This window comes from Paraburkholderia sprentiae WSM5005 (assembly GCF_001865575.2).
Classification (GTDB): domain Bacteria; phylum Pseudomonadota; class Gammaproteobacteria; order Burkholderiales; family Burkholderiaceae; genus Paraburkholderia; species Paraburkholderia sprentiae.
In genome coordinates this window covers 55,793-113,463 of record NZ_CP017562.2, presented here as the reverse complement: position 1 = coordinate 113,463, position 57,671 = coordinate 55,793, and the positions used below count along the sequence as shown (strand labels likewise).

At 63.9% G+C, this 57,671-nt stretch carries 48 protein-coding genes and 2 pseudogenes (2 of these 50 running past the window's edge); 27 read left to right on the top strand and 23 right to left on the bottom strand.

Going from position 1 to position 57,671, the window contains the following annotated elements; translation table 11 throughout:
* Positions 1-2,024, bottom strand: the 5' portion of a protein-coding gene (locus tag BJG93_RS17230) for a TonB-dependent receptor (protein WP_027195532.1). The gene continues 172 nt to the left of window position 1, outside the view; only the first 2,024 of its 2,196 coding nucleotides appear in the window; the start codon lies at positions 2,022-2,024; the stop codon falls past the left edge of the window.
* A 275-nt stretch (positions 2,025-2,299) separates the two neighbouring features.
* On the opposite strand from BJG93_RS17230, the gene BJG93_RS17225 reads away from it, so the two are divergent.
* The gene (locus BJG93_RS17225) at positions 2,300-3,295 is read left to right on the top strand and encodes an aldo/keto reductase (RefSeq protein WP_027195531.1); all 996 of its coding nucleotides are present in this window, start codon (positions 2,300-2,302) and stop codon (positions 3,293-3,295) included.
* A gap of 47 nt (positions 3,296-3,342) precedes the next feature.
* Here the strand turns inward: BJG93_RS17225 and BJG93_RS17220 are convergent, their stop codons facing one another.
* Positions 3,343-3,909, bottom strand: a complete 567-nt coding sequence (locus BJG93_RS17220) for a YbhB/YbcL family Raf kinase inhibitor-like protein (protein WP_027195530.1) — start codon at positions 3,907-3,909, stop codon at positions 3,343-3,345.
* Positions 3,910-4,104: 195 nt separating this feature from the next.
* Between BJG93_RS17220 and BJG93_RS17215 the strand changes: the two genes are divergently transcribed.
* The gene (locus BJG93_RS17215) at positions 4,105-4,548 is read left to right on the top strand and encodes a type VI secretion system amidase immunity protein Tai4 (protein WP_034478124.1); all 444 of its coding nucleotides are present in this window, start codon (positions 4,105-4,107) and stop codon (positions 4,546-4,548) included.
* A 21-nt stretch (positions 4,549-4,569) separates the two neighbouring features.
* Here BJG93_RS17215 and BJG93_RS17210 read toward each other — a convergent pair whose 3' ends face one another.
* From BJG93_RS17210 to BJG93_RS17195, 4 genes are all read right to left on the bottom strand, one after another.
* Positions 4,570-5,394 (bottom strand): ROK family protein, encoded by an 825-nt coding sequence (locus BJG93_RS17210; protein ID WP_027195528.1) that lies wholly within the window; start codon positions 5,392-5,394, stop codon positions 4,570-4,572.
* 76 nt (positions 5,395-5,470) lie between these two features.
* The gene (gene zwf / locus BJG93_RS17205) at positions 5,471-7,090 is read right to left on the bottom strand and encodes a glucose-6-phosphate dehydrogenase (protein ID WP_027195527.1); all 1,620 of its coding nucleotides are present in this window, start codon (positions 7,088-7,090) and stop codon (positions 5,471-5,473) included.
* Positions 7,091-7,189: 99 nt separating this feature from the next.
* Positions 7,190-9,982, bottom strand: coding sequence for an MGH1-like glycoside hydrolase domain-containing protein (locus BJG93_RS17200; protein ID WP_027195526.1), 2,793 nt, complete (start codon positions 9,980-9,982; stop codon positions 7,190-7,192).
* A gap of 52 nt (positions 9,983-10,034) precedes the next feature.
* The gene (locus BJG93_RS17195) at positions 10,035-12,005 is read right to left on the bottom strand and encodes an amylo-alpha-1,6-glucosidase (RefSeq protein WP_027195525.1); all 1,971 of its coding nucleotides are present in this window, start codon (positions 12,003-12,005) and stop codon (positions 10,035-10,037) included.
* 199 nt (positions 12,006-12,204) lie between these two features.
* On the opposite strand from BJG93_RS17195, the gene BJG93_RS17190 reads away from it, so the two are divergent.
* Positions 12,205-12,525: a hypothetical protein gene (locus BJG93_RS17190; protein WP_034478121.1), complete on the top strand. Its 321-nt coding sequence runs from the start codon at positions 12,205-12,207 to the stop codon at positions 12,523-12,525.
* 100 nt (positions 12,526-12,625) lie between these two features.
* Positions 12,626-14,782 (top strand): phosphocholine-specific phospholipase C, encoded by a 2,157-nt coding sequence (locus BJG93_RS17185; RefSeq protein WP_027195523.1) that lies wholly within the window; start codon positions 12,626-12,628, stop codon positions 14,780-14,782.
* On the opposite strand, the gene BJG93_RS17180 is transcribed toward BJG93_RS17185, so the two are convergent.
* The 3 genes from BJG93_RS17180 to BJG93_RS17170 all read right to left on the bottom strand — a co-directional run bounded on the left by BJG93_RS17180 (position 14,779) and on the right by BJG93_RS17170 (position 17,873).
* Complete coding sequence (locus BJG93_RS17180) at positions 14,779-15,696, bottom strand: dihydrodipicolinate synthase family protein (RefSeq protein ID WP_034478117.1); 918 nt, start codon at positions 15,694-15,696, stop codon at positions 14,779-14,781. The genes BJG93_RS17185 and BJG93_RS17180 overlap by 4 nt on opposite strands.
* 256 nt (positions 15,697-15,952) lie before the next feature.
* On the bottom strand, positions 15,953-17,068 hold the full coding sequence (locus BJG93_RS17175) for a succinylglutamate desuccinylase/aspartoacylase family protein (protein WP_027195521.1): 1,116 nt from the start codon (positions 17,066-17,068) through the stop codon (positions 15,953-15,955).
* Between the two features lie 37 nt (positions 17,069-17,105).
* The gene (locus BJG93_RS17170; RefSeq protein WP_027195520.1) at positions 17,106-17,873 is read right to left on the bottom strand and encodes a transporter substrate-binding domain-containing protein; all 768 of its coding nucleotides are present in this window, start codon (positions 17,871-17,873) and stop codon (positions 17,106-17,108) included.
* Positions 17,874-17,988: 115 nt separating this feature from the next.
* Between BJG93_RS17170 and BJG93_RS17165 the strand changes: the two genes are divergently transcribed.
* Together BJG93_RS17165 and BJG93_RS17160 are read left to right on the top strand one after the other, a co-directional pair.
* Positions 17,989-18,909 carry a LysR substrate-binding domain-containing protein gene (locus tag BJG93_RS17165; protein WP_027195519.1) on the top strand — a complete coding sequence of 307 codons (921 nt, stop codon included), beginning with the start codon at positions 17,989-17,991 and terminating at the stop codon, positions 18,907-18,909.
* 310 nt (positions 18,910-19,219) lie between these two features.
* Positions 19,220-20,074 carry an oxidoreductase gene (locus BJG93_RS17160; protein ID WP_027195518.1) on the top strand — a complete coding sequence of 285 codons (855 nt, stop codon included), beginning with the start codon at positions 19,220-19,222 and terminating at the stop codon, positions 20,072-20,074.
* Positions 20,075-20,106: 32 nt separating this feature from the next.
* On the opposite strand, the gene BJG93_RS17155 is transcribed toward BJG93_RS17160, so the two are convergent.
* From BJG93_RS17155 to BJG93_RS17135, 6 genes are all read right to left on the bottom strand, one after another.
* The gene (locus BJG93_RS17155) at positions 20,107-20,541 is read right to left on the bottom strand and encodes a rubredoxin (RefSeq protein WP_082194527.1); all 435 of its coding nucleotides are present in this window, start codon (positions 20,539-20,541) and stop codon (positions 20,107-20,109) included.
* A 69-nt stretch (positions 20,542-20,610) separates the two neighbouring features.
* Positions 20,611-20,736 (bottom strand): hypothetical protein, encoded by a 126-nt coding sequence (locus BJG93_RS36080; RefSeq protein ID WP_269217468.1) that lies wholly within the window; start codon positions 20,734-20,736, stop codon positions 20,611-20,613.
* A 223-nt stretch (positions 20,737-20,959) separates the two neighbouring features.
* Positions 20,960-22,150, bottom strand: coding sequence for an aromatic ring-hydroxylating oxygenase subunit alpha (locus BJG93_RS17150; RefSeq protein WP_027195515.1), 1,191 nt, complete (start codon positions 22,148-22,150; stop codon positions 20,960-20,962).
* Positions 22,151-22,352: 202 nt separating this feature from the next.
* Positions 22,353-23,804, bottom strand: coding sequence for a glycosyltransferase family 2 protein (locus BJG93_RS17145; protein WP_027195514.1), 1,452 nt, complete (start codon positions 23,802-23,804; stop codon positions 22,353-22,355).
* A 49-nt stretch (positions 23,805-23,853) separates the two neighbouring features.
* Positions 23,854-24,453, bottom strand: coding sequence for a cytochrome b (locus BJG93_RS17140; protein ID WP_027195513.1), 600 nt, complete (start codon positions 24,451-24,453; stop codon positions 23,854-23,856).
* Positions 24,454-24,558: 105 nt separating this feature from the next.
* Positions 24,559-25,443 carry a LysR family transcriptional regulator gene (locus tag BJG93_RS17135; protein WP_027195512.1) on the bottom strand — a complete coding sequence of 295 codons (885 nt, stop codon included), beginning with the start codon at positions 25,441-25,443 and terminating at the stop codon, positions 24,559-24,561.
* 77 nt (positions 25,444-25,520) lie between these two features.
* Between BJG93_RS17135 and BJG93_RS17130 the strand changes: the two genes are divergently transcribed.
* Positions 25,521-25,850, top strand: a complete 330-nt coding sequence (locus BJG93_RS17130) for a hypothetical protein (RefSeq protein ID WP_231337550.1) — start codon at positions 25,521-25,523, stop codon at positions 25,848-25,850.
* Positions 25,851-26,036: 186 nt separating this feature from the next.
* Positions 26,037-27,296 (top strand): multidrug effflux MFS transporter, encoded by a 1,260-nt coding sequence (locus BJG93_RS17125; RefSeq protein WP_154671741.1) that lies wholly within the window; start codon positions 26,037-26,039, stop codon positions 27,294-27,296.
* A 4-nt stretch (positions 27,297-27,300) separates the two neighbouring features.
* On the opposite strand, the gene BJG93_RS17120 is transcribed toward BJG93_RS17125, so the two are convergent.
* Entirely contained in the window at positions 27,301-28,020 is a 720-nt protein-coding gene (locus BJG93_RS17120; protein ID WP_027195511.1) for an SDR family oxidoreductase, read from the bottom strand.
* Positions 28,021-28,102: 82 nt separating this feature from the next.
* Here BJG93_RS17120 and BJG93_RS17115 point away from each other — a divergent pair, with 82 nt between their 5' ends.
* Both BJG93_RS17115 and BJG93_RS17110 read left to right on the top strand, forming a co-directional pair.
* A complete protein-coding gene (locus BJG93_RS17115) occupies positions 28,103-29,053 on the top strand; it encodes a LysR family transcriptional regulator (protein WP_027195510.1) in 951 nt (316 codons plus the stop codon).
* Positions 29,054-29,136: 83 nt separating this feature from the next.
* Positions 29,137-29,541, top strand: coding sequence for a DUF3224 domain-containing protein (locus BJG93_RS17110; RefSeq protein ID WP_027195509.1), 405 nt, complete (start codon positions 29,137-29,139; stop codon positions 29,539-29,541).
* Between the two features lie 68 nt (positions 29,542-29,609).
* Here the strand turns inward: BJG93_RS17110 and BJG93_RS17105 are convergent, their stop codons facing one another.
* On the bottom strand, positions 29,610-31,877 hold the full coding sequence (locus BJG93_RS17105; RefSeq protein ID WP_034478524.1) for a beta-glucosidase: 2,268 nt from the start codon (positions 31,875-31,877) through the stop codon (positions 29,610-29,612).
* A gap of 224 nt (positions 31,878-32,101) precedes the next feature.
* Here BJG93_RS17105 and BJG93_RS17100 point away from each other — a divergent pair, with 224 nt between their 5' ends.
* On the top strand, positions 32,102-33,121 hold the full coding sequence (locus tag BJG93_RS17100; protein WP_027195507.1) for an AraC family transcriptional regulator: 1,020 nt from the start codon (positions 32,102-32,104) through the stop codon (positions 33,119-33,121).
* Positions 33,122-33,601: 480 nt separating this feature from the next.
* The gene (locus BJG93_RS17095; RefSeq protein ID WP_027195506.1) at positions 33,602-34,225 is read left to right on the top strand and encodes a hypothetical protein; all 624 of its coding nucleotides are present in this window, start codon (positions 33,602-33,604) and stop codon (positions 34,223-34,225) included.
* Positions 34,226-34,306: 81 nt separating this feature from the next.
* Here the strand turns inward: BJG93_RS17095 and BJG93_RS17090 are convergent, their stop codons facing one another.
* Together BJG93_RS17090 and BJG93_RS17085 are read right to left on the bottom strand one after the other, a co-directional pair.
* A complete protein-coding gene (locus BJG93_RS17090) occupies positions 34,307-35,617 on the bottom strand; it encodes an MFS transporter (RefSeq protein ID WP_027195505.1) in 1,311 nt (436 codons plus the stop codon).
* A gap of 52 nt (positions 35,618-35,669) precedes the next feature.
* A complete protein-coding gene (locus BJG93_RS17085; RefSeq protein ID WP_027195504.1) occupies positions 35,670-36,764 on the bottom strand; it encodes a tartrate dehydrogenase in 1,095 nt (364 codons plus the stop codon).
* A gap of 124 nt (positions 36,765-36,888) precedes the next feature.
* Here BJG93_RS17085 and BJG93_RS17080 point away from each other — a divergent pair, with 124 nt between their 5' ends.
* The 4 genes from BJG93_RS17080 (at position 36,889) to BJG93_RS17065 (ending at position 41,014) form a co-directional block, all read left to right on the top strand.
* Positions 36,889-37,803: a LysR substrate-binding domain-containing protein gene (locus BJG93_RS17080; protein WP_027195503.1), complete on the top strand. Its 915-nt coding sequence runs from the start codon at positions 36,889-36,891 to the stop codon at positions 37,801-37,803.
* A gap of 257 nt (positions 37,804-38,060) precedes the next feature.
* The gene (locus tag BJG93_RS17075) at positions 38,061-38,807 is read left to right on the top strand and encodes an SDR family NAD(P)-dependent oxidoreductase (protein ID WP_027195502.1); all 747 of its coding nucleotides are present in this window, start codon (positions 38,061-38,063) and stop codon (positions 38,805-38,807) included.
* 475 nt (positions 38,808-39,282) lie between these two features.
* Positions 39,283-39,636 (top strand): TIGR00366 family protein, encoded by a 354-nt coding sequence (locus BJG93_RS17070; protein WP_034478108.1) that lies wholly within the window; start codon positions 39,283-39,285, stop codon positions 39,634-39,636.
* A 10-nt stretch (positions 39,637-39,646) separates the two neighbouring features.
* Positions 39,647-41,014, top strand: a complete 1,368-nt coding sequence (locus BJG93_RS17065) for an ATP-grasp domain-containing protein (RefSeq protein WP_051374261.1) — start codon at positions 39,647-39,649, stop codon at positions 41,012-41,014.
* A gap of 434 nt (positions 41,015-41,448) precedes the next feature.
* Here the strand turns inward: BJG93_RS17065 and BJG93_RS17060 are convergent, their stop codons facing one another.
* Positions 41,449-41,823, bottom strand: coding sequence for a glutaredoxin family protein (locus BJG93_RS17060; protein ID WP_027195501.1), 375 nt, complete (start codon positions 41,821-41,823; stop codon positions 41,449-41,451).
* Positions 41,824-42,132: 309 nt separating this feature from the next.
* Positions 42,133-44,217, bottom strand: coding sequence for a putative bifunctional diguanylate cyclase/phosphodiesterase (locus BJG93_RS17055; protein WP_027195500.1), 2,085 nt, complete (start codon positions 44,215-44,217; stop codon positions 42,133-42,135).
* Between the two features lie 218 nt (positions 44,218-44,435).
* Here BJG93_RS17055 and BJG93_RS17050 point away from each other — a divergent pair.
* A pseudogene (locus BJG93_RS17050) lies at positions 44,436-44,828 on the top strand (cupin domain-containing protein).
* Between the two features lie 27 nt (positions 44,829-44,855).
* Here BJG93_RS17050 and BJG93_RS17045 read toward each other — a convergent pair.
* Positions 44,856-45,758, bottom strand: a complete 903-nt coding sequence (locus tag BJG93_RS17045; protein WP_027195499.1) for a LysR substrate-binding domain-containing protein — start codon at positions 45,756-45,758, stop codon at positions 44,856-44,858.
* Between the two features lie 149 nt (positions 45,759-45,907).
* Here BJG93_RS17045 and BJG93_RS17040 point away from each other — a divergent pair, with 149 nt between their 5' ends.
* From BJG93_RS17040 to BJG93_RS17005, 9 genes and pseudogenes are all read left to right on the top strand, one after another.
* Positions 45,908-47,233 carry an NAD(P)/FAD-dependent oxidoreductase gene (locus BJG93_RS17040; protein WP_027195498.1) on the top strand — a complete coding sequence of 442 codons (1,326 nt, stop codon included), beginning with the start codon at positions 45,908-45,910 and terminating at the stop codon, positions 47,231-47,233.
* Between the two features lie 52 nt (positions 47,234-47,285).
* Positions 47,286-48,011: an amino acid ABC transporter ATP-binding protein gene (locus BJG93_RS17035; protein WP_027195497.1), complete on the top strand. Its 726-nt coding sequence runs from the start codon at positions 47,286-47,288 to the stop codon at positions 48,009-48,011.
* A 33-nt stretch (positions 48,012-48,044) separates the two neighbouring features.
* Positions 48,045-48,857 (top strand): substrate-binding periplasmic protein, encoded by an 813-nt coding sequence (locus BJG93_RS17030; protein WP_027195496.1) that lies wholly within the window; start codon positions 48,045-48,047, stop codon positions 48,855-48,857.
* Positions 48,858-48,911: 54 nt separating this feature from the next.
* Positions 48,912-49,709 (top strand): amino acid ABC transporter permease, encoded by a 798-nt coding sequence (locus BJG93_RS17025; protein WP_027195495.1) that lies wholly within the window; start codon positions 48,912-48,914, stop codon positions 49,707-49,709.
* Between the two features lie 23 nt (positions 49,710-49,732).
* The gene (locus tag BJG93_RS17020) at positions 49,733-51,073 is read left to right on the top strand and encodes an NAD(P)/FAD-dependent oxidoreductase (RefSeq protein WP_027195494.1); all 1,341 of its coding nucleotides are present in this window, start codon (positions 49,733-49,735) and stop codon (positions 51,071-51,073) included.
* A 32-nt stretch (positions 51,074-51,105) separates the two neighbouring features.
* Positions 51,106-51,789 (top strand): SDR family NAD(P)-dependent oxidoreductase, encoded by a 684-nt coding sequence (locus tag BJG93_RS17015; RefSeq protein ID WP_027195493.1) that lies wholly within the window; start codon positions 51,106-51,108, stop codon positions 51,787-51,789.
* Between the two features lie 89 nt (positions 51,790-51,878).
* Positions 51,879-52,190: pseudogene (locus BJG93_RS17010) on the top strand (helix-turn-helix domain-containing protein); the annotation flags it as partial.
* Between the two features lie 306 nt (positions 52,191-52,496).
* Positions 52,497-52,628, top strand: a complete 132-nt coding sequence (locus BJG93_RS36075; RefSeq protein WP_269217467.1) for a hypothetical protein — start codon at positions 52,497-52,499, stop codon at positions 52,626-52,628.
* A 356-nt stretch (positions 52,629-52,984) separates the two neighbouring features.
* The gene (locus tag BJG93_RS17005) at positions 52,985-53,449 is read left to right on the top strand and encodes a hypothetical protein (protein ID WP_071336620.1); all 465 of its coding nucleotides are present in this window, start codon (positions 52,985-52,987) and stop codon (positions 53,447-53,449) included.
* Between the two features lie 577 nt (positions 53,450-54,026).
* Here BJG93_RS17005 and BJG93_RS17000 read toward each other — a convergent pair.
* On the bottom strand, positions 54,027-54,380 hold the full coding sequence (locus BJG93_RS17000; RefSeq protein ID WP_027195491.1) for a hypothetical protein: 354 nt from the start codon (positions 54,378-54,380) through the stop codon (positions 54,027-54,029).
* Positions 54,381-54,640: 260 nt separating this feature from the next.
* Here BJG93_RS17000 and BJG93_RS16995 point away from each other — a divergent pair, with 260 nt between their 5' ends.
* Positions 54,641-57,671 carry the 5' portion of an ATP-binding protein gene (locus tag BJG93_RS16995; RefSeq protein ID WP_231337549.1) on the top strand. It continues 20 nt past the right edge of the window, so only the first 3,031 of its 3,051 coding nucleotides appear in the window; it begins with the start codon at positions 54,641-54,643; the stop codon falls past the right edge of the window.

Below are 57,671 nucleotides of genomic sequence, written 5' to 3'. Positions count from 1 at the left end.
TAGCCCGGCACCTTCACGTAGTTCGTATTCGACGCATAACGCGGCGACATATAGATCGGACCGCCGCCGATTTCCCAGTGCGGCGTGATCGCATACGTGGTCCAGAACGTCAGCGTGTTGCGCGGCGTGTTGGCCGGTGTATGACCCTGCGTGCCGTCGGCCGCTTTCAGGATCGTCGCGTTCATGTACGTGTAGCCGCCGAAAATCTGCCACTTGTCGGTGATGTGCCCGGTCACGCCCGCCTGGAAGCCGTCCACGCGAATGTCGCCGGCCAGCTGGTATTCGGTCGACGACACCTGCGTGCGCGCGTTGTCCTTTTCCTCGCGGAAGATCGCCGAGTTCAGCGAGATATTGCCGCCGAACAGATCCCACTTGCCGCCGACTTCATACGACTTCGTCGATTCCGGCGCGAGGTTCTGCGTGAGATTCGTGACCGTCAGGTTTTCGAGCGACGGGTTGAACGACGTGCCATACGACACGTAGTACGACTGCCAGTCGGTGGGCTGATAGATGACGCCGGCGCGCACGCTCGTGAAGTAGTTGGTCTGGCTCGCGTAAGCCGGCGCGCTAATCGTATTGTGGATACCCGCCGAGAAGCGATCCCAGCGCACACCGCCGATCACCTTCCAGTGCGGCGTCAGCGTGATCGTGTCGTTCAGGTAAGCGGCGATTTCGTTCGCGCTCGAATCGGCGTAGTTGCCGAGCGTCGTCGTTACGTTCGACGGCGTGCCCATGATCGGCGGATTGAGCATCGGCACGATCGGCAAGTTGTTGCGCGTGTACGCCTGGTTCGCATAGCTGTCGTGGCCCACTTCGACACCCGCGATCAGGTCGTGCTTGATCGGTCCGGTGTTGAATTTGTATTCGAGCATCGTGTCGTTGTAGATCGCGTGATTCTGGATCACGCGGTCATGACTCTGCAGTTTGATGAACAGCTGCGACGGCGACAGCGTCGTGAAGTTGCCATTGGTCAACGCCGTGCTCCCCGACAACGGCCCGGTCAGCACCGCTTGCGGCGCGGTTTCGCGCGCGTCGGTGGTCGAGTGCGAGATCTGCGTCTGGTTCGTCAGCGTCAGGTTGTCGGAGAACTTGTGCTTGATCGCCGCGGTGAAGATCTGCACGTCCTGGATCGTGCGGTCGCTGGTCAAGCCATAGAACGTGTTCTTCGGCACCGGCGCCGGACGGCCGTTCAGCGCCTGGATGCCGTAGTCGGGCATGTCGTGGTTGTGCTGGATCAGCGCGGACAGCGTGATCTCGGTCGGCGTGCCGATGCCCAGGCGCAGTTCCGGCGCGACGCCGAAGTCCTTGTTCTTCATCACGTCGCGCGTCGAGCCGAGGCTCTGGCCGAACGCGTTCAGGCGGATCGCCGAGGTGTCGGTCAGCTTGTGGTTCACGTCGACAGTCGAGCGGTAGCGGTCGTCGGTGCCGATCATGCCCGAGACTTCCGCCGAATCCGTCAGGTTCGCCTTCTTGCTGACCTGGTTGATCACGCCGCCGGTCGAGCCGCGGCCGAACAGCATCGACGACGGACCGTACAGCACCTCGAGCGATTCAAGGTCGAACGTGTCGCGGTAGTACTGGTTGCGATCGCGAAAGCCGTCCAGATAGATGTCGTTCTGCGCGGTGAAGCCGCGCAGGTTGATGTTGTTGCCGATCTGGCCGCCTTCGGCCGCGCCGATCGTCACGCCGGGCGCATTGCGCAGCGCGTCGGTAAACGACGTCGCGCCCTGCGAGGCGAGCAGGTCGCGATTGATCACGGTGACGGTCTGCGGAATGTCGCGCAGCGCGGTCGGCGTCTTCGCGCCGACGCTCGCGCGATCGGCCTGGAAGTCCTGCTGAACGGCCTGAGCCTGCACGCCGATGGCCGGCAGCGTCGGCGCCTCGGTGGCGGATACGTTGTTCGGTGCGTTGGCCGACGTGCTGGAGGCGGCCGGTTGCGGCGCGCTTTGCGCGACTGCCGGGGTCGCAAAACGAATGGCGAAAGCGAGCGCTAGCGCTGTCGCGAGCGGCGTGTGATTGAGCATGGAAATCCCGTCAGGAATGCGGCTGTCGAATTCGCATCACCGACGTCGAATTCATGACAAAGCCGCAATGGCTGGCTGCCGCTCTCCGTTGTGTGATGGAGATGACGGGATGGCTGGCTGCGTTTAAATGAGAATCGCTATCATTTCATATCTATTGGAAGTCAGCAATCGCGGTGCGCTTCAGGCACACCGAATCGCGACTCGGTTTATCCTTTTTACAACACTGCAGTTTCATCACCTCCGCAGCGCTTTCCTTCCTCCCTGGAGTCGACTTCATGCAATATCGCCAATTCGGCCGCACCGGCCTCACCGTTTCCCGCCTGTGTCTGGGCACCATGACCTTCGGGCTGCAAACCGAAGAAGCCGAATCGCACCGCATCCTCGACACGGCCGCTGACGCGGGCGTCAATTTCATCGATACCGCGAACGTCTACCCGCTCGGCGGCGGCGAAAATCTGGCCGGACGCACCGAGGAAATCGTTGGACGCTGGCTAAAGCGCAAGCGCGGGCGCTTCATTGTCGCGACCAAGGCGGTCGGCAAGATGGGACCCGCCGCGTGGGATCAGGGCGCGTCGCGCAAGCACCTGCTCGATGCGATCGACGCGTCCTTGCAGCGCCTCGGCACCGACTACGTCGACCTGTACCAGCTTCATTCCGACGACGCGACAACCCCGCTCGACGAGACGCTCGAAGCACTCGATGCGATCGTGCGCTCGGGCAAGGCGCGCTATATCGGCGTGTCGAACTTTCTCGCGTACCGGCTCGCGCGGGCACTGGGACGCGCGGACGTGCTACGCGTCGCGCGCTTCGTGTCGGTCCAGCCGCGCTACAACCTGCTGTTTCGCCAGATCGAGCGCGAGCTGCTGCCGTTGGCCGCCGAGGAGCAGCTAGCCGTGATGCCGTATAACCCGCTCGCGGGTGGACTGCTGACCGGCAAGCACCGGCTCGACGCGACGCCCGTCGAAGGACGCTTTACCGAAAGCGTCGGCAAGGCCGGCGCGATGTATCAGGAGCGCTACTGGCACGAGCGCGAGTTCGACACGATCGAGAAGCTCAAGGCGATCGCCGCGACGAGCGGCGGGTCGCTGGCGAAGGTGTCGATTGCGTGGGTGCTCGCGAATCCGCTGATCACGTCGGCGATCATTGGCGCGAGCCGCGCGGAACAGTTGAGCGATACGCTCGCGGCGGCCGAATTCACGCTCGATGGCGCGATCAAGACGCAGCTCGATGAAGCGAGCGTGCAGTATCGCTGGGGGGACGCGGCGCGCTGAGCGCCCGCCGGCATCTCGAGCGCGGCCCGGCGTTCGGCCGCGCGGGTTCACCGTCCGTAGCGCAGCACGGTGCTCGTCGCGGCGAGCACGTGATCCTTGATCGCGGTGAGGAAAGCGTCGCGCGTCAAGCCGGCCGGCAGCGCGTCGGGCGGCAGATCGAGCGCATAGACCTGCGCGACATAGTGATGCGGCACCTCGCCAACTGGCGGACACGGGCCGTAATAGCCGGGCCCGCCGGTGCGATTCGTGCCGGCGATGCTGCCCGGCGGCGCGGCTTCGCCCTGGGCGAGCCCGGTCGTGCCCGGCGCGATGCCGTACACGATCCAGTGCACGATGCCGAGTCCTTTCGCGCCGTCCGGATCGAAGATCGTCACCGCGAAACTCTTCGTGCCGGCCGGCGCGTTATGCCATTGCAGGGCCGGCGACACGTTGGCGCCGCCGCAGTTGTTCGCGCTCGCCGCGTGGCTTGCGTCGAGCGTGCCGCCGTCGGCCAGTCCCGGCGACGATAGCGAGAAGGCTTGGGCCGCATACGCAGGCGCGCTCGTGTAAGCGAGCAGCGCGCACGCGCCGACGCAGAGCAAACGCCGCACGAGGGTCAGGTGGATGCGAGTCATTGGGAGTCTCCGTCGAGGGCTTTGGAAGGAGCGTGACAGTCACATTCGAGAATGCTTCGCTTCAAGCGGCCGCTGTATCAACTATAGCTAGAACGTTGTTTTGAGATGGAAGAGGCGGCATATTGCGCACCGGGCTGCGCAAAAACGGATGAGTTACATCTTGAACCAACACCGTGCGAACTTCTGGAGTCTGCCGTGAAAAACGTTGGGGTTGGCATCCTAACTGCCTCTGCCCTCATCTTCGGTATCTCAGCTTGCTATGCGAAAGGCGATCAACGTGCGACTCCACAAGCTGGAGCACGTACTTATGCACAGAACTACAAAGACATGGTTCTAGCTACTTGCATAGCGACCGCCTACAAGAACGACAAGGATGCAGCCATGGATGCAGGAAGCAGCGTCAGTGCATTGCGAGACTGGACTTACTACGACCTGGAGAAGGCTCCAGACGCGATCAAAACCTTGGTGGCCAATTATTTGGCGCGAAATTATCAAAACCCGCTGGTTGAATCGGAAACCGAAGGTGTCCGTTTCGATTTCCTGAAGTGTCTTGACCTGTATTACAGTCAGGAATTAGACGCACAGGTCAAGCGTTTGGTCATTAACCCCAGGCGCACTTATAGGCAAGACAATCCGTGATCGCACCGGCAATCCACCCGCTCACTTCGGCTGGAACCGCCCCGTCTTCTGCGTCGCCTCCGGATACTGCCGCGTTTCGCGCACCGATAGCGGATGCCACAGTCTCGCGCCGCCCTCGATCCCCGCATCGTTCGATACGGTCGCCACGTTCTCCGGCAGCGCGAACTTGATGCGCGCCGCGTTGCCGCCGCCGATCCACAACTTGTCGTAATTGACCAGCGAATCGAGAATGCGGATCACCTTCTCGACCCGCCGGTTCCAACGCTTGTTGCCGACCTTCTCGCGCGCAGCCTCGCCGATGTACTCGTCATACGCCACCCCCTTCTTGCTGACCGGATGATGCGCGAGCTCCAGATGCGGCATCAGCTCGCCATCGCGAAACATCGCAGTGCCCGCGCCGGTGCCGAGCGTCAGCACGAATTCGAGGCCGTGGCCTTCGATCGCCGCGAAGCCCTGCATCTCGGCGTCGTTGATCATTCGCACCGGCAGACCGCCCAGGCGTTGCGCGAGCGAATCCGCGAGCGCAATGTCGTGCCAGCCTTCGACACCGAAGTGCGGCGCGGTCAGAATGCGATTGTCGCGCACGACACCCGGAAAACCGATCGACATGCAGACCGGCTTCACCTGCTCGATGAGCGGCGCAACGAGTTGCGCGAGCGCGTCCACCAGTTGATCCGGCGTGCACGGATGCGGCGTTGCAACGCGCACGCGCTCGGTTTTCATCTGCCCATCGGCATCGATGATCGCGGCCTTCAGGCCGGTGCCGCCGACATCGATCGCGAGGATGTGCTCGCTGCCGCTTTTCGGCGCGTTCGGTTTCGCTGCGTTTTTCTTGCGTGTCGTCACGATGTACCCCGGGTTGTGTTGAGGCGGTTGTGGTCTGTGGGCGCGTTCGTTCAAAGGTAGTGGTTCAAAGGCGCCGCTACGGCTTGCCGCCGGGCGTATTCTGCCGCAACGGCCGCCACACGTGGCCATCCCGCGCGAGCAGCGCGTCGGCTTCGGCCGGGCCATCGCTGCCGGCCGCATAACCGCGCACGGCAACCGCGCCGCCACTGCCGGGATGCAGCACGTCGTCGACCGCGCGCCAGCTCGTCTCGATGCTGTCGGCGCGCTGGAACAACGTCGCGTCGCCAAGCATGCAGTCATACAGCAGCGTCTCGTAGCCGACGTTGGCGCTCTCGGCGAAGAAGTCGTCATAGTTGAACGACGACTGCACCGCGCCGACCCGCATCACCGGCCCCGGCGCCTTCACGTTGAAATCGAAGCTCGAGCCGTGCGTGGGATCGATGCGCAAGGTCAGCACGTTCGGCGTCAATGCATTGACCGGCGTATCGCGGAACAGGCGGAACGGCACCGGCTTCAGCTGCACCGAAATCTCGGTGCGGCGCACCGCGAGCCGCTTGCCGGTGCGCAGATAGAAGGGCACGCCGGCCCAGCGCCAGTTCTCCACGAATACGCGTGCCGCCGCGTAGGTTTCCGTCGTGCTGCCCGGCGCGACGTCGGGCTCCTCGCGGTAGCCGACACCGGCCGGCCCGTTTTCGTACTGGCCGAAGACGACGTCGTCGGGCGTCAACGGCTGGATCGCGTCGAACAGCTCAGCCTTCTTGTTGCGCACGGCTTCGGCGTCGAACGAATTCGGCGGCTCCATCGCCACGATGCCGAGCAGTTGGAACAGGTGGTTCGGCACCATGTCGCGAAACGCGCCGGTCTGCTCGTAGAATCTGCCGCGCCCTTCGACGCCGATCGTTTCCGCCGCCGTGATCTGCACGCAGTCGATGTACTCGCGCCGCCAGACCGGCTCGAACATCGCATTCGCGAAGCGCACCGCGAGAATGCTCTGCACGGTGTCCTTGCCGAGAAAATGATCGATGCGGTACACCTGCGATTCTTGCGCATATGACAGGATGTGCGCGTTCAAATCGCGCGCCGACGCGAGATCGGTGCCGAACGGTTTTTCGATCACGAGACGGCGGAAGCCACCGTTCGCGCCGTCGCCTTCCTTCAGCAGGCCGGCTTTGCCCAGCCGATCGGCGATCGGCTTGAAAAACCGCGCGCCGACCGCGAGGTAAAAGATCGCGTTGCCGCCTGTCGACTGATCGAGCTTTTGCTTAAGCTTCGCGAACGTGTCGTCGGATTCGAACTCGCCCGCCATGTATTCGAGGCGCTGCGCGACCCAGTTCCACGCGTTGTCGTCGAGCTTGCCGGCGTGGAAGGTGCTGGCCTTGTCGGCGGCGAACTGCTGCAGCGACGTATGCAGGTCGTCGCACCATTCGCGCGTTTCCCGCTCGCCATGATTGACGCCGATGATCCTCATGCCGTCATCGAGCAGACCATCGACCGCGAGGTTGTACAGCGCCGGCATCAACAGACGTTTGGTCAGATCGCCGCCCGCGCCGAAAATCACCAGCGTGCACGGCGGCGCGGGCTTCTTGCCGGCCGGCGACGACAGCGCGTCCTGGGGGTTGGCGCTGAGCTTGCAGCTCAAGCCGGGCGTTGCGTTGCGTTGATCGGAAGAGACGGGAGGGTTCGGTGTAGTCGACATGGGATTCACTTGGACCTTGGTGAGCCGATAGAACGAACGTGGCGATACTTGGAAGACCACGGCTGCGGCCGCACAGTTCAATCGCGGCGCTCGGCGTGCTTACTTCGTCGTCGTGGCCGCGAGCGACGGCTCCGGCTCTTTCGCTGGTGCGGAAGCGGAAGCCGCCCCCACCGGAATCGGCGCCGGCACCGGTTCCCCCGCAAGCGGCACGTTGCCCGCCGCGGCCATCGCGCGCGGCTGCAACAGCAACGCGACGAGCCCGGTCCAGCCGGTCTGATGCGAAGCTCCGACGCCGCGCCCGTTGTCGCCATGAAAATACTCGTGGAACAGGATCAGATCCTGCGAACGCGGGTCGGCCTGCAGCAGCGGATACGCGCCCATCACCGGCCGCTCGCCGTTCTTGTCTTTCAGAAACAGCGTGGTCGCGCGGCGCGCGAGTTCGTCGGCGATTTCGCTTAACGAGAACTTCTGGCCCGAACCGGTCGGATACTCGACGCGAAAATCGTCGCCGTAATAGCGATGAAACTCGTACAACGATTCGATCAGCAGATAGTTGACCGGCATCCACACCGGCCCGCGCCAGTTCGAATTGCCGCCGAACACGCGGGTATCGGATTCGGCCGGCAGGTACTTCACGCAGAAGCTGTTGCCGTTGTGCTGGAACACGAAGGGATGATCGCGATGAAAGCGCGACAACGCCCGCACGCCATGATCGGAAAGAAATTCGCTTTCGTCGAGCGCGCGCCGCAACAACGCCTTCATCCGATGCCCGCGCAGCAGCGACAGCAGCAGCGCGTTGCCCTTGCCGGGCTCGTTCCAGCGCGACACGAGCTTGGCGAGATCGGGCCGATGCTCGAGAAACCACACGAGGCGCTCGCGCAAGCTCGGCAAGCCGCCGTGCAGACGCTCTTCGAGCACGTGCACGGCGAACAGCGGTATCAGTCCGACGATCGAGCGCACGCGCATCGGCAAGCTGCTGCCGTCGGGCAGGCGCAGCTTGTCGTAGAAAAATTCGTCAGCACTGTCCCACAGGCCCGTGTCGCAACCGTCGTCGCAGCTGACTGCTTCCGCGATGTACAGGAAGTGCTCGAAAAATTTCACACCGATATCGACGAACACGTGGTTCGCGTAGGCGAGTTCGAGCGCGATACGCATCAGGTCGAGCGCATACGCGGCCATCCATGCAGTGCCGTCGGCCTGGTCGATGTGACCGCCGGTCGGCAACGGCGATGAGCGGTCGAAGATGCCAACGTTGTCGAGCCCGAGAAAACCGCCCTGAAAAATATTGTGGCCGTCTGCGTCCTTGCGGTTCACCCACCACGAGAAATTGAGCAGCAGCTTGTGAAACACCAGTTCGAGGAAATCGCGGTCCGCCTTGCCGGTCAGCGCGCGATCGATCTCGTACACGCGCCACGCGGCCCATGCATGGACGGGCGGGTTCGCGTCGCTCAACGCCCATTCGTAAGCGGGCAACTGGCCGTTCGGATGCTGATAGCGGTCCTTCACGAGCAGCAGCAACTGCTTCTTGGCGAACGCCGGATCGATCAGCGCGAACGCGGCAGCATGAAACGCGAGGTCCCACGACGCGTACCACGGGTACTCCCACTTGTCCGGCATCGACACGATGTCCGCGTTGCACAGATGCCGCCAGTCGGTGTTGCGGCCGTGCTTGCGCGCGGCGGGCGGGCTCGGCTGCAGCGGATCGCCGTCGAGCCAGCGCTGCACGTCGTACTGGTAGTACTGCTTCGACCACAGCATGCCGGCGAGCGCCTGACGTTGCACGAGGCGGGCATCGGGGTCGGTGATCTCGTGCTGCAACGCGCCATAGAATTCGTCGGCCTCGGCGATGCGGCGCGCGATCAACCTGTCGGCATCGAATGGCACTTCATCGGTCGCCGATTGCGGGTGCCAGCGCAGATACACGACCGCGCGTCCGTGTGGCCCGAGTTCCAGCGCCGCATGCGCGGCGGCCTTGGTGCCCGCGTCGTGACGGATCGCGTTCGCGTCGGCGTGCACGAGGTAATCGTTGAAGCCGTCCTTGAACGGGCCCGCGCCGTCCGTGCCGAACAGCCGCTTCACGTTCGTGTCGTTCTCGCAGAATAGCCACGCGAGTTGCGGCGCGTCCTTCGACCACGCGGTCACGACGATCGGCTCGTGCACATGGTGATGGCCAAGCAGACGCACCGCGCCGTCATGATCGGTGCCCGCGACGAGCTTCGGCTTGTCGTTGTTCTCCTTCCACGACCACGAGTTGCGCGCCCAGATCTGCGGCAGCACATCGAGCGACGCCGCCTCGTCCGCGCGATTTTCGATCGTCACGCGCATCACGATGTCGTCCGGCGTGTTCTTGGCGTATTCGACCTGCACGTCGAAATAGCGCAGATCGTCGAATACGCCGGTATCGAGTATTTCGTACTCCGGCATATCGCCGCCGCGGCGCGCGTTTTCGTCGATCAGGTCCTGATACGGATAGGCCGAATGTGGGTACTTGTACAGCATGCGCATGTAGGAATGCGTGGGCGTGCCGTCCAGATAAAAGTACAGCTCCTTCACGTCCTCGCCGTGATTGCCTTGCGCGTTCGTCAGGCCGAACAGGCGCTCCTTGATGATCGGATCCTTGCGATTCCATAGCGCGAGCGACACACACCAGCTAAGCCGGTCGTCGCCGAAACCGGCGATACCGTCTTCGCCCCATCGGTAGGCGCGGCTGCGCGCATGGTCGTGCGGAAAGGAGTCCCAGGCGGTGCCGTTCGGGCTGTAATCCTCGCGCACCGTGCCCCACTGGCGTTCGCTCAGATATGGCCCCCAGCGCTGCCAGTGGCTGCATTCGGCTGAATGCAGCCGGGAACCTTCGATCGTGGCAAACAGATTGGCAGCGCGCAGCGGTGGCATGGGAACGTCCTTACAGCAGGCTAGGCGGTGGGACCCACATCGTAGCGCGGTTTTACGCGCCGTTGCGCTCAAACCGGGCAAGCAGACTTTCGACGCGCAGCAATTCGCCGAGCGACCACGCCTGAAACGGCGTGCCGGCGGGCGCGTACGGCGTGTTGCCGTCGGCGATCTCGGAGAGGTGGTCGAGGCCAGCGCGGTCGAGATGCGCGTACAGCGGGGCGAGAAAACGCGCCCGCACCTGCGCGAGATGATCAGCGCTGGCGCCATTGACGCGCAGCCACGCTTCGACGAACGGCCCGATCAGCCACACCCACACGGTGCCCTGATGATAGGCGCCGTCGCGCTCGAGCGGTACGCCGCCATAGTGGCCGCGATAGGCCGGATCGGATGGCGCGAGCGAGCGCAGGCCGAGCGGCGTCAGCAAGTGCGCCTCGACCTGGCTCACCACCGCGCGCGCCGCCGCGCCTTCGAGCAGTGCAAACGGCAGGCCGCCGATCGCGAAGATCTGATTCGGCCGGATCGAGCGGTCGACCGTGCCCGGCACGTGATCGACGTCGACGTTATCGAACAGCACCTGCGTCGCAGGATCGACGAAGCGTCGATGAAACGCGAGCGTCGCGCGCTCGGCAGCCTGCTGCCACTGCGGATTCCATGCCGACGCGATCCGCAGCGCGTTGATCCATAGCGCCTGCACTTCGACCGGTTTGCCGATGCGCGGCGTGACGACCCAGTCGCCGACTTTCGCGTCCATCCACGTCAGTTGCACGCCGGGGATGCCGGCGCGCAGCAGGCCGTCGTCGGCGCAGGCGCCGATATTGAAGCGCGTGCCGTTCGTGTAGCCGGTCAGGATCGTTTCGGCGGCTTGCTGCAAATGCGCGCGGGTCGGCGCGCTCGCATGCGGCGTCGCCAGATAGTCGTGAACGGCGACGATGAACCACAGCGACGCATCGACCGAGTTGTATTCGGGCGCGTCGCCGTAGTCGGGGAAACGGTTCGGCAGCATGCCCTCGGACAGCGTGCCCGACCATTCGAGCAGGATCGCTTCGGCGTCGTCGAGACGGTTCGACGCGATCAGCAGGCCGCGCATCGCGATGAAGGTGTCGCGGCCCCAGTCGGTGAACCACGGGAAGCCCGCAAGAATCGTGCGGCCTTCGTTGCGCGTGACCACGTAGGCGTCGGCCGAGCGTTGCAGGCGCGAGCCGAGCGCGGCGCGGCGTTGTTGCTCGGCGTTGGCGAGGTAGCTTGCGCGAGCAGCGGTTTGCGTTTTTTCGCTGGTGCTTACCGTTGCTGCGGTGCTCGACGCGCTCAGAATCATCACCGCTTCGCCAGCGGCGAGATCGAAGCTGAACACGCCGGGCGTCGCCAGGTCTTCGCTGCAATCGAGGCCACGCTCCTGTTCGCGCACGTAACAGAAGTTGCGATACCAGTCGGGCGCATGCGTATAGGCGCCGTTCGTCGCCGCCCGCACGACCGGCAGTCCGTCATACGGTTGCCAGCTCGCGCACGATTGATCGGCGCTGACCTGCGCGCCGAAGTTGAAAGCCGGATTCTCGTGATGCAGCGCATGATAATCGCGGCCCGACAGCAGCGGTCTGACCTTCAGCACTGGCGCATCGAGTTGACCGCCTTCGAGCCGCCAGCGCAACACGGTTTCGCAGGTCGGCTTGCTGACGAATACGTCGGCGATCACCGCCGCATGCGCGGCGAGTTGAACGCGCCATGTCGGCCACGGCGCGGTATCGAAACTGGCAAGGCTTCCGCGCAGATCGGGATAGATCAGGTCAGGCCCATAGCGTTGCATGCTCAACGGCAAGCGCTGACCGCCCGCCTCGACCCACGCCTCGATGCCGTTGACGAGCACCATGCGCCCGCCCGGCGCGCGCGTCGCGGCGAGCAACAGCGCGTGATAGCGACGCGTGCGCAGCATGCCGACCGTGCCCGAAGCAAAGCCGCCGAAGGCGTCGGCTTCGAGCCATTCGTCTTCGAGTTGCGAGATGTCGATAGGTGATTCGATGAGAGTCATTGAATCGTGCTCGTTCGCGAACATGAAGCAGCAAACATAGCGCAGATGGCATCGCCACGAACATTGACCTTCCCGATACTTCCAGTTTTCTTTCGATCAACTGACGATCGATCGAAATTTATGCCGCGCGCAAACGTTTCACAATTATTTCTTGAAAGGAATGGAGACTGCACCCGCTTCCATCGAACCCGAGGCGGGCATGACAAAAACCATGTGCATCGCGAGCGCCGCATTGCTGGCGTTCGCCACGATAGCGTTGAACGGTTGCGGCGCGGACGACTCCCCTTCCGCGAGCAACGCTTCCACGACGGCTCCAGCCCCGAACGACGCGGCACAACAACCCGCGACGGCGCCGACGGTCACTGCGAATGCCTCCGCCCCATTCGCGGACAACGCGGCGAGTGGCGCTACCGGCACCGCGGACCCGATCACGCAAAACATGCAGGCCAATCTCGCGGCCGACAGCCAACAGGTCGCGCCGGTCATGCGCTACGCGCCCGGCGACAGCGCGAACCACTAGCCCGCACCGCATCAGCCAGAGCAACGCGTAACCGACTACGAACCACCCCAACGGCGCGTTCACCCGCGCTATTCTTCCTCTACGCAGAAGGTGATATTCGATGACATCAACTAGCCGTCGCCGTTTCCTGCAGACCGTGGCTTCATCGGCGGGCGCCGCCGCCGCGATGACCGCATTGCCCGAGTCAATCCGCAACGCGCTCGCGGTGCCCGCGTTTTCGCGCACGGGTACGATTCGCGATGTCGAGCACATCGTCGTGTTCATGCAGGAGAACCGCTCGTTCGACCACTACTTCGGCCATCTGCGCGGTGTGCGCGGCTACAACGACCGCTTTCCGATTCCGCTGCCGAGCGGTCTGCCGGTGTGGAATCAGCCGTCGAAGGAAGACCCGACCAAGCCGGTGCTGCCGTTCCATCTGAACACCGCGACGACGAGCGCGCAGTGCGTCGGCGATCTCGATCACACATGGTACAAGACCCACTACGCGATCGACGGCGGCCGCTACGACCAGTGGCCCGCCAACAAGACCGACATGACGATGGGCTACCACCTGCGTAGCGACATCCCGTTCCACTATGCACTCGCCGACGCGTTCACGATCTGCGATGCGTACTTCTGCTCGCTGCCGGGACCGACACACCCGAACCGCGCCTATCTGATGACCGGCATGGTCGACCCCACCGGCACGATGGGCGGCCCGCTGCTCGACAACAACGACTGGGTCGACGGCGACGGTCCGCCGAACTATCAGCTGCTGTCGTGGACCACGTATCCGGAGCGTCTGCAGGCGGCCGGCATCTCGTGGCAGATCTATCAGCAGGGCACCTCGGGCGCCGATCCGCTGAACGGCAACTACGGCACCAACGTACTGCAGAACTTCACGAACTTCATCAACGCGCAGCCGGGTTCGCCGCTCTACGAGCGCGCGCAAACCGTGCGCACGATCGACGACCTGAAAGCCGACGTCCTCGCGAACCGGCTGCCGCAGGTGTCGTGGCTGTGCCCGCCGGCCGCGTACTCGGAGCATCCGAGCTACACGCCCGCATACGGCGCCGAATACACGTCGCAGATTCTCGACGCACTGACGTCGAACCCCGAGGTGTGGAGCAAGACCGTGCTCTTCATCATGTACGACGAGAACGACGGCTTCTTCGATCACCTCGTGCCGCCGCAACCGCCGACGACCGCCGCGCAGGGCAAGTCCACGGTGACGACCGACGGCGAGATCCACAACGTCGTCAATCCGCAGCGCGGCGGCAGCTACACCGCCGACGGCTATCCGTACGGCCTCGGCCCGCGCGTGCCGATGACGATCGTGTCGCCGTGGACCAAGGGCGGCTTCGTGTGTTCGCAGGTGTTCGATCACACCTCGGTGATCCGTTTCATCGAGTCCCGCTTCGGCGTGCATGAGCCGAACATCACCGCGTGGCGTCGCGCGGTGTGCGGCGACCTGACCAGCGCGTTCGACTTCCGCACCCCGGATTCGAAGATGCCGCCGCTGCCGGATACCAGCAACTACATGAGCATGGCCGACAACCAGTGCGCGACGCAGCCGAAGCCGACCGTCCCGGCCTCGCCGGCGCCGGTCGACGCGCAGGAAGCCGGCATCCGCTTCGCGCGCGCGTTGCCGTACGAACTGCACGTGAACGGCGCGGCCAACGCGCGCAACAACACGTTCGAGATCACGATCGGCAACACGGGCGATCAGGGCGCGCACTTCTACGTGTACGCGACGAACCGCACCGACGGTCCGTGGCGCTACACGGTCGAAGCGGGCAAGTCGCTCAGCGATACGTTCGATCTGAGCACGACCAGTGGCGTGTACGCGTTCGACGTGTTCGGCCCGAACGGCTTCGTGCGCAAGTTCGCGGGCAACATCCAGGCGAGCACGCGAAGCACGCGCAATGGGCATGGCAACGACCAGCCGGCGCAGCCGGAAGTGATCGCTCAATACGACGTCGCGAACGGCAACGTGTTCCTGAAGTTCACCAACAGCGGCGGTGGCATTGCGCGTCTAATGGTGATCGACAACGCGTACGGCGCGCGCCCGCGCACGGTGCTCGTGCCGGCCCATGCGCGTATCGACGAAGGCTGGGTGCTTGCGTCGAGCCATCACTGGTACGACCTGACGGTGACAAGCAGCGACGACGCAAGTTTCTCGCGTCGCTTTGCCGGTCACGTCGAAAACGGCCGGCCGAGTATCAGCGATCCGGCCGCGGTTGCGCCGGTGCTGACGGCCAGCCCCATCCCTGCTTAGAGACCGACGTCCGGCAGCGTCGGACGCGTGGCGAGCGCCTTTGCGACGATGCCTTTGACCTCGGCGAGCGTATCGTCTTGCAGTGCGAGGCGCGGCGGGCGCGTGACGGCGCTGCCGCGGCCGAGCAGTTCTTCGCACAGCTTGATGCATTGAACCAGGTCGGGGCGCGCGTCGAGGTGCAGCAGCGGCATGAACCAGCGGTACAGCGACAGCGCTTCATCGAAGCGCTGCTGCTTGGCGAGGCGGAACAATGTCTCGCCTTCCTTCGGGAACGCGTTCGACATGCCCGACACCCAGCCTTGCGCACCCACCGCGATGCTTTCGACGACCACGTCGTCGAGGCCGGCGAACAGCACGAAGCGGTCGCCCACCGCGTTGCGCAAATCGATGAAGCGCCGCGTGTCGCCCGACGAATCCTTGAAGCAGACGATGTTCTCGCAGTCCTGCAGCGCGATCAGCACGTCCGGCGTCACGTCGTTCTTGTAGATCGGCGGGTTGTTGTAGATCATCACCGGCAAGTCGGTGCTGGTTGCGACCGAGCGGAAATGCGCGGCGGTTTCGTGCGGCTTCGCCGAATAGACGAGCGCCGGCATCACCATCACGCCGTCGACCCCGACACGCGCCGCTTCACGCACCGTCTGCCGCGCGAACTCGGTCGTGAACTCGGCGACGCCCGCGACGACCGGGACTTTGCCGCCGGCCGCGTCGCGCGCGGCCTCGATCACCTGCAGCTTTTCCGACGTGCTCAGCGAGGTGTTTTCCCCGACCGTGCCGCAGACCACCAGACCCGACACGCCGTCCTTGACGAGGTTGCCGACCACGCGGTGCGTCGCGTCGATGTCGAGCGAAAAATCCGGCTTGAACTGGGTGCTGACGGCGGGAAACACCCCGCTCCATTGGATAGCCTTGCTCACTTTGTCCGTCTCCTTCCAAAAGCCGGCCGCGCCGACACTCGTTGAATATGACAACGAGTATCGGCCTTTACCCCGAGGCGGGCTTGGGCTTTTTCGTAGCTGAAAGAGATTAAATCCGCACAATCGGCGGGGTGCCGAATGGCCGGCCAAACAGCGCCGGCTACTTCGTGACAGGGCGGCGGCGGCGCACGTGAGTGCCGCCGCGCGAGACTTCGAGGCGGCCCTGGATGCCGAGTCCGGCATAGCGGCCCGCCGATCACGCGCCCAGCAATACGCCCGTTCGGATCGGCCGCGTGCCGGTGACGCGACCGAGCGGCGCGCCGGTGGTCACGAAACGGATCGCGCGCCGCATATACAGCACCCCTTCGGTCTGGCTTGCGATCGTAGTGGTCGCGTCGGTCAGCGGATCGACGATATCGAACAGCGGCTGGCCGACGCGGATCGCGTCGCCGATCTTCGCGCGATGCACCAGAATTCCGCTCACCGGCGCATAGAACTGCTCGCTGCCCGCGAGCGGCGTCGCCGGCGCCAGCAGCGGCGGCAACGGCCTGGCCTCGCCGCGAATCGCGCCGCGCCACCTCAGATAATCGACGAGCGCGTCGGCATCCTGCTGCGCGACTTCGTACGACACGTCGCGCTGGCCGCGGCATTCGACCGTCACCGCGATCGAGCCGGTCGGCACCGGCTTGCTCGCCGGCATCTGCTGCTGCAAGGTCCACCACAGCAGGCTGTGGGTTTCGTCGAACGCGCCGCCGCCCGAATCGGTCGCGAGCAACGAGGCCTCGGCGCCGAGGTAGCGCGACAACGGCTCGACCTCGGCCCACGCGGCCTCGCTCGTGTACACATGCATCGCCGCTTCGAGCGAGCAATGCAGATCGATCACCACGTCCGCGTCGCACGACAGCTTCAGGAGCGCCAGTTGCAGCGACTCGAATTCGGTCAGCGGCTGTTGTTGCGCGAGTTCGGCCGCAACCAGCTCGCGCACGATGCGGCAGTTCTCGTTCGCATCGGCGCCAAGCGCGTCTTTCGCATTCGCGACGAGCTTCGTGAGCTGCACGAAATGCCGGTTGAAGTTCTTGCCGCTACCGAGCTCGAAACGGCCGATGAACTGACCGAGCACGTTCTGAGCGAGCCCGACCGGGTTCGACACCGGCACGAGCACGATTTCCGCGTTCAGCGCGCCGGCTTGCTCGAGTTCCCGCAGACGCCGCTTCAGCAGCACCGTGGTCAGCATCGCGGGAGTTTCGTCGGCGTGCAGCGACGCCTGAATATAGATCTTCTGCCCGCGATCGGCCGGGCCGAAATGAAACGACACCAGTTCGCGGTGGGTGCCGATAGCCGGCGACAGGAGCGGAATCGATTGCGTGTTCATGAACGGAAAGCCGTCGAAATAACGTTGGAAGTCTGCATCAATTGCCGTATGGATCGAAGTCGAAGTACTTCTTCGCGATCTGCGCATACGTGCCGTCCTTGCGCATCGACGCGATCGCCGCGTTGATCGATGCCTGCACCTCCGTTTCGTCCTTGCGCAAGCCGATGCCGACGCCGCGATCGCCCATCGAAAGCGGCTCGCCGACGAATGCGAAGCCCTTGCCCGCGGACGTGCGCAGAAAGCCGTAATCCGCCTCGACCGTGCCGAGCAACGCGCCGTCGAGCCGCCCGTTGCGCAGATCGGCGAATACCTCGTCCTGGCTCTTGTAGGCGACCACGTTCGCACCGAGCGGCGCCCAGTTCTTCAGCGCGTAGCCCTCGAACTGCGTGCCCGACTGTACGCCGATCTGCTTGCCCGCAAGTCCGCTCGCCGTGGGCGCGAGCGACGAGCCTTGCCGCGCGATCAGCCGCGACTTGAACTGGAACAGCTTCGACGAAAACAGGATCTGCTGCTCGCGCTTCTCGGTGATCGCCATCGAAGACAGCACCGCGTCGATCTTGCGCGCCTGCAGCGCCGGAATCATGCCCGAGAACTCGAGTTCCACCCACTGGCAATGCACGTGGATGCGCCGGCAAATCTCGTTGCCGAGATCGACGTCGAAGCCTTTCAGGCTGCCGTCGGGCGCTTTGGAGTCCATCGGCGGATAAGTCGGGTCGATGCCGAGGCGCAACGTATTGGCGTCAGCGGCGAACGCGCCGCTGCTGAAAGCCAGCGCGGCGCAGAGAGTCATCAGCGGAGTTTTCATGGCAGGCGGGTGGTGAGCGGATCAGGACAGCGTGATCGTAGGCCGCCGCGGCGCCTCGAAGAAGTACCGTTCGGACTATCATGATCACTTTTCCCGATCACCCGATGTTGACGCCATGGCATTGACGATTTCCCAGTTGCGCGCGTTCACAGCGGTCGCGGAGCATGGCAGCATCCGCGCGGCGGCGCGCGCGCTCGGCATCGCGCAAAGCGGCATCACGCAGCAGTTGCAGAACCTCGAATCGATGCTCGGCGCGACGCTGTTCACCCGCACGAATCGCGGCATCGCGCTGACCGCGCTGGGCCAGCGGCTCCTGCAGCGGGCCGGCACGATCCTCGGTGAATGCGAACGCGCCGAAGAGGACGTGCGGCAGTTGCGCGGCGACTACGCAGGCGAGGTCACGTTCGGCATGACGACCGAGCCGCTCGTCGACGCGTTCGCGCCGGTGCTGATGGAATTTCGCGCTCGCTTCGAGCGCGTCGCCGTGCATGTGCGCACCGGTACCTCGCGCATGATGATTTCGTGGATTCGCGAAGGCACGCTCGATTTCGCGGTCGCGCTCGTATCGAAGCAGACCGATACCGCCGATCTGTCCGTTACGCCGCTCTGTCCGTCCGACCCGGTGATCGTGTGCCGGCGCGGCCATCCGAAGGCGCGCGCGAAGTCGCTGGGCGAGCTCGTCGATTGCACGTGGGTGACGACGCGCTCGCCGAATCTGACCGAGGCGCCGCACGTCAACCGGCTGAGCCTTCTGTTCGACAGCCACGGTTTGCCGCCGCCGAAGATCGTCGCGACGGTCGAGGGCTTGTACGAGACGCTGCATCTCGTTGCCGCGACCGATTGCCTATCGCTCGAATCGTCGGTCATCGCGAAGCGCGGGCCGTTCGCGGACGCGCTGACGACGATCCCGGTGCGCGAGCGCGCGTTGCAGCAGAACGTCTGTTTGCTGCAACGCGCGGCGATTCCGCTGACGCCGGCCGCGCAGGAGTTCGCGACGATGATCGCGTCGTACACGCGCACGGTGCGGGCACGTTGAGTTCGAGTCCGACGCGCCGCTCACGGACGCGTTCGTCGGCGCGCTGCAAAGCGAAGCCGCCGCGCCGCGACTACAATTGAAACGCCACACCGGCCCCGAGCGGTCACCGCCGTCATAACAGTCACGGCGCAGTCACGGCGGCGTTCCGTCTTCATCGACCAGCAACTCCGCGCGAATCGCGCACGCTTCAAGCTGACATCACCCGCATACCGTTTGCCGACGCGCCGCGCGTTCGCGCCGCATCGGGGTGCTGCTTTTTAGCGCTGTTTTCGAGTCTTCACGTGATAGACCCTCAACAGGAGTGTTCCAAATGATGAATCGAGACAATCCCGTCTGGCTGATCACCGGCTGTTCTACCGGCTTCGGCCGCGAGCTCGCGAAGCTCGTGCTCGAACGCGGCTGGCGCGCGGTCGTCACCGCCCGTGATGCATCGAAAGTGAAGGATATCGCCGAGGCACACGGCGAGCGCGCGCTCGCACTGCCGCTCGACGTGACCAATCGCGCACAGATTGAAAGCGTGGTCGCGCAGGCGAGGCGTCATTTCGGCCGCATCGACGCGCTCGTCAACAACGCGGGCTACGGCTATCTGGCCGCGATCGAGGAAGGCGAAGACAGCGAAGTCCGCGCGATGTTCGAGACCAACGTGTTCGGCCTCGTCGATATGACGAAGGCCGTGCTGCCGATCATGCGCGAGCAGCGCAGCGGTTTGATCGTCAACGTGTCGTCGATCGGCGGGCTTGCGAGTTTCGCGGCGACCGGCTACTACCATGCGACGAAGTACGCGGTCGAAGGGCTGTCGGAATCGCTCGCGCTCGAGCTGAAACCGCTCGGCATCGGCGTGCTGATCGTCGAGCCGGGCCCGTTCCGCACCAACTGGGCAGGGCCGTCGATGAAGCACTCGGCGACGCTGATCGACGACTACGCGTCGACCGCCGGCGAGCGCCGCAAGCAGACTGAAGCGCGCAGCGGCAAGCAGGCCGGCGACCCGGTGCGCGCCGCGCAGGCGATCATCGATGCGGCGTTGTCCGACGCGCCGCCGCTGCGCCTTTTGCTCGGCAAGACCGCGCTCGATCTGGCGTACAAGAAGCTCGATTTCCTGCGCAGCGATTTCGACACCTGGCGAGCGACAACCGAGGGGGCGGATTATCCGGAAGGGACGGCGTAGAGCACCTCGTCAGGCGAGCCTCGGCTCGCCCCTTAAAACTCCACCAGCGCAAAATCTTCCTTGCCCACATCGCATAGCGGGCAGCGCCAGTCGGCCGGTACATCGGCCCAGCGCGTGCCCGGCGCGATGCCCTCTTCCGGCAAGCCGGCGGCTTCGTCGTAGACCCAGCCGCAGATCACGCAGATCCATTGCTTGAAGTCCTCGGCCGCGGCGACGCTCGCCGTCGGCGGCGCAACGGGCGCGTCGGTCTTGGCGGCATCCGCCGCGGACGGATGCGCCGTCGCATCGAGGCTCACGACCAGCGGTGCGACCGTGCCGCTACCGGTTCCCACGAGCCGCGCCTGCAGGCTGTCGAGCAGGCGCTGCGCTTCGTCGTGGGTCAGATCGATCCAGTACGGATCGCCGGCGCCGTCGTTGAGCCGCTCGGGTGAAAACTGGATTTCTACGGCTACGCCCTTCTTGTACATGGCAATCGGAATCTCGAGAAAACCGGCGACGCGCCGGCATAAGGCTGCCCGCGCCACGCGGGCGCTGCTTTAGTGCGCCTGGACCAGCAGATTCAGCGCGATCGAGGCGATCAAGCCAGCGGCGCCGATGACGCCAAGCAGTTGCAGCAGAGTGAGGGATTTACGCGAGTTGGTGGGGGTGAGTTGCGTGGTCACGAGCGAATCTTGAAGTTTGGAAAAAGCGCAATGGTACACGGGCGCGGACTCGACGAATGTCGATTGGCGCAAACTCGCGCGCAATGAAAGTACCGGGCGCTATTATCGCCGCTCGCGCGCCGCGCATTGTCTACCGTGGGGAGATGAATTCATTCCCGGCGAGGGGGAAAGCCGCGGGGAACCGGTGCGCGGCGCCGGTGAAAACACCCGCGCCGCGCCGTGCTCAGGTCTTCGCGAGCGGATCGCCGTGACGCGAATCCCAGAAGCGGATCACTGCCGTGTCGCCGGTGCCCGCGCCGACCACCCGGTCGGGTGCGCCGCACTCGCGCAGCAGCGCGCGCAGATCGTTGATGACCGGGAACACCTCGTGATTCCAGTCGGCTCCCTGCGAATCGTGGGCACGCTGCTCCGCCTCGACGATCTCGCGATCCTCCTTGAAAATGCGCTCGGTGAACCACACCAGCAGCGGCCATGCGAGATTCATCACGGCCGGAATGCCGGGCTTACGAATCGACAGCAGGCCGAAGGTTCGGTTGGTGCGCTGCTCGCGATCGAGCGGCACATAGACGATCCACAGGTCCATCACCAGCGTCTGCTCGACATTGCGGATTTGCAGGGTCTGGTACGGGTATTCGGTGCGGATCGTCATGACGTCTTTGTCGTTGTGACCGCCGGCCTTGCGGCTCTGGCCGAACACGATCGCCTCGCCGAACGGCTGCTGGCCTTCCATGCGGGCAAACGTGTAGTCGACCTCGACCCAGCCCTCACCGCGCCGCCGGCCGACCGAGCGCGCACGCATCCTCCCCATCTGGCGGCGATGCAGGAACTGGTGATTCATGTCCATCAGGTTCTCGTGCATGAACGAATAATGACACTTGACCGGACGGCCGAAGCGGCGCGTCTTGTACTTCGGGTCGGACACCGAGCGAAAGTCCGGCAGCGGCCGCTGCGCCGCGAGCGCGGCGTCGCCCGGAAATACGAAGATCAGTCCCTCGACTTCGTGACACGGGTACGAGCGCACGCCGTTCGGTAGCCGCTCGCGGCCGAGGTACGGCACATCGATGCACTTGCCCGAGCAGTCGTAGGTCCAACCGTGATAGCCGCAGCGAATCGATTCGCCGTCGACCACACCCTGGTGCAGGGGCACCTGCCGATGCGCGCAGCGATCTTCCAGCGCGAACACCTTGCCGCTCTCGGTGCGCGCGAGCACGATCGGATCGCCGGCGAAGGTCACGCCCAGCGTCTTGCCGCGCTTCACTTCATGCGACCACGCGAGCGGGTACCAGTAATCCGGATGAATGGGGACGCGGCGCAGATCGCGCACCGGCGCCTCGTGCGTAGCTTGAGCAGGCGCGGCGGCAAGCGTTGCGCCGGCGATGTCGTGTTCCTGTTCGAGCGGGGGAACTGCATGCATAGGTCAAGCCTCCGTGCAGGAGCGGAAAGAACGTTGCCGCCCTGCATCGCAGGGCGGCATCTTCACCAGTCTACTTGATGCGGCGGCCGCATGGGGCTGCCGCCGGCGCGCGCGATGCGTCGCACACGCTGCGCATCGGCGCGATACGAACCACCCTTACCACGCAAGGGCTACAGAAATATCGACCTGCTGGTCGATCTGCTCAGCCCTCCTCGTCCGCGAGCAGCCCGGAGCGCCGTTGCGCGCCCCACGCGCGGCCGCCGCGCAGGAAGTGCAGCCAGCCGAGCGCGGCGCCCAGATGCCGCGCGAGTTGGAACGAGAACGGCTCGGCAACGGCCGCGAGCATCGCCATGCCGAGGCTGTTGCCACTGCGCTCGCCGGTCCAGCGCCGGTACAGATGGATGCTCCATAGGTAGAACGCGAGGTCGATCGCCGTTTTCAGGCCGATTACGCTGAAGATCGACACGACGATCGCGCCGTGTCCGCCGAATAGAAAGCCGAGCAGCAATGCGAACGCGGTGAGGCCGTAGATCGGCTGCATCGTGTCGACCGCCTTGATCGGCAGCATCAGCACGCCTAGCGTGCCGTAGCGCCGATTGCCGGTCATGTCGCGATTCCAGTACTGCGTTTGCAGGAAGCCCGCGAACCACCGGCGGCGCTGGCGCAGAAAGCTCGCGAGCGTGTCCGGCGCATCGGTGCGCGCATGCGCTTGGCCGACCACACGCACGTCCCAGCCGAGCCTGTGATCGACCGAGTAGCGGCGCAACCGGTGGATCAGCTCGTAGTCCTCGACCAGACAGTGCGGATCGAAGCCGCCGACAGCGACGAGCGCGTCGCGCCGGAACGACGCGAACGCGCCCGAGACCAGCAGCAGGCTGTCCGCGCGCATCCACGCGAAACGCGCGATGAAGTTGCGCATGTACTCGTAGGTCTGGAACCACTGAAATACGCGGCCCGACAGCGACTTGCCGCAGACCGGCACGAGAATGCCGGTTGCCGCGACGAGTTTCGGCTCGTTCGCGAACGCGGCGCGCATCGCGTAGGTGGCATCGTCGTCGAGCAGCGTGTCGGCGTCGACGGTCATCACTGTGTCGGTCGTCATGACCGCGATCGCGGCGTTTAGCGCGCGCGCCTTGCCGCCGCGCGGCACGCGCAGCCAAAACAGGTTCGGATGCAGCGAGCTCGGCGCGCTCAGCTCGCCTTCGGCGGCGGGCGTGAGGCCGAAGCGTTGCGTGAGCAGGTCGGCGGTAGCGTCGGTGGAGCCGTCGTCGGCGATCACGATCTGCGCCGGGCCGTGCGTTTGCCGCAGCAGCGCGGCGAGCGTGACCGGCAACACGGCCGCCTCGTTATGCGACGCGACGATGATCCCCATGCCCGGCAGCTCGCGCCGTTCGCAATCGGCTGCGAGAGGCGGCGGGCGGCGCGCGAGCGGCAACGATTTCCACGTGACGAACGCAAGCAGCAACGTGTCGTATGCGACATACGCAATGCCGGTCGACCACGCGAGCGCGCCACGCAAAAAGAACGCGCGCGCGAACAGCAGCGCCCACAGCACCACGACGCTGGAATGGATCAGTGTGCTCGATAGCGTCGCGCGACGCGGCAGGATGCGCGGCGACGCGAGAGCGAACGCCTGTTCGAGGGTCTTCTTCAAGGCAAAGGTTTCACGTGGGCGGGGTTGCGCTGGGTTGATGAAGCCGGCTTCACGGCGTCATACGCTTGAACACCGAGCGGCGATCGAGCCACTCATGCTTGAGCGCGCCGCCGATATGCATTGCCAGCAACGCATAGAGCGCATAGCCGAGCCACGTATGCAGCGCGCCGAAGCGATCGTGCAACGTCTCTTTCAGTGTCGGGTCGAGATGCATCACATAGCCGATGCGAGGCCATTGGAACAAGCCGAACCACTGCATCGGATGGGTGGCCGCGTCTTTCCATGCCGAATCGTGCAGCCAGCCTGACAACGGCAACGCGATCATCAGCAGATACAGCGCGAAATGCGCGAGATGCGCGGCGATTTTTTCCCACGACGGAAACTCGCGCGGCAACGGCGGCGGCTTGTGCGACACACGCCACAGCATGCGCAGCAGCGCGAGCCCGAGCACCGTGATGCCGATCGATTTGTGCGTGTCGATCACCGGACGCACCCAGTCGTCGGGCAGCGAATCAGCGGACAGACCCAGCACGACGTTGACGATCATCAGCAACGCGATCAGCCAGTGCAGCGTGATTGCGGTGCGCGTGTAGCGTGGCGGGCGAATGGCATCGGTCGCATCGGTCAGGGAGTCCGCTCGGGTGTTCATAGGTGTTCCGTTCGCAAAGGCGATGAATGCTGCGCAAGATGTTTGAAATCGGCGCCGCCGGTATCAGGATAACGCCCGCGTGTGCCGTTTTATTCCACGAAGCGCCTAGCCCAATCGTAAGCTCCGCAATACGTCGAGCACATACTGGGTCGGACGCGCCACCGTGTCCGCGCGAAAGACCAGGCCCAGCTGCCGCCATAGCGCGGGGCGCAGCGGACGTGTGACGATGCGTGCGTCGGCCGATGAGCGGCTCGCTTCCTGCGGCAGCAGCGCGGCGCCGTAACCCGCGGCCACGAGGCTCTTGATGGCATCCGAGTAGTTGAGCTGGATGCGCGGCGTCGGGTGCAGCCCCGCCGCGCTGAACCACTCCGTCGTCAAACGTGAAAGCCGCGTGCCGGCGTCGTTCAGGATCAGCGGCTTCGCGGCGATCCATTGCGGCGTGATGCGAGCGGGACACGTCCATTCCGCCGGCATCAACGCGACGACAGGATCGCGCCGCCATTTTTCGATCGATAGCCCGCGTATCGGCGATTGCGGCAGCGCCACGATGCCCACGTCGAGCGACTCCTCCGCGAGCCGCGTCAGCGTTTCCTGCGAAGTCAGCACGGCGATTTGCACATCGATGCCGGGATGTTCCTCAGCCAGTCTTTTCAACGCCCGCGGCAGCAGATTCGCGATGGCCGCGGTGGAAGCGCCGAGCCGAACGCGTCCACCGAGCCCTTCGACCTGTCGCCGCACGTCTTCCAACGCCTGCTCGGTATCGGCCAGCAACTGACGCGCATGCGCCACCAGCGTCTCGCCGATCGCCGAGGCTCGCACCTGAGCGCGTTTGCGCGACAGCAGCGGCGCGCCCACGCGGCTCTCGAGATCCGCGATGTGCAGGCTGACCGTAGGCGGTGCCAGATGCAGAACACGAGCGGCGTCGGCGAAAGAACCGAGGTCGGCGACGACAACAAGGGTGCGCAGGCGGTCGAGACTGATCTCTCTCATGGGGATAGCATCGCTCAGAAAAACTGAATCAGGTGGTCAGTAAATTCAACTTTTCCAATCTTACGTGCAGAGAGAGGATGGTGGCGCTGGTTTTTTCAACGCGCACTAACGGGGCGATCGGCATGAACCCATCTTCAACAGGCAGTTGCGAGTCGCAGCAAGCTCCGCATCGGCTAGACGCAATCTCGGACGACGCTAGGTCGATACTGCTTGGGCTTGTGTTTATAGGCGTCGTGCTGGCCTTGGCCGTGACGGCGATAATCTGGACGGCGTCGCGCTCCCCGCTCAAAGGCAAGGACTGCGCCGGCCGCATCGCGAACGACGAGCATGCGAGCTTCGTCGCGTTTTTCCAGGATCCGGCAGACCAGGATGCGTTGCTGCGGTCGATCCAGGACTGCGCGAAATGAGCCCGCGTGCGGCGGGTTAGCGCGCCCGCCAGCCGCATCATTCCACACGGCCGCTAGGGAAAATCCCACTTCCCGCCAGAGCACGGGCACAATACCCGGCGACAATGCCGGGGCATCCGGGTCTTTTGCGTTCTCCATCCGAACGCCCCGATGCCCGCGCCGCCAGTATTTCCTTTCGATGCACCCATGAGCCACCTTACCGCCGACCACCCCGCTTCCGCCGACTCCGCCCCGAACTCGCCGCGTTTCCTGCTGTTCCTGATCTGCCTGTTCGCATCCGCCGGACAGCTCGCCATCGACATCTACGTGCCCGCGCTGCCCGCGATGGCGCGTTACTTCGGCACTTCGCCGCAAGCGATCCAGACCAGCGTCACCGGCTACATGGCCGCGTACGCGCTCGGTCAGCTGATCTTCGGTCCGATCGCCGACGCATATGGCCGTAAGCGCGTGCTCGCGTTCGGTCTGAGCGTCTACACGGTCGGCTGCCTGCTGTCGCTCGCGGCGCCGAATCTCGAGACGTTCATCCTCGCCCGCGCACTGCAGGGCTTCGGCATCGCGAGCACGAATCTGCTCGCGAAGGCGATCATCACCGATTCGTTCACGGGTCAGGCGTTGATGCATGCGTTCACGTACATGGCGATCGCGTGGGGGCTCGCGCCGATCGTCGCGCCGGTGATCGGCGCGCATCTGCAGACGGCGTTCGGCTGGCGCGCATGCCTCGTGTTCCTGCTGATCTATTCGCTGGTGATGTGGGCGCTGCTGTGGCGCTATCGCGAGACCTTGCCGAAGCCCGTGCATCTCGAACCGCGCACGTTGATCGCCAACGCGCGCAAGGTGCTTGCGAGCCCGGTGTTCCAGAGCTGTTTCCTCGCGCAGGGCCTGTGCTACAGCATCCTGCTCGTGTTCAACATCATCGGGCCGTTCATGGTGCAGACCACGCTGCACAAGCCGCCGACCTTCTTCGGCTACCTCGCGCTCGGCATCGGCATGATGTACTTCCTCGGCGGCCTGTCGAATCGCCTGCACGGTCCGAGGCTGCCGAGCGCCGAGCAGCGGCTGCGCATCGGCGCGCGGCTGATGGCGGCCGCATCGATCGCGATGCTGTTGCTGGCGCTGACGGTCGGTCTGCGCGTATGGACGCTCGCGACGCCCGTGCTCGTGATGGGTTTCTGCGCCGGCGCGATGTATCCGACGCTGATGGCGAAGGGCAACTCGCTGTTCCCGCACATCGCGGGTCTGACGAGCGCGATTCTCGGCTGCGCGCTGCTGCTGGTGTCATCGGCGATGATGGGGCTCGCCGGCTTCGTGTCGGTGCAGGTGCTCACGCCGCTTGCGCTGTTCTTCGTGGTCATTGCGTTCGTCGTCGTGGTAATGGTGACGAAGCTGCTGCGCCATCTGGCGCAGGTATCGGACGACGACCGCCTGACCACGCCTTCCCGCGCCTGATGCTTCAGAGTAGCCGCAAGCCACCGTCACACTCGATCACCGCCCCCGTCATAAACGTGTTCTCGAGCAAGAACTGCAGCGCGTGCGCGACATCATCGGCGTGGCCGACCCGCCGCACCGGCAAGGTTTCGCTTTGCTGACGAAACAGCTCGGTTTTCATGCTCGCGGGAACCCTGTCCCACCAGGACGTATCGATCACCCCCGGCGACACCGCGTTCACGCGTAGCGGCGCAAGCTCGCGCGCCAGCGTGCCGATCATGCTTTCGAGCGCGCCGTTGATCGCACCCAGGCCCGCCGTGCCCGGATTCGCGATGCGCGCCGAAATCGCGGTCACAAACGTCAGGCTGCCGTCGCGACGCAGCGTGGGCAGCGCCGTTTGTGCCGCATCCAGCTGCGGCCAGAACTTGGCCTCGAAGCCGCGCCGCAGCGCTGCCAGATCGAGTTCGGCGAACGGCCCGGCGCCCTCACCGCCGGACAGCGTCATCACCAGATGATCGATCCGGCCGAGGCCGCCGAAGAAGCGTTCGAGCGCCGGGCGATCGGTGCAATCGAGCGCTTCGCCCGTCACCGGCCCGCCGATGCCGCTCAGCGCATCGACCAGCTTGCGGCGGTCGCGCCCCACCGCGACGACGCTCGCGCCCGCGGCCGCGAGCCGCGTCACCGTCGCGAGCCCGATACCCGACGAGCCACCTAACACCACGACCTTCTGATTTTGCCAGTCCATATGGTTGCTCCTGAGAGTAAACGGAAGACCCCGTGGCAGTAGAATGCGCGTTGCGGGCCTATCACTCAAATCGTTTAACGTCATGGCCAACATCATTGAAAATGATTTTCGGCGCTTCGACCTGAACCTGCTGCTGACCTTCCGCGCGATGCTCGAAGAGCGCAGCGTCACGCGTGCCGCGCAGCGGCTGTTTCTCGGCCAGCCGGCCGTCAGCGGCGCACTGAAGCGCTTGCGCGAAACGTTCGGCGACGAACTGTTCGTGCGCACGCCGCAAGGCATGACGCCGACGCCGCGCGCGCTCGAACTCGCTCGGCAGATCGAACCGTTCCTGCAATCGCTGCATCACGCGCTCACGCAGCCGTCCGTCTTCGATCCGGCACGCGCGCAGCGGGTCTTCCGCGTCGGCCTTAGCGATTCGCTCGAATTGCTGTTGATGCCGGACATCATGGCGCGCCTCGCCGGCACAGCGCCCGGTGTAAAACTGATCGCGCGCTCCACCGATTCGACGCGCGCCGCCGCCATGCTCGACGATGGCGCGATCGAACTCGCGGTCGGTGTATTCCGCGAATGCGTGCCGTGGCAGCGACGCACGCCGTTGTTCGCATGGCGCTTCGTGAGCGTCTACAACCCTCGGCTCGTCAGGACGCGCCGCAAGCATCTGTCGATGGACGAGTTTCTGCGTCACCGCCATGTACTGACTTCGTTCAGCGCCGAGCTGCGCGGCTTCATCGATGAGCGACTCGAGATGCAGGGACTCAAGCGTGATGTCGTGTTCTCGAGTTCTAACTTCGCGACCAGTCCGTTCATCGTGCAACGCACGGCCGCGATCGCGACGGTGCCGGAGTTCATCGGCCGGGTGTGGCGCGATACGCTCGGTCTCGCGCTCAGTCCGCTGCCATTCGACGTGCCGGGCTACGAGGTTTCGTTGATGTGGACCGCGGCTCACGATCAGGATCCGGCGCTCGAGTGGTTGAGGCGCGAGTTTGCCGATGCGTTCGGCACGGATGACAGCACTGCGCGTACAGCGTCCTGACAGCGACGTGTGCTACGTTTGGGAAGCGTCGCGTTCCGTTTCGCGGCTTCGCCGTCGCCCGTTCAAGCCAGGAGGAATTCCCGATGACTCACCACGTCGCAAAAGGCACCTTCACCGTCGCGCTTCAGCCGATGCCGTTCGAGAACGCCGACGCCGAATCGAAGCTCGGCCGCATGTCGATCGACAAGCAGATCTCCGGCGATCTCACCGCGACCACCCAAGGGCAAATGCTGAGCGCGATGACGAACGTCAAAGGCTCGGCCGGCTATATCGCGCTCGAACAGGTCACCGGCACGCTAGCGGGCAAGCGGGGCACGTTCGTGCTGCAGCATATCGGCGTGATGAATCGCGGTGCCGCGTCGCTGAAGGTGAGCGTCGTGCCGGACTCGGGCACGGAGGAACTGAGCGGCATCGAGGGCGAGTTCACGATCGAGATCGTCGACGGCGCGCATACGTATGAGTTTGCTTATCGTCTGCCCGGGGATTGACAGCAAGCGGGATACGGCGCTCGACCCCGTATCCCGCTGCCGCACCCTCTAGTCCAGCATGGGCGCGCTCAATGCCCCGTGAGCGTCACCGACGCCGTCAACGCATTCGGATCGCGCGAAGAGGCCCCCGCGATCATCTGGTAGACGCCGCCGTTGAGCTTCCATACATGGTTGGTCGCGTCCCACGTCGACAACAGCTTCGGCGCAATCGATACGCTGACCTGCTGCGACTGCCCCGCCTGCAGCGCGACCTTTTGCCAGCCGACCAGACGCTTCGGCGGTTCGCCCAGACCGCTCGGCAGCGCCGCATAAACTTCGGCGATTTCCGCGCCCGCGCGCGAGCCCGTATTCTTGACGGTAAAGGTCACGGTGACGTTGCCGCTCGCATCCATCTGCGCGTTCAGGCCCGAGTAGCTGTAGCTCGTGTAGGACAGTCCATAACCGAACGGGAACAGCGGCGCGATCTGCTTGCCGTCGTACCAGCGATAACCCATGAACAGTCCTTCGCCGTAGGTCACGGTGGTGTCGGTGGCCGAGATCGACGGCTGCGGAAGATCCGCGTCCCGCATCGGGAACGTGATCGGTAATTTGCCGGATGGATTCACGTCGCCGAACAGCAGGTCGGCAATCGCCTGGCCGCCCTGCACGCCCGGATACCACGCTTCGAGCACGCCGTGCACGTTGCCGAGCCACGGCATCAGGACCGGGCTGCCGTTCTCGAGTACGACGATCACGCGCTTGGCTTGCGCCGCGACCGCGCTGATCAGCGCATTCTGATCGTAGCTCTGGTTATTGCTGTCGGTCGTGTTGCTCGGCAGGCTCAGGCTCGGCAGATCTGAGCCTTCGCTTTCCCATTGCGTCGCGAACACGATCGCCACGTCCGCTTTCGCGGCGGCGGCGGCCGCGGCCGTCGCGTTCGTGCCGTCGACGAACGTCACGCTCGCGTTCGGTGCCTTGGCCCGGATCGCGGTCAGCGGCGCGGACTTGTACCACGTCGCGCAGGTGCTCAAGAGGGGCGACGGCGACACGCAACCGGACACTGCGTTGCCCGCGGCGGCCGGCACCGCGCCCGAGCCGCCGCCGGACAGCACGCCCACATCCGCGTGAGCGCCAATCACCACGATCGACGACAGCCCCGCCGCGTTCAACGGCAGGACGGGTTGCGAGTCGCCGCTCGCCACCGCGTTCTTCAGCAACACCGACGATTGCTGCGCGACCTGCAACGCGAGCGCATTGCCCGCGGTTTGATCGACGGTGCCGCCGGGGGTCGGCGGTGAATCGAAGACGCCATAACGGATCATCGTGCGCAGCTTGCGCTGGACCATGTCGTTGAGTCGCGCCATCGGCACACTGCCGGCGTTGACCGCGCTCGTCAGCGCGGTGTTGAAATACGACGTCAGCGTCAGACCTGGAATCGACGGTCCGCCGCCGATATCGCCGGGTTCCTCTTCATCGAGGCCGGCCAGTGCCGAGGCGACCGTACTGTGCGTGGCGGTCCAGTCCGACTGCACCACGCCCTTGAAGCCCCACTCGTTCTTCAGCACGGTGGTCAGCAGATACGGGTTTTCGCAGGCGTACACGCCGTTCACGAAATTGTACGAACACATCACGTTGCCGGGCGTGCCCTGCGTGACGCCGAGCTCGAACGCCAGCAGTTCGGTTTCGCGCATCGTGCGTTCGTCGACAACCGAGTTACTGGTCATGCGGTTCGTTTCCTGATCGTTCATCGCATAGTGCTTGATAGTCGCGATGACGTTCTGCGCCTGGGTGCCGATCGTGCGCGCGGCGCTCAGCGTGCCGGTCAATACCGGGTCTTCGCCCATGTACTCGAAGGTGCGGCCATTGCGTGGTTCGCGCGCGAGATTGACGCCGCCGCCGAGGCCTTCGCCATAACCGAGCACGCGCAGCTCGGTCGCGATGCGCGCGCCGTATTCGTTCGCGAGCGTGGGGTCCCAGCTTGCCGCGAGCGCCACCGGCGCGGGCAGCGCCGTCGCGTTCGAGTTGACGACATTGACTCCGCCGGCCGAATCGGCCATTGCGAGGCCCGGAATGCCGAGCCGCGCCACGCCGGGAATGTAGCCGGCTCCGTTGACGCCGGCCGGATACGGACCGCCGAGTCCCGCGTTGGGAATACCCACGCCGTGCACGAGCTGGATTTTTTCGGCGGTCGTCAATTGCGCAACCAGCGCGGCGGCACGCGCATCGGCGCGCGCGTCCGGATCGGTCGGCAACGGCGGGGCACTGATGCTACTGCCATTGCCGCAGGCGGCGAGTATCAGCGCGACACCGCAGGCGATGGCGCTTGCGGCAAAGGGTATCGTCAGCTTCCTTGTCATCATCTCGCTCCGTGTTGTCGTTGTCGGTCATGTGATTCGCATTGCCTGACGTGGCATCGACGCGCTACCGGCACGTGACACGTCCTGTTACGCTTAGCGTTCGCGGTAATGCGCCGAAAGAAATTCTAGGGATGCGCCCGAAACGCGCTTGACCGATGGGTGCAGCACTTGACCGATGCGGAGTCAGGAAAACCCGTAGACAGGGTTCGACCGGAGGAGACACAGTGGATTTGCGTCAGAAGTCCGTATCAGCGCGGATCTATCGAGGATTGCTCGACGCGGCCGAGCGGCAGGGTCTCGATCGCACGAAAATGGCCCACGATATCGGCATCGACGAGGCCGACATCGCCGCGGCGGATGCGCGAGTGCCGGGCGATAAGCACGTCGCCATCCTCCAACTCGCGGAAAGCCGCCTCATGTGCGGCGCGCCCGAGGGCAACATGCTGGACGGCCTGCTGTATTTTCCGGAGTTGGCGGGCGTGCTCTGCAATAGTCCGACGCTGCGCGACGCATTGCGCAATTTCGTCGCGTACCGCGACCTGATCGGTAATGTCGACTGGCTTGTCATGCAGGAGCGTGGCGACGAAGTCGCATTCGAATACGTGACGGAAGGCGAAGGGCGCAACGCAACGAGCGCGCTCGGCAATTTCGCGCTGATTGCGAGTGTGGCGAAGCTCTATGACGCGCGACTGCGCGTGCGCGACGCGGGCATCACCGATGCGCGGCTCGGTGCGATCGCGGCGCTAGGTGGCGCCTTGGGTGTGCGCGTCCACCTCGATCAGGCTCGCAATCGGATGGTGTTGCAGTCGTCGGTGCTGGATCGCGCGTTCGAGGTTTACAACGCGCCGCTCGCGAAGATTCACCTGCATGCCGCGCATGGAATCTTGCAGCGGATTCGCGAGCAGGGCCGCTTCTCTCCGACGGTCGAGCGATGTCTGCGCGACGTACTGCGCGAGCATGCCGATGCGATGGAGCCCAAGAGCCTGCAGACGATCGTCTGCGAGCGGCTGTCGCTGACGCGCTGGACCTTGCAACGCAAGCTCGCGGCGGAGTGCAAAACCTTCAGCGAGGTGCTGATGCAAATGCGTATCGACGAAGCGCGCATGCTGCTCGCGCATACACCGATGTCGATCAGCGAGATCAGCGAACGGGTCGGCTTTGCCTCGACGACGGCGTTTACGCGGTTTTTTACGCGTGCGTGCGGGGCGCCGCCCGCGCGGTATCGGGGGCGGTGCCGGGTGTGATCGTCCGATGATGAGCATCGATCAGGAGATGACTCGACTGTTCGGCGTGATGGGATCGGTCGTATCCGTGGTCGCGTTTCTGCCTTATGGACTTGCGATCAGGCGCGGCACAGCGATCTGAATGTGCCTTCCTTTTGTCCGATATTCATCAGGTCACCGCGATTAGCATCGATTACACTGGTTTTCGCTACGCGACTTTCACGCGTGGCTGACCCACGAAGTCACCATTGCGCGGACTTTCGTGCATCCCTTCCGCACGTATCCGCCGACACCGGGCAAAATACGACTGCCTGGTGAAAGCGTTTCGCCATTCACTACTTTGGTCCGCCCTGGTCCCTCAAACGACGGCGACCGGATATCGCTGCGGCCATTTCAAATCGATTGCTTTCGCTTGATTGAATCAGGCGCCTGATCCGGCTGCCGATAGGCTCTTTGCACGCCGCGTTTTCGTGCGCCTGATTCGCTGACAAGGAGATGAAGATGAAGACCCGGCAATTGAGCATCTGGTCGGCTGTAGCCGTTGCACTTCTGTTGCTGAGTGGCGCCGCGCAGGCCGGTGGCAATGACGGCGACCGTGGCCGTGGCGGTGGCGGTGGCGGTGGCGGTGGCGGCAGTCTTTGCTCGAACGCAACGCTAAAAGGACCCTTTGGGTTCATCGGTCACGGCGTGATCCTTGGCTTGCTGGACTCGAGCAACGTGCTGCATCCGTTCGCCACCCAGTCGATCCTCGATGACGTCGCTCTCGTGACATTCGACGGCAACGGCAAATTCACCCGCACCGATTTCGGGAGCATCAACGGCGTGCCGAAAGGCGGACAGACAAGCTTCAATCCGGCGCAGACAGGCACTTACTCGGTGAACTCCGATTGCACCGGCACGATGTCCATCGTCTATACCGCCGGAGGAGCCACGCCAGCCGGCGTCGTGACCGACCTGAACATCGTGGTCACTTCGGACGGGACGCAGGTCGAATCCGTCGTCTATCGGGCGCGCACCCCGTCGGCCGCGTCCGCCCCCGACGGTTACAGCTGCCCGATGGATTGCGTCCAAGGTGTGCAGGAGGCGTTCGAAGGGAAGAAGGTTCTGGTCTACGGCTTCCGGTAGTGGGGTACTGACGTATCGGATGAAGTCGCGCTTGCCGCCGGCTTTTCGACCGGCGGCGCGCTTGCTTCATCGGTGCTTCGCTCAATGCCCCGGCCGTTCACCCACCACGACCGCCGCATGCTTCGTCTGCCGGCCCAACATCAGCGTCACGACCGCGGACACCGCCAACGTCGCGCCGACCACGTAAAGCCCCGCCGCATAGCCGCCGGTCACGTTCTTGAGCCAGCCAATCGCAAACGGCCCGACAAAGCCGCCGAGGTTGCCGATCGAGTTGATCATCGCAATCCCCGCCGCCGCCCCGGCACCCGACAGGAACATGCTCGGCATCGCCCACAGCGGCGCCTTCGCGGCACTGATGCCCACGTTCACGACGACGAGCGCAAGCACGATCATCAATGCGGTGGCCGCATTGCCGGCGAACACGAAGCCGACGCACGCGAGCGCGCACGGAATCACGACGTGCCACGTCCGCTCGTCGGTGCGATCGGAGTGCTTCGCCCATAGCACCATCGCGATCACCGCGAGCACGCTCGGCACACCCGCAAGCAGCCCGGTTTCGAACGAGCCGAAACCGTATTGGCGAATGATCAGCGGCGCCCATAAGCCGAGCGTATAAAGTCCCGCCGAGGTGCCGAAGTAGATCAGCGCGAGCGCGAGCACCCGCGGATCGCGCAACGCGCTGAGCGCGCTTGCCGTGTGGCCCGCATGCGCGTGCCGCGCGTCGGCTTCGAGCTTCAGTTTCGCGATCAGCCAGTCGCGCTCCTCGGGCTGCAACCATTCGGCTTGCGCCGGCTTGTCGGTCAGATACTTGAGCACGACGAAGCCGAGGATGATCGCAGGCAAGGCCTCGAGCACGTAGAGCATCTGCCAGTCGGCAAGTCCGGCGATGGGCGGCAGCTTCATGATCGCGCCGGAAATTGGCGAGCCGATCGCGGTCGAAATCGGCGCGGCGGCCATGAACCACGCCGCCGCGACCGCTCGCTGACGCGCGGGAAACCACAGACTCAGATACAGGATGATGCCCGGGAAGAAGCCCGCTTCCGCGACGCCGAGAATGAAGCGCAGCGCGTAGAAACTGTTCGGCCCGACGACGAACGCGGATGCGAGCGACACGAGGCCCCACGACACCATCACGCGCGCAATCCAGCGCCGCGCGCCGACCTTGTGCAAGATCAGGTTCGACGGCACTTCGAACAGAAAATAGCCGATAAAAAAGAGCCCGCCGCCGAGGCCGAATGCGGTAGGCGAAAGGCCGATCGCCTTGTTCATCGACAGCGCGGCGAAGCCCACGTTCACGCGATCGAGAAAGCTCACGAAGTACAGCAGCATGACGAACGGGACGATCCGCAGCATCAGCTTGCGGGACACCCGGCTTTCGAGTTCGGAACTCATTGTCTCCTCCCGGTTCCTGCCGGTTACTGTTCAGTGCACGCGAAGCCGACGCTCAGGCTGCGCTCGCCGCGGGTGTGGCCGCCTGCTCGACGAACGCGCACACGGCCGCCGTCACCTGCGCGGTCGTGGCCGTGCCGCCGAGGTCGCGCGTATGCAAAGCCTTGTTCGCGGTGACCGCTTCGATCGCCTGCATCACGCGCCGGGCCGCGTCGAATTCGCCGAGGTGTTCGAGCAGCATCACGACCGACCAGAACGTGCCGACCGGATTCGCGAGCCCCTTGCCCATGATGTCGAACGCGGAGCCGTGAATCGGCTCGAACATCGACGGATAGCGGCGCTCCGGGTCGATGTTGCCGGTCGGTGCGATGCCGAGGCTGCCCGCCAGCGCGGCGGCGAGGTCGCTGAGAATATCGGCGTGCAGATTGGTGGCGACGATCGTGTCGAGCGTCGTGGGACGATTGACCATGCGCGCGGTCGCCGCGTCGACGAGCTCCTTGTCCCACGTGACGTCCGGAAACTCCTTCGAAATGTCGAGCGCGATCTCGTCCCACATCACCATCGCGTGACGCTGCGCGTTGCTCTTCGTGATCACGGTCAACAGCTTGCGCGGACGCGATTGCGCGAGCCGGAACGCGAAGCGCATGATGCGCTCGACGCCCGCGCGCGTCATGATCGATACATCGGTCGCCGCTTCGATCGAATGGCCTTGATGCACGCGGCCACCGACGCCCGAATATTCACCCTCCGAATTTTCCCGGACGATGACCCAGTTCAGATCGCCCGGCTTGCAGTACTTCAGCGGCGCGTCGATGCCGGGCAGGATGCGCGTCGGGCGCACGTTCGCGTATTGATCGAAGCCCTGGCAGATCTTCAGACGCAGACCCCACAGCGTGATGTGATCGGGAATGTCCTTGTCGCCCGCCGAGCCGAACAGGATCGCGTCTTTCTCGCGGATCGCGTCGAGCCCGTTCGGCGGCATCATCACACCGTGCTGGCGGTAGTAGTCGCCGCCCCAGTCGAAGTTCTCGAACTCGAACGTGAAGGCGCGCGTGGTCTTCGCGAGCGCGTCGAGCACTTGCGCGCCGGCCGGCACGACCTCCTTGCCGATGCCGTCGCCGGGGATGGTTGCAATGCGGTAGGTTTTCATGTCTGCGTCCTGTGCTTGGTGAATGGCGTGAGCGCACTCTAGCGCTATCCCGAGGATAAAAACCGGTGCTAGACTCAAAGCATCTTTAACTTGCATTCACAAATGCGAAGGCGCGGAACAGACGATGCGCGACACCGTTCAGCCGGCGGATCTGAGCTTTTTCTCGACGCTCGCCGCGAGCGGCAGCCTGAGCGCAGCCGCGCGCGAACTGGGGCTGACCGCGGCCGCCGTCAGCAAGCGCCTCACCCAGATGGAGCAGCGCGCGGGCGTCCCGCTCGTCAACCGCACGACGCGCCGCATGATGCTGACACCGGAAGGCGAGCTATACGTCGAACACGCGCGGCGAATTCTCGACGAGATCGACCAACTGGCCGAACTGCTCGGCTCGGCGAAGAAGACGCCGAAGGGTCTGCTGCGCGTGAACGCGACGCTCGGCTTCGGGCGCAGCCATATCGGGCCGGCGATCTCTCGCTTCGTCGCGCGGTATCCGCAGGTGTCGGTCCAACTGCAGCTTTCGGTCACGCCCCCGCCGCTCACCGACGACAGCTTCGACGTCTGCATCCGCTTCGGCGAGCCGCCCGATACGCGCGTGGTCGCACGCCGGCTCGCGCCGAACCGGCGTCTGCTGTGCGCGGCGCCGTCGTATCTGGCGGCGCACGGCCTGCCGCTCACGGCGCACGATCTGACGCGCCACGATTGCATCGGCATTCGTCAGGGTGACGAAGCGTACGGTGTGTGGCGACTGACTTCGGGACGCGGCGCCGCGCGCAAGACCGAGGCGGTGCGCATCAAGGGCACGCTGACCACCAACGATGGCGAGATCGCCGTCAAATGGGCGCTCGACGGACACGGCATCCTGATGCGCGCGGAGTGGGACATCCGGCAGTATCTCGCGGACGGTTCGCTCGTCCAGTTGCTGCCCGATCACGACACACCGAACGCGGATATCTTCGCGGTGTATTCGCCGCGGCATCAGATGTCGAATCGTATTCGCGCGTTCGTCGAGTTTATTGCGCGGGAGTTGGGGGGTGAGGGGTAGTGAAGCGCGGCGGTTGACTCGAGGTGGAGCTACCGGACACATTGCGACACATTAAGCAGGAGGCAGTTTCTCGCTCGCGAGAAGCTGAATTGCAATCTGGACCGTCGTATCAGCGGATCGCAGCAGGACGACTTTCCGGCGAAGACGCTCCGAAGGGGGCAAACTAGGATGCTTTCCGGCAACGCCTCGCTCAGCGACACCACGCGTCGCAGACGAGGCCACAACCGGTTCGCCCCCCGCAACTGAGGAGTTCCACGATGCCAGTTCATTCGCTCAACCTGAACGATCATGTCGCCTTGGTGACCGGCGGCTCGCGCGGAATCGGACGCGCCATTTCGATCGCGCTTGCCTCAGCCGGCGCAGCAGTCGCCGTCAACTATCGGCAACGCGAGAACGACGCGGCCGACGTCGTCGCGGAAATCGAACGCGCCGGAGGCCGCGCGATCGCGGTATGCGCCGACGTATCGGTCGCAGACGACGTCGAAGCGATGATCGTCGAGGTGAAAAATCGCCTTGGCTTGATCGACGTGCTCGTGAACAACGCGGGCACCGCGACGATCGTCGACATCGACGATCTCGCGGAGGCGGAGTTCGATCGAACGCTCGCCGTCAATCTGAAATCGGCGTTTCTCTGTACGCAGGCAGTGCTGCCCGGCATGCGCGCGAGGCGCTGGGGCCGCATCGTCAACGTCTCGTCGGCCGCCGCCCGCGGCCCCGGCCTGGTCGGCGTTCACTACAACGCATCGAAAGCCGGCCTCGAAGGCTTGACGCGCGGCTATGCGGCACGGCTCGCCCGCGAAGGGATCACCGTCAACGCCGTTGCACCGGGACCGATCGACACCGAAATGGCCGGACCGCTTAAGGCGTCCAACGTCGCAGAAAGGCTGCCCGTCGGGCGCTTGGGCGAAGCGGGCGAGGTCGCGGCGGTCGTGCTGATGGTCGTCGACAACGCATTCGTCACGGGCCAAACGATCCCCGTCAATGGAGGCGCAAGCTTCATATAGCTGATTCGCCGCATCGCGCGCGGGCAAGATCCGATGCGCGAGCGTTGCGCCCGCTCAGTGCACCGACGCCCTTTGTTATCGCCGGATCGTGGGCCGCTTCGGCGGGGAGAATGGTCGCGTGAGCAACGCAGTCACGCGCCAGCTGACGACGTACGTTGGCGGGTCGCAGCCTGACGTCGACCGGCAGCAGGCGACCCCAAACCGCCCTTCAGCTCGCCCGAAAGCAGCCATTCCAGGTAGAGACTCCAGTAGCATCCCTGAAGCATGAGGAACGATCTGCATTGATTGTTTAGGTGCGCATGAGCGCTTCGACTATTAAAATTTCCAACGTTCTGTTGGCTGCGTCGCGCGCGGCGTTGTGGTAGTTACGCAACCTACCCGTAATGCTCGGGATCGATGGCGTGCCCGCGATGCAGCGCCGATGGTCCACACCAGCGTAAGCTGCATAACGACATGCAATTGCCGGAGACACGCCATGGAAAACAGAAACAGCAATTCGTCGGCCATCACGGAGAACGCCGTGCCGAGCCGTAGGTTCGTAGCATGGCTGGTTTATGTGTTCGAACAGGTCATGCCTAACCCGTTCGTGCTTTCAATCGGCTTGACGCTGGTGGTCTACCTTCTGGCCACATTCTTCGCGCCGTGTGCATCGCTGCCGACGATGCCCACTGCCTTGCACGGCGGCACGTTCAACATCCCCGGCCTCGCGTTGCAGATGATTCTGATCCTCGCGACCGGCTACGCCATCGCCGATGTGCTGGCCGTGCAGCGCCGGCAACGCGCCCTCGCCGCGCACATCCAGACACCGGCGGCGCCCGTGTTGAGCTGACGGAGATCCCATGTCCATCGAAGAACCCCGCGCGCCGGGCGAGCTCAATCCAGAGTTCTACCGTAGGCAGGCCGACGTCTGTCGCACGGCGGGCGACGAACTCGCCGCGCTCGCAAATCTGATCGCCGCTCGAATGCTCGACGCTTTCGCCGCCCAACCGTCCGTCGCACAAACGCGCAATCTGTGTGACGTCGCCACCGCCTATTTTATGAAAGGCGACTACGAGGCCGCTGCGCATTGGTATCGTCTCGTGCTCGATATCGATCCCGATACCGCCGTCGCTTGGTTGAACCTGGCGGCGATCCACGCCGAACAGGACGACGAACACGAGGCCGCGGCATGCCGCGAACGCGCGTACAAGTCTCAGCGCGTGTTCATCGAACAGACGGGCGGCGAGACGCGCCGCGTGTTGATTCTTTGTAGCGGCAGCGGCACCGGCAACGTGCCGTTCGCAGCGTTGCTGCCCGGTACGGTCAATTGCCGCATTAAATACGCAATCGATCACGCCCTCGATGAAGAAGACGCTAGTCTTCCGCCATTCGACATCGTGTTCAACGCGGTCGGCGATCCGGACATCGCGGAGCCGATTGCCAAGCGCCTCGCTCGGTTCGAGTCGCGCTCATCGCGGCCCGTGCTCAACCGCTCGGCCGTAGTGGCGCGCACGCGGCGGCATTGGCTGCCCGAATTGCTGCGTGGCCTGACCGACGTGGTAAGCGCGCATTGCGTGCTCGGCATCGCACCGACTGGCGCCGAAGAACCGCTCGCGCGCCGCGTCGCCGATAATGGGCTGACGTTTCCACTGTTGTTGCGGCCGGTCGCCTCGCATGGCGGCGATGGCCTCGTGCGCTGCGACGACCCCGATACACTTAACGCTCATTTACGCGTAATGAACGGCGCGCATTACCTGAGCGCGTTCCACAATACACGCGACGCGGATGGGTTTTATCGCAAGTACCGGATGATCTTTATCGACGGCGAGCCGTTCGCGTATCACCTCGCGATCTCGCCACACTGGATGGTCCACTACTTCTCGGCGGATATGGAGGCGCATGCGTGGAAGCTCGATGAAGAGCGCCGGTTCCTCGCCGATCCGCGTGGCGCGATCGGCGACCGCGCTTTACGTGCCATCGCGAACATCGGCGAACGGCTCGCGCTCGATTACGCCGGCATCGACTTCACGATCTTGCCGGACGGCCGCGTGTTCGTCTTCGAAGCCAATGCAACGATGCTGGTGCATTACGAACGCGACGACGGTCCGCTGAAACACAAGAACGGCCACGTACAACGCATCGTGGACGCTTTCGAGCAGATGATGATTCGCCGATCCCTCTCTCATGCAGGCGTGCGTGATTTACGTCGTCACACAGCGTCGACATGATCGGGCACCGCACCACCTCGGTCGCGTTGGATTCACAGATTGTCAACGATCGCCACACCGATGGCGAATGGCCGATACTGGCCCGACTGCTGCCGTATGCGATCGGCCCTACTCGACCCTGTAGTCGCACGTTAGAAAAGCGGGCATCCAACGCGGCGATTCAAATTCCCTTTAAAGAGGACACGGCCGAACATGCCACAATTTCCAAGTGGGCCGGCTAACGCCGTCTACCGCCTCTCCCCAGTGCCGGGCCGCTTGCCCGGATACCCTGAAAGGCGACACCACTTCGCTGCGCGTGTGATGCGCGAGCAATCCAGCGGAAGTCGCGGATGAACAGGTGACCGAATGTCCGTGACAGGCGTTCGAGGATCAGGTCATGCTGTGAGAGTAGCGAGCCATGAGCTTTCATAAAGTCTTACGGCTCCACGCCCAGATCAGACGATGCCAGCGAAGCGTTGCTCCAGATAGGCGATGATCGCGTTGGAGTCGTACAACCAACGCGACTGGCCTTCCTCCTGAATATGCAGGCAGGGCACCTTGATCTTGCCGCCCCCGGCCAGCAAATGCTCCCGCTGCACAGGATCGTCTTTGGCGTCGTGTAGAGTCATCGGCACATTCAGACGATGCAGGGCACGTCGGGTCTTTACGCAGAAAGGGCACGCATGGAATTGATACAGCGACAGCCGCGCCGCTTCTTTTTCCACTGCGGCCTGACCTTGCGCCGAACGGCGTTGCGGGCGTGGGCGACTGACGGCGTCGCCGAGCACGATTAACTGGCCGAGACCGGCACGCAGGGCTTTCATCAACATAGAGACTACCTCGAGCGGCGATTGGAAGCTGGCAAGTCTACTCCGTCCAATAGCCGACCGCTCCTAGCCAGACGCAGCCTTACGACTTGCGAGACGGTTGTGGGGCGCTGGCGCGCAGCACCATTGGCCACCAGCGACCCCACAACAGCCTTCAGTCTTCCGCAAAGCAGTCATTCAGGTCAGTCAGCGGATGAGCAAAGGCACCGCAGATATTCGCGGCCGCGACCTTGTCCCGGAAGAAGAACCCTTGCCGACGGCAGGTGATTCCCCGACCAGGGGCAACCTCATGCAGCCTCGCCGGCAGTCAACTCACGTTGCATCATTCGGAACATTGTCTTGGGATAGCGCTTCCATCAAATCATCTGCAGACATTGGACATCCAAGCAGGAAACCTTGCAGGGAATCGCAACCAAGTCGGGTCAGGAAGTCTCGCTGCGCCGCCGTCTCCACACCCTCCGCAACAATGTTCAAATTGAGTGTCTGGCCCAGCGCTACGATTGCGGAAACAATCGCTGCGTCTTCGGTGTCGCTTGTGAGATCACGGACAAACCCCCGGTCGATTTTCAGTTCGCTGGCCGGTAGCCGCTTGAGGTAAAGGAGGCTCGAATAGCCTGTGCCAAAATCGTCGATTGAAATACGCACGCCCATGTCGTGAAGTTGCTGCAGGATTCGCAGGCTTGCATCGGCATCGCGCATCGCCGTCGATTCGGTGACCTCGAGCGTCAGACAGTGTGGCTCCAGTGAATAACGCTCCAAGGCTTCCCGCACCGTTTGAATCAGGCTCGCATGGCTAAATTGCAGGGCCGACAGGTTGACTGCCATGGTCCAGTCCCAGTGGCCTGCTGTGCGCCATTCACTGATCTGCCGGCAGGCCTCGTCCAGCACCCATTCACCGATCGGCACGATCAACCCGGTTTTCTCCGCCAGAGGGATGAACCGGTCCGGTGCAATGAGCCCGCGAGTGGGATGCGACCAGCGAACTAGAGCTTCTACGCCGATCACCGGTCCGTTGGGTGCGGTGAACTTGGGCTGGTATTGCAGAATTAGTTCGTGTCGCACAAGGGCTGAGCGGAGATCCTGCACGAGCTGTAGCTGCTCGTGAACATGGGCATTCATCGACGCTTCGAAGAAACAGTAGACGTTGCGTCCCAGCGACTTCGCGTGATACATCGCTGCGTCGGCATTGGTCAGCAGATCGCCCTGATGGTCGCCATCGCCGGGGTACATCGCAATACCGATACTGGTCGAGATGCGCAACTCGCGGCCGGCCACCTGAAACGGCTCTTGAATGGCCGTCAAAACTTTGTCAGCGAGAGTCGCCGCATCCGCCGGTTCGGCCACCCCCGCCAGTAGCACGAATTCGTCTCCACCCATGCGGGCGATCGTGTCCTCTGACCGGACGTTCGCCCCGATGCGCTGAGCGACTTCGACGAGCAACAGGTCGCCAATGTGATGTCCGTAGGCGTCGTTGACCGTCTTAAACCCGTCCAGGTCCATGAACATCAGGGCGAAGCGGTTATTCTCACGATTCGCGCTCTGGATCGCACGATCGACTCGGTCTTCCAGCAACAAGCGGTTAGGGAGTTTGGTGAGGTTGTCATGCAGCGCCAGGTAGGTCAGTTCCTGATTGGCCTCGGCGAGTGAAATCGCCAACATAGACGTGCGTGACTCCAGCCGCAAATCAAGTACTGAAACGATCAGCGCGATGGCGAGCACCGCCAGCGTGACGACGATGATCACAAGCGCCAACCATCCGGCGTTCACCCCATCACGGGCCGCGCCACACACGCTTCCAAGCGGGAACTGCGCTGCCGCCATCCCTGTGTAATGCATCCCGACAATGGCAAAACCCATTACCACAGCTGCTGCCGCACGCAATGGCCGAACCAGCGGTGAAACGCGGCGCAGGTTGAATGCAATCCACAGTGCCGCGCCCGAAGCGACGATCGCGATGACGACGGACAGAATGAACAGGGACGGGATATACCGGATCCCCGGTGCCATGCGCATTGCGGCCATGCCCGTATAGTGCATGGCGACGATCCCGGCGCCCATCAGCAACGCGCCGCAGAACAAACGCGACGACGGCAACTCGTTCCGGCCCACGAGCCACAGCGCGAACGCTGAGGATGCGATTGCGATCAGAAGCGAGAGCGCGGTGATCGCCGGATCATAGCCGAGCGGAATCGGCAAGCTAAATGCCAGCATGCCGATAAAGTGCATCGACCAGATGCCGGTGCCCATCGCGACTGCACCGCCGGCCAGCCACCAGTGGGCTGCACGTCCCGGTGCGCTAGAAATGCGACCTGCCATGTCCAGCGCGGTATACGCGGCCAGAATCGCGACAAGCAGCGAGAACAGGACAAGCAGGCTGTTGTAGCTGCTAGCGAACATTGGACATCCCCCGTAGACGTTGATCCGATTTGCCTGGGTTCCTTCCGATTCGCCTTGGCACGACACCGTCAATGAAAGAACTGTCAGTTCGTCACGTTAACGACCTGGTTCGCATGCAACTTTAGGGAAAAGTCGCCAAAGCCATCGGACCGGTTGGCCGCCGCGTTGCGCCACCCGCGGCCGGACGCGGGTTCTGCGTCGATGTCAAATGAGCGCACCTGGCCGGCCCCGGCCGCACGGCGAACTTCCGTAGGCGAGCCGCATTCGGCTATGTCTCCGAATACTTGCCTCCCAAAGTGCTCGCGTAGGTCAACGATCAGTATGTGAAGGTCGCGAAAGTGAGCGGCCAGCTCGTGTGCCACGACCACACGCAGGAATACTAGCTGTTCTTTGTCGTGCGCCCGCTTCTTGCGATCGAATTCGAAGGCGGCGGCGTGGTCGATTTTCGTCCCGGCGCCACGCACTTTGTGCCGCGCGGCACGCCGCACAACCCGGTAGCCGACGACGAATGTTGGATCGTGTCGATCGAGCCGGTGCAGACGAAGCATACGGGCGGCGTCGAATCGTCGCTCACGAAGACGATCGAGGAGCAGTTGCATCGGTCGCCGTAAGAATTGGTCATCGGTTAATGCGTGGACTCAGATATGTGCGCCCTGCCTCAACACCGCCATCTGCTCACCTACGAGTTCGAGAAACGCGCCGACCACCGGATTGCCCCGAGGCGTCTGCGGATAAAGCGTGAAGCCGCGAAACCAAATCTCCGGCGCGAACGGCCGGAACACGATGCGCGTCGGATCGACATCCACGGTCGCGAGCGGATTGACGATGCCCACGCCCGCGCCGCGCGTCACGAGTGCGCAGATGGTCGCGCCATACGGCGTCTCGATTGCAGGCACCTGATCCGCACCCGCCGGACGGAGCGCGCGATCGAGCGCTGCACGCGTATCGTCCGCATAGGATGGCAGGATGAGCCGTTCGCCACGCAAGTCGGCCGCGCGAATTCGCGTGCGCGCCGCGAGCGCATGACGCGCCGGCAGCGCGCATAGCCCCGCCAGCTCATAGAGTTCCACGCTCGTCACGCCGAACGCATCCGGCGTGGTGGTCGCGAAGCCGACGTCGCAGTGTCCCGACGACACCCAGCGCTGGATCGTGCTCTCGCTGCGCATTTCGAGCGATACCGCGACGCGCGGATGGGCGTCCACGAAGCGCGCGATCACGGCAGGCAAAAACGACAACGCGAGCACCGGCGCTGCCACGATGCGCAGCCGCCCACTGCCGAGTTCAAGAATCTCTCGCGCCGAATGCTGCAGTTTCTCCAGGCCGACGAAGCTGCGATCCACCTCGCGATAGAACGCACTGCCCGCATCGGTGGCGTGAATGCGTCCGCCATTGCGCACGAACAGGGTCAACCCCGTCGCGGCTTCCAGTTCCGCGATCAACCGGCTGATGCTCGGTTGCGATGTGCCGAGTTCTTCGGCGGCAGCCGTCATCGAACCGCGCAGCATGACCAGCGGGAACGCCTCGACCTGCCTGAGATTCATCGTTTTCTCCGGGCGTGGGCCGCGCAAACAACGGCCAAAGTCGTCAGCTTGCCATATCAGAAATGAATGGAAGCCGTTTTTGGCGCTATTTGACCGGATGATTTGCGACGGCGACACTGGACTCGAATCAAGCGAACAGGGTTGAGTCCATGCGTCCCGATGCGTTGCTGTTTCACGAAACCTTCCGCTGCACCCCGTACTGGTGGGATGCCGCACCGCCCGAGGTCGCGCCGGAACCTTTGCCGGCGAACGTGGACCTGGCGATCGTCGGCAGCGGATATTGCGGGCTGTCGGCGGCGGCGGAGGCTGCGAAGTATGGCGCGCGCGTCGCGGTGCTGGATGCCGCCGAGATCGGCGCGGGCGGAAGCACGCGCAGCGGGGGCATGGTGTCGAGCGGCCAGAAGCTTGCGCTGACCAACGCCATTCGCGGCGTCTCCGCCGAGCGTCTCACGCGTCTGATGCAGGAGTCGATGGCGAGCTTCGACTATCTCAAGGGAATCATCGCCGACGAATCGCTCGACGCAGACCTGCGCATCACCGGCCGCTTCTTCGGCGCCTATACGCCTGCGCATTTCAACGTGCTGCGTCGCCAAGGCCAGTTGTTGCGCGACAAGACCGGCGTCACGGTGCATGTGATCGAGCGCGATGCGCAGCGCGGCATCATCGGCTCCGACTATTACTACGGCGGCATCGTCGTCGACGAATACGGCGGACTACATACCGCGAAATATCATCGTGCGCTGCGCGACCTCGCGCGCCGGCGCGGCGCGACGCTGCATTCGCACGCAGCAGTGCAGCGGATCGAACGAACGGGAAATACGCGGTTTCGCGTGCACACCGCGCGCGGCGTGTTCGATGCGCGGCAGGTGCTGGTGGCCACCAACGGCTATACGGGTCCGCTGCTGCCGTTCTTTTCGCGCCGCGTGTTGCCGGTCGCGAGTTATCAGATCGCCACCGAGCCGCTGCCCGAAGGCCTCATGAACGTGCTCAATCCGGGCCGCCGCATGATCAGCGATTCGAAGCGCAATCTCTTCTACACGCGCCCGTCGCCGGACGGCACGCGAATGATCTTCGGATCGCGGCCCGCCATCCGCGAGATCGACGAACGCGAGTCCGCGCGGCGGCTGTACGCGAAGCTGGTGCAATTGTGGCCCGCCCTGCGGGACGTGCGCGTCACGCATGCGTGGAAAGGCTTCGTTGCGATGACCGGAGACAGGCTCGCGCACATCGGTCAGCACGACGGCGTGCACTATGCGCTCGGCTGCAACGGCAACGGCGTTGCGCTGATGAGCTATCTCGGGCATCGCATCGGCAAACATATGGTGGGTGTCAAGCAGGATGTCGGTGCGTTCGGCGAAGGCGCGTTCCCCCTCTCAGGTGCGGGAATGGCCAGCACGCTTGCGGTACCCGTCGGCAGCGCACTGTACCGGATCGGCGATATGTGGCACGGCCGTGTGCGAGCAGCGCTCTCTTGAAGCGAAGACAAGCGGATTGAACCAGAAAGCCGAAGCATCGAAAGGAGCCGCAATGATCGAGCTGAATAACGTTTCGAAGTGGTATGGCGGCAATCGCGTACTGAACGACTGCACGGCGAGCATTGCGCGAGGTGAAGTCGTCGTGATCTGCGGGCCGTCCGGGTCCGGCAAGTCCACCCTCATCAAATCCGTCAACGGGCTCGAAGCGGTGCAGAGCGGGCAGATCGTGGTGGACGGCATCGACGTGACGGCGAAGCGCGCGGATCTTTCGCGGCTACGGGCGCGCGTCGGCATGGTGTTTCAGCATTTCGAACTCTTTCCTCATCTCTCGGTGCAGCGCAACGTGATGCTCGCGCAGATGAACGTGCTCGGCCGCGCGCGCGACAGAGCCGCTGAGCGCGCACGCTCGCTATTGCGCCGCGTGGGCTTGAGCGGTCATGAGGACAAGTATCCGGCGCAATTGTCGGGCGGGCAGCAGCAGCGCGTGGCGATTGCGCGGGCGCTTTCGATGGACCCCGTCGCCATGCTGTTCGATGAGCCGACTTCCGCGCTCGATCCCGAGATGGTCAACGAAGTGCTCGACGTGATGACCACGCTCGCGCAGGACGGGATGACCATGCTGTGCGTCACGCACGAGATGGGTTTCGCGAAGCGCGTGGCCTACCGCGTGTTGTTCATGGACCGCGGCGTCATCGTGGAAGACGATACGCGCGAAGCCTTTTTCGAGCGTCCGCGCTCCGAACGCGCGCAAGACTTTCTTTCGCGCATCCTGCATTGAATCAACCGCTAGCCAATCCAAGGGAGCCTCACCATGCGATTACTTCGTCTCGCACGCCATCTCGCCGTGGCCGCATCGTTCCTGGTCGGCGCGACGACCGCCGCCCACGCCGCCGATGACGTCGGCACATTGACGCCGGGCAAGATCGTCGCCGGCGTCGATGCGAACAACAAGCCGTACTCGTATATTGACAACGGCAAGATGACGGGCTTCGACGTGGAACTGGTGCGCGCCATCGCCGCGAAACTCGGGCTCACGGCCGACTTCCGCGCGCAGGACTTCGCGGGTCTGCTGCCGAGCGTGGCGAATCAACAAGTCGATCTTGCCGCGGGCTCGATCTCGATCACCAAGGAACGCCTCAAGATGGTCGATTTCTCGGAAGGCTATCTCACGGGTCTTTTGAGCGTCGGCACGCTGCCGGACAGCACGATCGGCGCGAGCGTGGCATCGGTGAAGGACAAGCGCATCGGGGTCGTGCAGGGGACCATCGAGGACACGTATTCGCAGAGCTACCTGCCGGGCGCGCAGATCGTCCGCTTTCCGAATATCAACGCGGGCTTTCTCGCGCTGCGCAACAAGTACATCGACGGCTACTTCATCGACAAGACCTTGCTCGAAGGGCTGCAAGGTAAGTATCCGGACCTGAAGCTTGCCGACAAGCTCGACATCTCAGCTTCGAATCTTCCCGCCGGTTTCCCGATCCGCAAGGGCAACGCGAAGCTCGAAGCGGCGGTCAACAAGGCCATCGGCGAACTGGTGGCGGACGGGACGTGGCTCAAGCTCTATCAGCAGTTCAATCCCGGCTATCCGAAGCCTGATCCGATGCCGCCGTATGCGATGAAGTAACCGCCCGCCATTGTTGCTTCGTCACGCCTCGTCAAGCGCAAGGAGAGAGTCCTCATGAATGCATTCCTGCAGAACTTCCTGGATTGGCCGCTGCTCGTCGAATCGCTGCCGACGCTGATCGGCACGGGCCTCGTGAACACGCTGATCCTGTCGGTGATCTCGACTGCGCTCGGCATCGTGGCAGGAATGGCGCTGGCGCTCTGCGCCGTATCGCACACGCGCTGGCTGACCTGGCCCGTGCGCGTTTTCGTGGATGTCTTTCGCGGCCTGCCCGCCGCGCTGGTCATTCTCGTGGTCGGGCAGGGACTGGCGCCGGTCGGACTCTCGTTGTTCGGACCGAATCCGTATCCACTGGCGATCGTCGCGCTGGCGCTGGTGTCGTCGGCGTATATCGCGGAGATATTCCGGTCGGGGATTCAGAGCGTCGGACGCGGACAGATGTCCGCGTGCCAGGCGCTCGGCATGACGTACTGGAGCGGCATGCGCCATGTCATTGTGCCGCAGGGCGTGCGGCGCATTCTGCCCGCGCTTGCCAATCAGTTCATCTCCATCGTCAAGGATTCGAGCCTCGTGTACTTCCTCGGACTGCTCACTTCGCAGCGCGATCTGTTCACCATCGGGCAGAACGCGGCGGTCAATACGGCCAACCTGTCGCCGCTCGTCGCGGCAGGCGCCGTGTATCTGCTCATCACCGTGCCGCTCACGCACGCGATCAATCATCTGGACCGCTGGACCAATCGCTTCATCAATCCCGCCGCGCGCCAGCAGAAGATATCGCGCGCCGGGCGCAACGTGCACGCTGAAGAAGCGCTGCAACCGCAGACGGCGGCCGTGGCCGAGCGTCGTCCGTAACTCTCACTTCGTTGAAAGAAACCATGGGTCCTAAAGTCGACACCGTCGCCGACGATATCAAGCTGCCCGAACGCGCCGATGTGGTCGTGATCGGCGGCGGCATCATCGGCGTATCAACGGCGCTTGCGCTGCACGAAAAAGGGCTGTCCGTCGCGCTGTGCGAGAAGGGGCACATCGCGGGCGAGCAGTCGAGCCGCAACTGGGGCTGGGTGCGCGTGACACGGCGCGATCCCCGCGAATTTCTGCTGAGCATCGAAAGCCTCAAGATCTGGCGCACGCTCGACAGAACGCTCGGCGTCGACACCGGCTTCAACCAGTGCGGCATCCTATACGTATCGAACAATGACGCCGTGCTCGAACGTCACCGTGACTGGCTGAAGCGCGCTCGTCAAATAGCAGGCGACGATGCCTTCGACACGCGCGAAGTGAACACGCATGAAGTCTCACGCCTGCTGCCCGGCGCGACGCAGACGTTCAAGGGCGGCATCTTCACGCCGGGCGATGCGCGCGCGGAACCGCAAAAGGCCGCGCCCGCCATCGCCAACGCGCTGCGACGCAAGGGCGTCAGCATTCTCACGCCGTGCGCGGTGCGCGGCATCGAGACGAGCGGCGGGCGCGCGAGCGCGGTCGTCACCGAACATGGGACGATTCGCTGCGATGCGGTCGTCGTGGCGGGCGGCGCATGGACGCGCTATTTCTGCGGCAATCTCGGCGTGGAGCTGCCGCAACTGCTCACGCGTGCGTCCGTGCTGCGCACCGAACCGCTCGAAGGCGGTCCCACGTGCAGCGCCAATAACGAGGAATTTGCGTTTCGCAAACGTGCGGACGGCGGCTACACGGTCGCATACGGCTTGCGCACGCACGCTGATCTCACGCCCGATTCCTTCCGCCTCTTCTTCAAATACATCGAAGCATTGAAGAGCCAGATGGGCGCGCTGCAGATTCAGATCGGCAAGCGTTTCTTCGACGAACTCAAGCGGCCGCGCCGCTGGGCGCTCAGCGAATCGACGGTCTTCGAGCATGTTCGCACGCTCGATCCGGACCCCGTGGTGTCTTACGTCGACAAGGGTCTCAAGGCCTTTACCGAAGCGTTTCCGCAGCTGGCGGGCGCGCGCATCGCGCAGCGGTGGGCCGGATATATCGACGTGACGCCGGACGCGATTCCCGTCATCTCCGGAGTTGGGCGTGTGCCGGGCATGTTCATCGGCACCGGTTTCTCGGGACACGGCTTCGGCATCGGGCCGGGCGCGGGCAGGCTGATGGCGGACCTCGTCAGCGGTGACGCACCGCTCGTCGATCCGCACGCGTTCCGTCTCGAGCGCTTCAGCGACGGCTCGAAGATCACCATCGACGCAGGCTTCTGATACGCATGGACCGACAGCACATGGGATTGCACATGGACAAAGTGGCGATGGTGTCGGGCGCGAGCCGCGGCATCGGACGCGAGATTGCGATGGAACTGGCGCGGCGCGGCTTTCGGCTGTCGCTCGGTCTGCGCGATATGCACACTTACGATGGCGTGCCGAATGCGTTCCTGCATCCCTACGAGGCGCGCGATCCCGACGCCGCCCGGGCCTGGGTGGATGCGACGACTGCGCGCTTAGGGCGCATCGACGTGCTGGTGAGCAACGCGGGCATCTGCCGGATGATCGACTTCGATACAGGAAACGATGCGCTCTTGACCGAGACCTTCGAGATCAATGTAAATGCACCTTTCCGACTGGTGCAGGCGGCGCTGCCGCATTTGCGCCGGGCGGGAACCGGACGTTTCGTGCAGCTTGCGTCGCTTTCCGGCAAACGGGTGAAGAACCTGAACGTCGGCTATCAGATGTCGAAGCACGCGATGGTGGCGCTCACCCATGCGGTGCGCCGCGCGGGTTGGGACGATGGCGTTCGGGCGACCGCGGTATGCCCCGGCTTCGTGAATACCGACATGGCCGCCGGCATCGCCGATATCGAACCGATGGCGATGACGCAGCCGCAAGACCTGGCACTTCTGGTGGTGAATACCATCGAGTTGCCGAATACGACGAGCGTGGCGGAACTGCTGGTTAATTGCCGCTATGAGGAGACGCTTTAGCGGGCGCTTGCGCTTTCTTGAGCTAAAGCAAGGTCAGTCGTCGGGTGATGAAGCCGGCATCGCCTGCCGCTCGACACGGACCGCGGTGCAGTCCTCGTCAGTTCAGCCGTGCCTTCGTAGCCGAGACCGGTCAGTCGCCAGCTAAACCGGTGGAACGGCTTCGCCTCAAAGCAGCCCGATTCATGATCGAGCAGGGCCGCCACACAATTAACCTGGTGGCGCTGGAAACGGGTTTTGCGGACCGGGAACGTAGGCGGCGCGCGTTCCTTGGAACGTTTGGCGTGCCCGCAGATGCCCTGCGCAGGCGCGCCCGCCGGGGGTATCCGCGACCGGCAACTGAAGCCGCTCTGTGCATCATGCTTGCTCCACGCGCGGCGCGCCCTAAGACGGCTGATGCCTGAGCGAAGCAGACGGTCGAATGTCAGCTTTGCAGCTACGGCGACCGTCTGGGATTGGCCGAACCCGGAAATTCGGGTTCCTGCCGAGACTAACGGAGTGCGCCAGCGCCGCGAATTCGGGATTCCGCCGAATGCAAGCAGGCCTGCGGAGTGGCCGCTCGCCCCCGCTCCAATCAGAGGTTCGACACGTAGCCATTATTCGACTAGGCTTATCAGAAGCCCCATGCTGCACAAACGCGTTAAAAACCCGCCAAGAAAGATTCGATTCAAACATCTGTTTGCAGGGTATCTCACGATAAGCGACCGACCATGGACGACATCTCTCCGCAGGCCTTCGTCGATGCCGCGATCGCCTATCAGAAGACTGCCGCAGTGAAAGCCGCCGTCGCTATCGAGAAGGTCCGCGTTGGCCAGGCTTGCTCCCGTGCCGGTCCATGGTGACTAGCATAGCAAGTGGAGCACGGGACCGCAGGTGCGACCTATTCGCGGGTCTAACGTCAGCAAAGCTGAGTGAATCGGCCGTCCGAATGACGGTTTTGTGGGTCGGACGAACGGCAACTCTGTTGGCCGACTGCTGACTCATAAGCCTGCGTGTCGTCCAGTTGAAGCGTACTTCAGCCGGACGTCAGAGCCCGGCGGGGAACGCGTCAGATTAAGGGTATTTCCAACGTAAATTGACACCCTCGTTGCAAAGTCTCAGGAACAAATCTGACAGTTTCGCCGTTGACGTACGTAAACGTCCGAATCTTGACGGTACCCCGATTACGAAACGGCCGCCTTTGCCGATCGGCGCGGCTATGACGGCATCGGGCTATGACGGCATCGCCGTAGTGCGGGGGATGGTGGAGCGCGGCCGGCAGATCCTCGGCCAGCTCGAGAAGCGCCTAGAACGCGCCAAGGAGGCCGTGCGCGAGCGGTTCGGCACTGCCGACAACCGCTCGCGCTGCGTCTTCGCCATGAACCTCAACTACGACCCCGACGTCGTGCCCGAGATCGTCGAGGCCGACGCGATCTTGCGCGGCGGCCATCAGACGCTGGCTCCGTTCCGGTGCTATGCCCGCTTATGGCTCGAGCGCGACTACGACGCGGCGGCCGGCAAGGGCGAGGTCATCGTCCAGGGGGACTCAGCCGTAGCGGCGGATCGTTTCCTGCACGCCCGACAGACCATTGCGCAGGTCATCGGCATTCATGACCGGCACGAGTTCGATCTTGGCGTTCAAACCAAAGAAGAGCCGCTCGGCGGTATCGGCAATCTGCGATGATTCCGCCATGTTCACGATGAAGAAGCCGCCCCGGTCGCCATTCTCGGCGTGGAAATAAGCGGCTTCGGGCTTCAGATCCTCGGTTAGCTGTTGGAAGACTTTTTCTAATTTGCCGGCGCGGATGGCGGAGTTGCCGGCATCAGCGGAAAACGAGAACTTCACCATAACACGCATGACTTACCTCCCTGACGGTTGCAGGGTCGCCCGGCGACGGGCACCCTCGGTGGATCATTCTGAGCCTAAGCTCACCCGCCGGCAACCTGGATCGGCGGCAACCCCAGGCGGAGGATTTCGATCGCGGGGCAGCGGTTCATCACCTAAACGGACTTTTCGTACGCTAAGCGCGCTACGCTGGGCGTGTCGAACGTCTCTGCGCGACCCCTTGCCGTCATTCGGGTCACAACGGTCGCAATGACTAGTGTCAAACGTTCAACGGTCAGTCGCCTGCGAACGCCTCGCTGCGGTCCGTTGACCTATGGCTGTGCAATTACCTCAAGGCACACGCACTGCACTTTCGGCTTCCGCCAGAAACGGTACAAGCGGCGGGTTAGGCGTCTGCCGTCGCCGCATACCCGCATCACCGCGCGAATGGCCTCGTGCGGCGCCAGATCCGAAATGCGTCGGCGACGAAACAAAGCCCGGGCTCATGGGCGATTGCGAACGCCTGCTGCTCGGTCATCCAGTATTGCTGACGCGCCGCGTCGTACTGGAGATGACCCTGCGTCACCTGCGCCCCCAACCACTTGCGCACGGCTCCCGCATCGGTGCCCGTCTCCTTCGCAAGTCGCTGCGCCGATAGCGGATTGTCAGCCAGCGCTTCATACAGTCGAAGCGTGTCCGCTTCGGCTAGCGCGGCATTGACTCCGAATGCATCCCGACGATGCGCGAGTGCCAGGATGTGCTCGTTTAGCTTGCCTTGATGGTTTGCCACGTTGACCTCCCTGCGATTTTCAGGTGGTAGAGCGTCCCGCTCCGGTAGTAACCTGCATTCAAGCGATGATTCGATGAATGCGTTCGACGACATGAGCGTGCCCCTGAAGCGTTGTATTGACGGTTGGAGCCAGCGTGAGAAACGCCGATGCGCCTGACGCCCCGGGCCGACCCTTGAGCATTCGCCTGCTCGGCGAGCTCGAAGTGCGGCGCGACGGCGCGAGCGTACCGTTGCCCGCTTCACGCCGTACCCGCGCTCTGTTGGGCTATCTCGTGATGTCCGACGGCGCAATACACAGATCGGCCCTCTGCGATCTGCTATGGGACGGTCCCGACGATCCGCGAGCCGCGCTTCGCTGGAGTCTGTCCAAGCTGCGCCCGCTGGTCGACGACGCATCGCAGGAGCGCATCGTCGCCAACCGGACACACGTTGCGTTCCATGCCGCTGGCGCGTTCGTCGATAGCCAGAGGATTGGGGCGCTGCTCGAATCGGGAACCGAACGATTGCCCGTTGCTGCGCTCGCCGAAGCCGCGCAGTTGCTCGGGGGCGACTTCCTCGGCGGGCTCGAACTTCCGGGCTGCTACCGTTTCCACAACTGGTGTGTCGGCCAGCGCGAACGGTTCGGACGGATTCGCGGGGCGGTCCTGCGCTCGCTCATCGCGCGGCTGTCGTGCAATGTGCCGCTTGCGTTGCAGTATGGCCGTGAGCTGGTCGAGACCAATCCGCTCGATGGGTCGGCTCACGCGACGTTGATCGGCTTGCTCGAAGCGGACGGCCGTCCCTCGGATGCGGACGGCCATCACCGCTATGCACACGAGCTTCTCCATCGCGAGCTCGGCGCGCGCGCGTCTGCAATGCTCGATGATGCTGTCCGGCGCATGCGCCACACCACCTTGTTGCGCAACACCAACGAGTATTGCCATCGCGCACTTCGTGACGAGAACCGCCCATCGACAGACGACGCTGGAGCAGCAGAACGAAGCGAGCGAGCGCCGACGCGTGATCAACAATCGATGTCCCCGTTGCCTCCGTTGCCTCTTGTCGGGCGCGACGCAGAACGTGCGAAGCTCGATGTGCTATTGGCACCTTCGACGGCGCACGGACTCACTCTGCTGACGGGGGAGTCGGGTATCGGCAAGACGCGGCTGCTGGAGTACTTCAGCCAGTGCGCGTCCAACGCGTCGTATCGCGTGCTGCGCGGTCGCTGCTATGAAGCCGAGGTTATCCGGCCATACGGCATCTGGATAGACGCCTTGCGCGAAGTCGCAATGGATGCTTTAGAACCGCTCGACCAACATCTCGCGCCTTTTATCCGTCCCGCTACCGTCGGCACGCCTCAAATCCAGCGCGATGAGGGAAGCCGCGAACGGTTCTTCAATGCGGTCGTCACATTGCTTGGCCGGCTGTGTGTCGACCATCGATTGGCGTTCGTGCTCGATGATCTACAGTGGCTCGACAAATCGTCGGGCGCGCTGCTGCACTTCGTGCTGCGACGATTGGACCCCGAACTGCCTGTCGTTTTCGCCGCTGGCGCGCGTCCTGCTGAAATGGAGGACAACCGGTTTGCGAGGGTACTGTTGCAATCGCTCGCGCGAGACGGCAGGCTGACCCGCGTCCCATTGCAACCGCTTTCTGCCAACGAGGTGGGCGCGCTTATCCGGGCCGCCGGGAGCGACATCCGCGTTGAGCAGGCCTTGAGGGACAGCGGCGGCAATCCGCTTTACGTGCTCGAGCTGACGCGCGCAAAGCAAATGGATCGCGAAGCGTCGACCTGTACCGTCGATACGTTGATGGCCGATCGGCTCGCGCCGCTCGACGCGCCCACGCGTGATCTGCTTTCGTTCGCGGCTTCGATAGGTCATGCGTTTGCTCCCGAGCAGCTTGCGCAACTACTCGACCGTGCGCTTCCTGACATCCTGTCGTCCATTGTCGAACTCCAGCGTCGCGGGATCCTGGCCGAGGCGACGTCCACGGAATTCGACTTTGCACACGATCTGGTACGGCAGACCGTCTATCGAACGCTTTCGCAGCCGCACAGGCGTGCGATTCATCATCAGATTGCGCGGCAACTGCTGGCCGCAAGCGTGCACGACCCGCAGCTGCATGGAGAAGTCGTTCACCACGCGATGTTGGCGGGCGACTCGCGCATGACGGCGCGAGCATGCGTTGAGGCCAGCCACCACTGTCTTCGCGTTTTTGCGGCCACGGAGGCGCGCGCTGTCGCGGAACGCGGCCTGGCTCACGCCCGTTCATTACCGCAGGGGAGCGAACGGGTCCAGCTCGAAATCCAGTTACTCACTGCGCGGCTCGTTGCCGTCGCGAGTTCGGGCGACGGGTATGCGGTGTCGATGGAGCATGAGTTCGAACGGGCGATCCATGAGGCGGAAGCCCTGTCGCTTCATGCCGACGTTGTGCAGGGACTCCATAGCCTGTCATGGCTGACGCAGCAGGCAAACGACATCGAACGTACGCGCCAGGTGACGATCCGAGCAGAAACGGCCGCGCGCAAAGCCGACGCGGCGACGCGCTGCAAGCAGCTCGCCAACACGGGCCGGTGTTTACTCGAACTGGAGCGAGATCTGCCTCGTGCGCGCGGCGTTCTGCAGGAAGCGGGCGTGCTCGCCGGACGTCTTGACCTGCGCGTCGTCGAACTGATGTGGGGCCAGGCGCTGCTCGCCCGGGCCGACGGCGAACTGGACATCGGATGCGCGAAGCTCGACGAAGCCGTGGCGCAGGCGCGTGCGATGGGCGATCACTGGCGCGAGTACCAGTGTTTGGTCTGGCTCGCGACGATGAAGTTCGAGCGCGGCGCGTATTTGGACGTTACGCGGCTGGCGGCGGACATCGTCGCGGCTGCACAGAAAATGGGCGACTCCGGCGCACCTTTTGCGGAGGTTATCAGTCAGATATCAGCCCTGCGCCTGGCCGAGGGCGACCATCGCATGTTCGTGTTCGAAGGTCTTGACGCCCTTCGGCAAGCTGATGACAAGCGGCATCTTTGCTATGCACTGAACGAGGTGGCGCGTGCCTGTCTCGACTGTCGATGCAGCGCCGATGCGAGCGATCTTGGGCGACAAGCGCTGCAAGCTGCCGACGCGCTTGGTTCACTCACCGAGAAAATCGTTGCGACGGCTTTGCTCATCGAGGCAGCTTTCGCCGCCGACGAGACGGAACGCTCCAACCGTTTTCTTTCTTCATTGCGCGAATTGCTAGGCGACAAGCCGCTTGCTCCCCGAAGTCGGGCTGCACTACAACGGCTTTACGATCGCTATCCCGGCACTACAACCATCG

Bases quoted from the DNA above. Each gene is read 5' to 3' on its own strand.
- BJG93_RS17225 (WP_027195531.1), top strand. From the start codon at position 2,300: ATGCAATATCGCCAATTCGGCCGCACCGGCCTCACCGTTTCCCGCCTG.
- BJG93_RS17220 (WP_027195530.1), bottom strand. From the start codon at position 3,909: ATGACTCGCATCCACCTGACCCTCGTGCGGCGTTTGCTCTGCGTCGGC.
- zwf (WP_027195527.1), bottom strand. From the start codon at position 7,090: ATGTCGACTACACCGAACCCTCCCGTCTCTTCCGATCAACGCAACGCA.
- BJG93_RS17200 (WP_027195526.1), bottom strand. From the start codon at position 9,982: ATGCCACCGCTGCGCGCTGCCAATCTGTTTGCCACGATCGAAGGTTCC.
- BJG93_RS17195 (WP_027195525.1), bottom strand. From the start codon at position 12,005: ATGACTCTCATCGAATCACCTATCGACATCTCGCAACTCGAAGACGAA.
- BJG93_RS17190 (WP_034478121.1), top strand. From the start codon at position 12,205: ATGACAAAAACCATGTGCATCGCGAGCGCCGCATTGCTGGCGTTCGCC.
- BJG93_RS17185 (WP_027195523.1), top strand. From the start codon at position 12,626: ATGACATCAACTAGCCGTCGCCGTTTCCTGCAGACCGTGGCTTCATCG.
- BJG93_RS17175 (WP_027195521.1), bottom strand. From the start codon at position 17,068: ATGAACACGCAATCGATTCCGCTCCTGTCGCCGGCTATCGGCACCCAC.
- BJG93_RS17170 (WP_027195520.1), bottom strand. From the start codon at position 17,873: ATGAAAACTCCGCTGATGACTCTCTGCGCCGCGCTGGCTTTCAGCAGC.
- BJG93_RS17165 (WP_027195519.1), top strand. From the start codon at position 17,989: ATGGCATTGACGATTTCCCAGTTGCGCGCGTTCACAGCGGTCGCGGAG.
- BJG93_RS17160 (WP_027195518.1), top strand. From the start codon at position 19,220: ATGATGAATCGAGACAATCCCGTCTGGCTGATCACCGGCTGTTCTACC.
- BJG93_RS17155 (WP_082194527.1), bottom strand. From the start codon at position 20,541: ATGTACAAGAAGGGCGTAGCCGTAGAAATCCAGTTTTCACCCGAGCGG.
- BJG93_RS17150 (WP_027195515.1), bottom strand. From the start codon at position 22,150: ATGCATGCAGTTCCCCCGCTCGAACAGGAACACGACATCGCCGGCGCA.
- BJG93_RS17140 (WP_027195513.1), bottom strand. From the start codon at position 24,453: ATGAACACCCGAGCGGACTCCCTGACCGATGCGACCGATGCCATTCGC.
- BJG93_RS17135 (WP_027195512.1), bottom strand. From the start codon at position 25,443: ATGAGAGAGATCAGTCTCGACCGCCTGCGCACCCTTGTTGTCGTCGCC.
- BJG93_RS17130 (WP_231337550.1), top strand. From the start codon at position 25,521: ATGGTGGCGCTGGTTTTTTCAACGCGCACTAACGGGGCGATCGGCATG.
- BJG93_RS17125 (WP_154671741.1), top strand. From the start codon at position 26,037: ATGAGCCACCTTACCGCCGACCACCCCGCTTCCGCCGACTCCGCCCCG.
- BJG93_RS17120 (WP_027195511.1), bottom strand. From the start codon at position 28,020: ATGGACTGGCAAAATCAGAAGGTCGTGGTGTTAGGTGGCTCGTCGGGT.
- BJG93_RS17115 (WP_027195510.1), top strand. From the start codon at position 28,103: ATGGCCAACATCATTGAAAATGATTTTCGGCGCTTCGACCTGAACCTG.
- BJG93_RS17110 (WP_027195509.1), top strand. From the start codon at position 29,137: ATGACTCACCACGTCGCAAAAGGCACCTTCACCGTCGCGCTTCAGCCG.
- BJG93_RS17105 (WP_034478524.1), bottom strand. From the start codon at position 31,877: ATGACAAGGAAGCTGACGATACCCTTTGCCGCAAGCGCCATCGCCTGC.
- BJG93_RS17095 (WP_027195506.1), top strand. From the start codon at position 33,602: ATGAAGACCCGGCAATTGAGCATCTGGTCGGCTGTAGCCGTTGCACTT.
- BJG93_RS17090 (WP_027195505.1), bottom strand. From the start codon at position 35,617: ATGAGTTCCGAACTCGAAAGCCGGGTGTCCCGCAAGCTGATGCTGCGG.
- BJG93_RS17085 (WP_027195504.1), bottom strand. From the start codon at position 36,764: ATGAAAACCTACCGCATTGCAACCATCCCCGGCGACGGCATCGGCAAG.
- BJG93_RS17080 (WP_027195503.1), top strand. From the start codon at position 36,889: ATGCGCGACACCGTTCAGCCGGCGGATCTGAGCTTTTTCTCGACGCTC.
- BJG93_RS17075 (WP_027195502.1), top strand. From the start codon at position 38,061: ATGCCAGTTCATTCGCTCAACCTGAACGATCATGTCGCCTTGGTGACC.
- BJG93_RS17070 (WP_034478108.1), top strand. From the start codon at position 39,283: ATGGAAAACAGAAACAGCAATTCGTCGGCCATCACGGAGAACGCCGTG.
- BJG93_RS17065 (WP_051374261.1), top strand. From the start codon at position 39,647: ATGTCCATCGAAGAACCCCGCGCGCCGGGCGAGCTCAATCCAGAGTTC.
- BJG93_RS17060 (WP_027195501.1), bottom strand. From the start codon at position 41,823: ATGTTGATGAAAGCCCTGCGTGCCGGTCTCGGCCAGTTAATCGTGCTC.
- BJG93_RS17055 (WP_027195500.1), bottom strand. From the start codon at position 44,217: ATGTTCGCTAGCAGCTACAACAGCCTGCTTGTCCTGTTCTCGCTGCTT.
- BJG93_RS17045 (WP_027195499.1), bottom strand. From the start codon at position 45,758: ATGAATCTCAGGCAGGTCGAGGCGTTCCCGCTGGTCATGCTGCGCGGT.
- BJG93_RS17040 (WP_027195498.1), top strand. From the start codon at position 45,908: ATGCGTCCCGATGCGTTGCTGTTTCACGAAACCTTCCGCTGCACCCCG.
- BJG93_RS17035 (WP_027195497.1), top strand. From the start codon at position 47,286: ATGATCGAGCTGAATAACGTTTCGAAGTGGTATGGCGGCAATCGCGTA.
- BJG93_RS17030 (WP_027195496.1), top strand. From the start codon at position 48,045: ATGCGATTACTTCGTCTCGCACGCCATCTCGCCGTGGCCGCATCGTTC.
- BJG93_RS17025 (WP_027195495.1), top strand. From the start codon at position 48,912: ATGAATGCATTCCTGCAGAACTTCCTGGATTGGCCGCTGCTCGTCGAA.
- BJG93_RS17020 (WP_027195494.1), top strand. From the start codon at position 49,733: ATGGGTCCTAAAGTCGACACCGTCGCCGACGATATCAAGCTGCCCGAA.
- BJG93_RS17015 (WP_027195493.1), top strand. From the start codon at position 51,106: ATGGACAAAGTGGCGATGGTGTCGGGCGCGAGCCGCGGCATCGGACGC.
- BJG93_RS36075 (WP_269217467.1), top strand. From the start codon at position 52,497: ATGGACGACATCTCTCCGCAGGCCTTCGTCGATGCCGCGATCGCCTAT.
- BJG93_RS17005 (WP_071336620.1), top strand. From the start codon at position 52,985: ATGACGGCATCGGGCTATGACGGCATCGCCGTAGTGCGGGGGATGGTG.